Genomic DNA, 55,354 nt, shown 5'->3' on the forward strand with positions numbered 1-55,354 from the left:
TTACCGAAGTTCCCGGCACGGAGCATGGTGCGGAAAAGATCCTTACCGGTAAAGCTCGTGTCGAGAGTTATCTGGAGGTCGTAGTTGAAACTCACAGCACCAGACTGAGCGGCAGCAGCAGCAGCACGCTTCGCACCATTGAGCTGATCAGCGTTACCACCGAAGCTGTTAGCACCGATCACGAAGGTGGCTTGACCCTTCAGCTTGGTGGTGGTGGAGAACTGAGTTGCTTCCAGTTCGCCAACGCGAGCTTCCAAACCGTCAACACGGCCCTTGAGGATGGCGAGTTCTTTTTCGAACTCTTTCATCAAGCGCTTGAGCTCGTCGGTCACTTCAGTGACGCGGTCGAGACAAGCGTTCAACAGAGCAGCCGCTTCAAAGCGGGTCATCGCCCTGTTACCGCGGTAGGTGCCGTTGGGGTAACCAGCCACACAGCCGTAGCGCTCGATCAGGTTGCTAAGAGCCTGATAAGCCCAATCGGTTGGGTAAACGTCGGAAAACTGAGTGATGCTGGTGACTTGCTCGCCAGTGGCAGCGTAGTCAGACACACCGTTGATGTTCAGCTCAGTGGCATTCGCGGCCACAGGAGCCAAAAGGCCCAGGGCGGCTGGGGCCACCAGCAGTTGATGGAAAAGTTTCATTTTCGGTCCTCACACCAAAAAATTGAGGTATCGAGACGCATGGCGTCGTGTGTAATTTGATACCAAGTGGCAGGGAAGCCCATTCCTTGCGTACCAGACGAGGGAATGGCACACCGTCATGCATCCCTGGCTTCATTGATCCATGAAGCGCTTCACTCTCCAATCCCAGCCTTAAAAAAAGACACCTTGCACACGCTCAGCAGACAGCACGAGTGCATGACAGTTGATCAATTGACCCAAGAGGCAAGAGCAGACCTGCTTGTCGAAATTCGATAAAAGCAATGTCAAGAGAACAAGCGCATTTCAAATCGAAACGGCAATTACTCAACAATCAGAAAATAAAAAGCCCCCTGGAGGACTAAATGTCATCCAGGGGGCGATTAATGATTTAGATCTGTTGAATAAGTGCTCTAGATGAGCGCTTATTCAAGTAAGGGATCAGAACTTGAAGGTGGTCTTCAGGAGACCGCCGAAGTTGTTGAAGGTGTCGTTAGAACGATCGCCACCAACAACGTTTCCACGGCCATCAGTCAGATCGCCATAGGGACGGCTGAGGTAGTAGATCGCTGGAGTCACAGAGATGTTGTCTGTAACTTGGAACTGGTACCACCACTCCCAAGCGTAGTTGCCGTCAGCAACGAAGTCAGAGAAGCCTGCGTCTTCTGCAGCATCTCTGTAGTCGATGCCAGTAACAAACGTGGGTTGACCAACGGCCATACCCAGAGTGTTGCCCTTAATGAAGGCATCAGCCCACTGAAGACCCACGTACCAAGACTGAGTATCAACAGACCGGTAAATATTGGAGTCATCATTTGTGATGCTGTTGAAGCCGTAACCAGCACTAACGCTAGGAATCCAACCAGCTTCTTCAGGAGACCACCAAGCACTCAGGCCGAAGGAGGAATTGTTACCATCTCCGGTTGCAAGAACCGCAAGAGGTGTTCCATTTCCGCCGTAAAGAGTGCCAGCGTTTTGAGAGGTGTAGTTGTAAGCAGCAGCTAAACCCCAGTTTTCAGGTGCGTAAGCAATCTGAACGGTACCGTTTGAACCAGCTCCGTCAGTAGCAATACCACCAGCATTTGGATCTGACAGGAAACCGTTTGTGCTCAGGTAATTAGCACTAACGCTGAAATCATCAGATTCCCAAGAGATACCAGCACCTTGGCCTAGGCCGAGGTTGTAAGTCGCAGGTGCACCGGCGTAGGTGAAGAAGTCGAGAACGGTGTCAGCAGGATATGCACTTGGCCATACAGCCAGCATGTCGTCCTGACGAACAAGTCCACCAACGGTTGCGGTGAAGCTGTCACCAATGGGGAACTGATACCAAAGGCGGTTTACAGCAACGCTGTTTGCACCAGAGGGCTCTTCAAAGGCAGTTTCAAGACCAGTCAAACCGACATACTCACCGCCACCGAAGGCAGAGTTGCCGAAGTTACCTGCACGCAACATGGTGCGCAGCAAATCCTTTCCGGTGAAGCTTGTATCTAGGAAGAGACGCAGGTCATAGTTGAAGGACGTAGCTCCTGAAGTTGCAGCAGCTGCAGTGGCACGCTTGGTACCGATGCCCCCATCAGTAAAGCCAAAGGCATCTGTAGAAGGTGTTCCAAGGAAAAGATCGGCAGCACCTTGCTCGGCATTACCACCGAAGCTGTTAGCACCGATCACGAAGGTGGCTTGTCCCTTCAGTTTGGTGGTGGTGGAGAACTGAGTGGCTTCCAGTTCGCCAACGCGAGCTTCCAAACCGTCAACACGGCCCTTGAGGATGGCGAGTTCCTTTTCGAACTCTTTCATCAGGCGCTTCAGCTCGTCGGTCACTTCGGTGACGCGGTCAAGACAAGCGTTCAACAGAGCAGCCGCTTCATAGCGGGTCATGGCCCTGTTACCGCGATAGGTGCCGTTGGGGTAACCAGCCACACAGCCGTAGCGCTCGATCAGGTTACTAAGAGCCTGATAAGCCCAGTCGGTTGGGTAAACGTCGGAAAACTGAGTGATGCTGGTGACTTGCTCGCCAGTGGCGGCGTAGTCAGAAACACCGTTGATGTTCAGCTCAGTGGCATTCGCGGCCACAGGAGCCAAAAGGCCCAGGGCGGCTGGGGCCACCAGCAGTTGATGGAAAAGTTTCATTTTCGGTCCTCACACCAAAAAATTGAGGTATCGAGACGCATGGCGTCCTGTACAAATTACGTACAGCAATATTCAACGCAATTATCGCTGTGACAGAAAAGACCCTGGATTGCATCAAAGGGCACATTAAGACCAGTTTAAGTAGCACTTGATACTAAATTTGCCAGATGTGTATCACCACAAACATATACGCCAAAGCTCGCAATATTGAGCACATTGAGCCACTGCATACACGTCACTCTCCACAACACCTGGCCCATGACTTGCTTTTCCAGAGCTACTACATCATGGAGTCAAAAGAGTGGCTCCAATCACAGAGAATCCACCAAAGACTGAGAGGCAATCTCCTCACAAAACCTTGACTGGCAGCCACGCCAATCCGAATCACCGGCATAACGACAAAAAGCAGACTTTATTCAAATCCCCACAGCAGAGTGATTAGAATTTAATTTGACTAGAAAGCTTCAAATAACAAGCTGACTCCAATTTACATTTCCTCAAAAAAGCAACTAAAAAGCACAAGCGCAACAATAATTTATCAGCTTTACTGCGATTTCTGTTAAGACCAGTAGGTTTTAGAAGGCCAGAATTGCAGAGGACTTGATAATATAGACGGATTAAAACCGCTAGAGACAACTTTCTTCTGTGGGGTGTCCAATAAAGTTACGTCAAGATCTCGACCAATAAATGCTTATCCAACAATGACACCCCCTCAAAACCGACCCATATCACCTTTTAAAAAAGCATCAACAGCAGAAAGCGCCTGAGCAAGCCAATTAATAGCCAATACAGTCGTGACGTAATAATGGAGCTGAGATGGACAGCCAAATGGTTCAAACAAAGCTCAGCAATCTCCGCAAGGCATTAAGCATTGCAGTACTTCCCGGTCTTCTGGTGTACGTCTTGGCAATCAGCCTTAGCGCATTGGCAGGAATCAAGGGAATTCTGGTCATCAGAGATCTGGCTCAAACTTGCGACTCTCTGCTTGGAGTTGGTCTGATATCAAACCTGGGCTACCTTCTCTGGATTGCAACAGCAGCAATCGCGCTCTTTAGCGCATACGCCACGCCAACACACAACCAGCACAAATTAAAGAAGATGCTGCTTTGCGGGGGCTGGTTTTCATTCATACTTTGTATAGATGATATGTTCTTGCTACACGACAGATACATTGGTCAAACTTTCCTGTATGTAGTTTATGCGATATTTGCATTTCTCATTGTTTTCAAGTTCCGAGATCAGCTGGTAAAGAATGGTGGAGAGGTGTTCATCCTGGCAGCCACTCTATTGGCTTTGTCGGTGCTTACCGATAAATTTCAACGCGATATTGTCGACATAACACCTATAAATTATGCGTCACTACAGCTTTTCGAAGAAGGAGTTAAATTCCTCGGAATCACTACATGGCTATATTTTTGGTGGTCAGCTTCTGCACGGTTTATCAAAAATAGCATCAATCCCCAAAGTCAAGAGACCAAGCTTACTTGACCAGTCTTCCCTCTTCCGCACATTCAGACGAACCATGTCCAAGAGAAAATTCCTGAAGCTTCGAAAGAATTTAGACATAAGGCCAATTTACTTGTTGATAATTATATACACATTAATAAAATGGCTCCCTTTTGGAATATTCGGATGGATTCAAAATGAGGATGGCTTGATGGAGTGGAGCAGTGTCGCACTACTCTGCTTCTCAGCGTTCAATACAATAAACATCCTGAAACAATCTCATCTTTCATTAACAGAACGACTGGTTTGGATTTTTTATACAGTATTTTTTGTGATTTTCATTGCCGAAGAAATTAGCTGGGGGGAACGTCTACATGGCTACGGAATCGAGTCTATACAAGCAATTAACACTCAAGGGGAAACTAATCTCCATAACATTGGAGCTTTTCAGCTCAAAGGATTTCTCCATCTTGGCTGGGCGGCCTTAGGGCTCCTACTGGGACTCGGATCGTGGATCATCAAAAACTCACCTCTTTTCCCTGACAAAAAACTCTCTCTTTACTTCCTCATACCAGCAATCTGGTATATAAGTTTTGAATTTTGCAGAGAGGATGGTATTTGCCCAATTACGGTGGCAAATCACCAAGAGATCTACGAGTTCTTAATCGCTATCGGACTTTTCCTGCACACACGTTTATGGCGTCGCCGAAAAACTTGTTAAAATCAGTCAAAAACTACATAAAACACCCATTCAGTAATTGGCTCTGGTGGGGTGCGCTACTGCTGATCTGGCTACTGAGCACTTGGTTCGACAGAGCCTGGTTGTTTCATGATCAGAGACTTCCCTCCTGGGATCAAGCGGAATATCTCAGCAGTGCCTTGGAACACGGAAGGGGACTAGGACTTCTACCCCCTAGAGAATGGAATGGATGGCAAGCACTTCTGGACTTGTCTCCAAAAATCCCCCCCCTATCGGCACTCATCAGCGGAAGCATGATGGCTTTCACAGGAGAAGCCGCAGACGAAGCGAGCTGGGTCTTAAGTCTTTGGCATGGGTTACTACTGATAATTGTGGCCCAGTGGGGTCGTGCTCTGGGTGGCACGAAGCTTGGTCTACTTGCCGCAATATTGCTGGCCTTGTCTCCAGCGATGGCGGAACACAGGGTTGAATTTAGCCTCGATCTTGCTGTAGCAACAAGCAGTAGTCTTGCGCTCTGGCTTCTGTTTCTCTGGCAAAGCAATTCTCCAGAGGGAGGAACTTGGAAACAGGCCTTTGCCGCAGCAGTCTCAATCGGAGGAGCATTGCTTATCAAGCAGAGCTCATTACTCGTTCTAGCGATGCCGTCGCTTTGGGCGGCCTGGCAGGCGTTTTCGATCAAGAAGCGACGAAGTCAAACCATCGCAGGGATCTCGGTGGTTATCTCCATGTTGTTGCCATGGCTTCATCACAATTGGATCACAACCATTGGAGGAACACAGCGGGCTGTATTGGTCTCAGGAGCAGAGGAGGGGGATCCCGGAATCCTCAATCTGCAGAGCTGGATCTGGTATCCAAAGCTTATGCCGAACCAACTAGGTGTACTGGTATTGACACTTGGGCTGGCGGGATTAGGCCTATTAGCATGGAAAAACAAAACTAGATTAACAAGAGAATTCAAACATCCGGTTTTAAACCTTGCTGATGGCTGGCCTTGGGTGATTGGAGTGACTCTTAGTGGCTGGATCTGCATAACACTAAGTCCAAACAAAGACGCAAGATATATCGCTCCAGTGCTTCCATTGCTCATATTAATCCTTGCAAAAGGGTGGCTAGTATTAATTAATTTTGCTAGCCAAAAAGCCGGCAAAAGAAACAGCTTGATTGCTTTTTGCTCCATTCTCGTATTATCAGCAACACTAAGCATCAAACAGCGCTGGAGCGATATTGATAAAAAGGCAGGCTCACCTGCCATTCATGCTTTAAACAGCATTAATAAAAGAGTGAAAGGATTGCCAACGACTGTGTTCATAACATCCAGTGATCGCAACCTCAACGAGCAAACCTTGAGCTATCTCGGCCAAATCAATGGGCGTGACATCCAAGCTCGTCGTCTAGGCAGAAGTCCTGGACAAAAAGATATGGCATTGGATCAATCAAACTGGTGGATTCTTGCAACGGGTGATCAAGGGACATCGCGAAAATCCGCCAGAAAACTTGGCCGGAAGGTACGCAAAGACCCGAGATTTGAATTAATAGAGTCTTGGGGGTGGACTGAAGGTCGCGAGGTTGAACTATGGAAACGCAAAGATTCAGCAGAAAAGCCAACAACATTTGACTACCGATTTATATCACTAGCACGCAGCCTCGAATCTGGGCCAGGAAGTCTAGATTCAATTTTCAAAGAAATAGAAGTGCAACATCTTCTTGATCCAGATTTTAAATATCAAGATCGAGTTAAATCTTGGGCGCTGAAAAAACTAAAAGAGAATAACCATAATCCAGACGCACTTTGGAGTCTTGCCCTTTTAGGAGTGCTACAAAACAGGCCAGAAAATGCTGCCAGATGGTTCACACAACTTGAAGCGTTAGATGCAGAAGAAAACTGGGCGAGAGCCTATCACCTTGTTGTACTTCTTGCTGACTGGAAATCATGCAAAGCTGCATGGCTAGCAGATACTTACCTAAAAGAATCAAAAGGCAGAGAGAAAATAAATTTACTGGTTGCACTTCGCGATCTATCTAGAACCACTTGTTTCGACCCAAGAGGGCCAATAGGTCTCAAAAACAGCATCATCCCGGCCATCAAAAGCGTTGAAAATCAAATCAACGGCGAGAAGAATTAGGCAAACGTCCTGATGTTAACAAGGACTTAGCATGACCAAAACAATGCAGAAACAATCCAAGAGACATCAATAATTCTATAGCTTCTTGATCATTCCTTATACGATCACCAAGCGTAATCCAAGACAGGTCCCAATAAGCATAAAAAGCAGCCACAAATAAAAAGAATAGGCTGAAGCGCTTAGCAGGGAATGCGTCAATTGAGGGGAAGAATCGCCAACCGAACCATCCAAAAAATAATCCCGAAGCGATATATGAAAAATGAAGATAATTTTGAACACCTTCTAAATTATGCAAGTTTGATTCACCCTGAGCATTCATGTCTCGCAACGCACCAATACCAAATCCGGTCAAGCGCTCTGCCCAGCTAATCTCCTCACCCGCTACGTAAAGACAAAAAATTGCAATCAAAACCCACCAAAACAATTGAAGAGGATGACTCGTTATTCTTCCCTTCCAAATAACAACTAAAGCGGAAATACCGGCAAAAAAATAACCTAGAAATTGTAACCATTCAACCAGACCATCTTCTCCCTTACGCCAAGCATCAAAAGCCCCAAAAGGAAGAAAGTAAATGACCCCATATAAAAGCAAAAGATAGACAAGAGGGAACACATCAACCTTTGGAGACAGATCGCCCCAAGGGGTTCGAATGATGCGAGGGCTCGATACGTGGTCGATCAAGGCTTAAGCAAGGGTTGGAGATGATGCAAGAGTAGGCGCACAAGCAACCTCTTCGCTTGCTAGGCCATTTGTAATGCAGAGGATCTCTCCCCAAAAGCAAGCTGCTTTAGCCGCAGTGATTTTTGCCGTTGTCGCAATCACACTCCAGTGGTGGCGACTCATGAGCTTGAACGCAAGCTACGACCAAGGGATATTTTTTCAAATTTTGTGGAACGGGCTCAGCGGTCATCCATTCGAAAGCACGCTTTCATCACAGCTATCCACCAACGTGATCCATAGCGGGGAATTTCCAGCTCTTGGATACCAGCGCCTAAGTCAGCATTTCACTCCCATTTTGGTGACCTGGATCCCACTGATTGGCCTACTTGGCATCTGGGGTTTACCAATCATTCAGGTGGGAATGATTACAGCCGCTGGAATCGTTTTATACAAGCTTGCAGCTCTTGAGCTCAGCCCATCACTATCTGCAAAAATAACATTTTCTTTCTACTTTGCCAATGCCGTCATCGCTCCAACACTTGCAAACTTTACCGATCTCTGCCAACTACCACTGCTTGTATTTGCTCTTCTCTATGGATTGAGAACACACAACAAATTACTAACGCTCATATGCACTGTCTTAATTCCATTAGTCAGAGAAGATACAGGCGTTGTTCTAGCAGGAATTGCTCTTTGGCTAGGAGTAAAACAACCTCAACGCCGGCCCCTCGCTACAGCAATGTTTTTGGTCGGAGTGAGCTGGGTTGTCATTGTTACCAACGTCTTAATGCCGATGTTCGGCGATGACAATGCGCGCAGATTCATGGTTTCCAATTTTGGACAGTTTGCGCCCGGCGTTGATCGTGCCACAAGCCTTGACATCTTGGGCCAGGTATTGCGCCAACCCATCACTTTGCTTCGCGAGCTAGTGAGTCCGCCAGGAGACACTCTGTTGTACCTCGCCGGACAAGGGCTCCCGCTTCTGTTTATCCCATTGATTGCAACTGATGCTTGGCTAATGATGGGATTTCCACTACTGGGCTTACTACTTGCAAAAGGCAGCAATGATCCACTCTCTATCAACATACGATATACATTTTTGGTCGTTCCAGGACTTTTCGGAGGATCAATCTATTGGTGGCGATCTAGAGAAAAGATCTTCTCGTCAAAACGATTTCGACAAATCTGGACTGGATGCATGGTTCTATCCTTACTTTTCGCAATCGCAGGAAACCAAAATCGTAGTTTTTCATTTTTAATCCCCGATAGCATTCAACCTTGGCTTTACAACAACCCTGTTCAGCAGTGGAAGCATGGACAATCTGCACGCGCGTCAATAAAGGAGATCCCGGCTCAAGCATCTGTTAGCGCAAACACCAATCTCGTCCCATGGCTAGCCAATCGCTCTGTGCTTGTAAGATTCCCCCACTCACTTAATTTTCAAGACGAATCCGGCATTCAAAAATCAGTGGACTGGATTGCCGTCGACCTTAAGGATTTAAGCCATTTCGCATCTGCGTTCCCACGAGATCGGAAAATGCTCAACAAGAGCTTATCTAAGTTACAGAAAAACAGAAGCATTTACTCCGTTTATTCAATCAATGATGGCGTTGTCCTAATGCAAAAACATAAATCGCAATCAAAAAAGTTAGAGAAAGAGCTTGACCAGTTAATTATTAATTTGTCAACCCAAAACGATGCCCCTCAATGAATGATTAAATCACTCATTGAGGGGCTCTCGCCGGGTCCGCTCTGTCGCGGAACCGATTGATCTAGGAACTAGACGCCGTAATCAGACGGCCTTCTCCACGATCAGCAGACCCTGAATCAAAGAACTAGAACTCATGGACACCTCCTCCTGAAGGGATAAGTGATCGCCGGCAATGCATTCGGAAGGAAATCAGCGCTAGAAGCACTAAAAAACTGCCACAAAGCTGCGAACTGTACTCACCCATCCTAACTGAATATTCTCCATAGGGCCTCAAAAAATCCATAAGCACGCCCAGAAAGCAACGAAGAGATGAGGGCTTAATCAGTTTTGAGAAACTTTAATGGCCAACTCAGCGACAGTAAGAAAGAGACCTTTAACGAAGACAACAAAAAAGCGCTCAATTAATTGAGCGCTTGAAGTGATCAGAAAAACAATCGAATTTTTCGACTTAATCAGAGAGCGTTTCCACGGGGCAGAACCTCTTCAGGGAAGACGAAGTTTTCGTGCGGCTGGTCAGCCGGTGCCATCCAGGCACGCAGGCCTTCATTCAGAAGAATGTTCTTCGTGTAGAAGGTCTCAAATTCAGGATCCTCAGCAGCGCGGATTTCCTGTGACACGAAGTCATAGGCACGCAAGTTGAGGGCAAGGCCAATGATGCCGATGGAGCTGGTCCACAGGCCCATCACAGGCACAAACAGCATGAAGAAGTGCAGCCAACGCTTGTTGGAGAACGCAATTCCGAAGATTTGGCTCCAGAAACGGTTGGCGGTGACCATGGAATAGGTCTCTTCTTCTTGGGTGGGTTCGAACGCCTTAAAGGTGTTCGACTGTTCACCATCCTCAAAAAGAGTGTTTTCCACGGTTGCGCCGTGAATAGCGCAAAGCAGTGCACCGCCAAGAATGCCGGCCACTCCCATCATGTGGAAAGGATTCAGGGTCCAGTTATGGAAGCCCTGGAGGAACAACAGGAAGCGGAAAATTGCAGCCACACCAAAGGAGGGTGCAAAGAACCAGCTGCTCTGTCCCAAGGGGTACATCAGGAAGACACTGACGAACACCGCAATCGGACCGGAGAAGGCGATGGCGTTGTAAGGACGAATGCCGACCAAACGAGCAATTTCGAACTGACGCAGCATGAAGCCGATCAGTGCAAAGGCGCCGTGGAGAGCAACGAAAGCCCAAAGGCCTCCGAGCTGACACCAGCGGACGAAGTCACCCTGGGCTTCTGGGCCCCAGAGCAAGAGAAGGCTGTGACCCATCGCATCAGCGGGGGTGGACACAGCAGCGGTGAGAAAGTTGCAACCCTCGAGGTACGACGACGCAATGCCGTGGGTGTACCAGGAAGTTACAAAGGTGGTTCCCGTTAACCAGCCACCAATCGAAAGGTAGGCCGTGGGAAGAAGGAGAATGCCGGACCAGCCGACAAACACAAATCGGTCGCGTTTGAGCCAGTCATCGAGGACGTCGAACCATCCCCGCTGCGGCATGCGACCTGCAGCGATCGTCATGAGAGAGCTTCATGAAGCTTTACGTTTGTGAGCCTAGAGGCCTTGGCTCTTTTTGCAGGGGCTACACAGCCGAGAAACCCATAGATGAGTGAAAATACTCAAGCCTCCGTTTCCAGCTCCTAGTGAGGAGAATGGAATCACAAACACTCTTTTATCTGTGTACGTCGTCGAATTAGCTCTTCGCATGAGCCCGATGCCTATCTCTGTTCAACGCAAGGAATCGGGAGATGCCGAATCTGTGTATCAGCAGGTTCGGCAAGCCCTTGAGCAGGGACAGCCACGCTTGCTTGAAATGACCTGCGAAAAAGTAGAAGGCAAACGACTCAGCGTTCTAACGAGCGACGTTTTAGCGGTTCGGATTTACGAGAAGACAGCAGCATCCGGGGGGAGCAAACGCCCAGGCTTTTCACTCGACAGCTAAATCCCTGTGGGAACGGACACCAACGAGCGGGTTCTTCAGTTTGAAAGCGTGAGTTTTTGCTGGCCCTCTGGCACCCACGCTCTGGACCGCTGCAGCTTCAGCGTTCCAGGGCCAGGCCTTTGGATGCTTGTAGGGAGCAACGGCAGCGGAAAGAGCACTCTCTTTCGCATGATCGGAGGATTGATCCAACCTCAGTCAGGACGAATGGACTGCAACGTCCAAACAGCCTTGGTGTTCCAAAATCCCGACCATCAACTGCTACTTCCCAGTTGCGGCAGCGATCTTCTCCTTAACCTTCCCCCCACGCTTACCCCGGCCCTCAAACGAAAGCGGATCGCCCACCTGCTCGAACAGGTTGGGCTCGCCGGTATGGCTGGCCGGCAAATTCACACCTTGAGTGGAGGCCAAAAACAGCGCCTAGCGATTGCTGGTGCTCTAGCCAGCGAAGCCAAACTTCTGCTGCTTGATGAGCCCACAGCCCTTTTAGACCCATCCAGCCAAAGCTCGGTCCTGGCAACCGTTCAACAGCTTTGTCACCGCTCACTCAATCCACTCACAGCTCTTTGGATCACGCATCGACTGGATGAACTGGACCATGCTGACGGCGCAGCACTGATGGAAAAGGGCAGGATTGGTCCCTGGGGAAAAGGCCTCGCCTTACGCCGCACACTCAAGGCACTTGCCTAAGTCAGGGCCTGGCAGTTAAGGTCTCCTGGTCTCAATCCTCGGTAGCTCAGCGGTAGAGCGGTCGACTGTTAATCGATTGGTCGCAGGTTCGAATCCCGCCCGGGGAGTTTCAAACCAATGTCATCACCTTCACGGTGGTGACATTTTTTTGTCTAGGTAGCAATGGTTTTTCTTCATTCAGAAAAAAACTGCCACCCAACGTCCTCCAAATCAGAAGATTTCCTGTAGAGCCGCAGGCGTCAATCTCCGCGTTACTCCAGCAAAACCCAGTCAGGCATTCATTTTCCAGGGGCACGCCAACCATGAAGGCAAGCACCGGAATTCTGCAGAAACTGGTTGATCTTGAGAGAATTACTCCTTAATGACGCGGCCTTACCTCGTCCAACTGTTTTTTCGCCAGCATTTAGATGAAGCCTTCCATCCTGCTGATCGAAGACGACCGGGACATGAGCGAACTGGTAGGCGGCCACTTAGAGCACAGTGGTTTTGATGTTCAACGCGCCGACGACGGTATTAAGGGTCAGGCTCTCGCACTGCAATACACCCCTGATTTAATCCTTCTCGATTTAATGCTGCCCAATGTGGACGGTCTCACGCTCTGCCAACGACTGCGCAGAGATGAAAGAACAGCTTCCATTCCAATCCTGATGTTGACAGCTTTAGGTGGCACGAAAGACAAGGTGAGCGGATTCAATTCAGGAGCTGATGATTACCTCACAAAACCCTTCGACCTCGAAGAGCTTCAAGCACGCGTGAAAGCACTTCTGAGGCGTAGCAACAGAGCTCCTATCGGAACATCCGGGAATCATCACGAAATTCTTAGTTATGGACCGCTAACCCTGGTACCAGAACGTTTTGAGGCCATTTGGTTCGATCATCCCGTCCGCCTCACCCACCTGGAATTCGAGCTTCTTCATTGCCTGCTCCAACGTCATGGTCAAACGGTTGCTCCCTCTCTCATCCTCAAAGAGGTTTGGGGTTATGAGCCAGATGACGATATCGAAACAATTCGCGTTCACGTCCGTCACCTACGCACCAAATTAGAACCAGACCCACGCAAGCCCCGTTTTATCAAAACGGTTTATGGAGCTGGGTACTGCCTTGAACTGCCCACCGGGTCTCAACTCGATGGACTGCAAGATGTGCTCGCTCAAGCGCGCCAAGATCGAGAGCAAAAAGCTGAAGCCACGAATCGGGCAACCGCTTGATCTTGAGCGCTTAGAGCCCCATCAAATCCAGAAACGTCACTTCCCAGGCCAATCTGGGTTGCACAAACGAAAGCAATTGAACGCGTAATTTCTCGAGTTTTCTGAGAATTTGCTCGTTCTTTTGCTCCCTCCAATGGTGCTGTTGTAGCCAATTGATGAGCCAAAGCTGTTGCTCACCATCAAGGGCCTCAGTGAGATCACGAGCGAGGCCGAGGGCTTCAATCGGCTGGGTTGGCAAGGCGTGCAAACGTCCCATCAAATCGGCAGAAACCCTGGACCACTGCTTGACATGACCCAATAGCGCGCCTGGAGAGCCCCCAGCCATTGCAACCAACTCAGGCTGCATGAGCGCTTGCTTTGCAGACTCTTGGTCGACCTCAGCGGGCAAACGTTGGAGCACGGACTGCATGTCTTCCACACTTAGCTGGATCAATCGAATCAACTGACAGCGGGATCGAATCGTGGAGAGCAACCGTTCGGGAGCCGCTGACAACAAAATCAACACTCCATGGCCTGGTTCCTCAAGCGTTTTGAGCAGAGCATTCGCGGCGGCTTCCGCCATCGCTTCAGGCTCCTCAAGCACAACAAGACCTCGCGACGACTCCAGCGGTTGCCGTGACAAAAAACGACTGATGTCGCGAATCTGATCCAACCTCACAAGGGGAGGGGTTCGCCGACTCACGCCGGCCTCTTCAGCTTCAGAGCGGGAGAGCAAACGTCCCTGATGGCTGTAGCTGGGTTCGACCCAGAGGAGATCAGGGTGGTTGCGCTCTGCCAAGCGACGCCGCTGGCGCGGATTGCACTGGCCTTCACTGAGCACACCCTCGAGGAATCTCAAAACAGCCAGGCGACGGCCTACGCCTTCTGGACCAGCGAAAAGATAGGCAGGAGCGAGGCGGCCTTGCTGCAGAGCTGCCCTTAAAAGGGTCTCAGCTAGAGGCTGGCCCACCAAATCAGCAAACAGATCCTGCTCTTCGCGCAACAACTGGCTCATGACTGCCAAGCTGCCGCCCGGGTGAGCAAGGCCGTTTGAATCGCCTCCGCAACCTCCAGACGCGGACGGTCAGCCACAACCGACACCCAGCCTCGCGTCTTAGCCAAATCAGAGAAACCCTTGGCAACGCGCTCTAAGAAAGCAAAACCTTCCGCTTCCATTCGATCTTCCTCACGACTTCCGCGGCGCTGAACGCTCAATTCCAAAGGGAGATCAAGCCAGATCGTCATGTCGGGGCTGAGCCCTCGCGTGGCAATGCGTTCAAGCTCAGTGATAAGCACACGGTCGAGACTTCGTCCATATCCCTGGTACGCCATCGTCGATCCCGTGAACCGATCACTGAGCACCCAATCACCCCTCTCCAAAGCAGGCTGAATCACTCGGTCCACATGCTGAGCACGATCCGCTGCATACATCAACAACTCTGCTGTTGGCCCCGGGTCAGCATCTTGAGGGGGGTGGAGCAGAAGCTCACGCAGGCTTGTCCCCAAGGCCGTTCCTCCCGGTTCTCGAGTGACAATCAGCTGAGACCCCGCGGGCATCAGTCCGCTCGTCGGGAGCCAACTCGATAGCTGCTGAAGCTGGGTGGTTTTGCCACAACCATCAATGCCCTCCAGCACCAGCAGTCGTCCCTTGCTCCTGCCCATGGTTAACGAAGCCGCAGGCTGAGGGCATTCAGCACAACTGACACCGAGCTGAATGCCATAAGCAACGCTGCTAAGGGCGGGGACAGGAGAAGTCCAAAGCCGGGCAGAAGCACACCAGCAGCAATCGGCAGGGCAATGAGGTTGTAACCAAAAGCCCAAATCAAGTTCTGACGGATCTTGGACATCGTTCGCTTCGCCAAGCAAAGGGCCTCTGGCACCGCTTCAAGCCGGTCACCAAGCAGCACAAGATCAGCCGTGTCCTGAGCGATTTGCGTGCCTGTGCCGACGGCGATGCCGAGGTCGGCTGCCGCCAAAGCGGGGGCATCGTTGATTCCGTCACCCACCATCGCCACAGCACCCTGGTCTCTCAAAAGCTCAAGCCGTTCAAGCTTTTGATGCGGCAAGAGCTGCCAAGCCAGATCAGCGTCTGCAAAGCCAAGCTCACGTCCCACCCGTTCCACGGTCTGGCGACGGTCTCCACTCAGCATCGCGACGGACTGGCCCTGATCTCGTAAGCGCTGGATAGCGAGCGATGCATCCGGGCGAAGTCGATCGTCGACGGTGACGAGACCCAGTGGATTTTCAGCCAAAGCAACAGCCACTAACGACTGCCCACGCTGGACAGCCGAATCGAGGGTTTGTTGCTGTTGCTCCGTCCAGGACACCCCTTGATCCCGCAGCCATTCGGGAGAACCAACGCGGACCAGACCTTCCACTCCCTGCAAACGACCTTCCATCCCCGCACCCGGAGTGGTGCGGCTGGACTCAACCCCTAGAAGAGGCAACTGAAGCCGCTGTGCCTCCTGCAACAGCGCATGGGCGAGTGGATGCCGGCTGGTCTGCTCAAGGCTGGCCGCCAACTGAAGCGTCTGCGGTGGATCCTTGCTCGCCAACACCGAATCAACCAGAGGCCGGCCAAGGGTGAGCGTGCCTGTTTTATCGAACACCATGCGCTGCACGGAGGCTGCCAGCTCGATCACATCACCGCCTCGAAACAACCAGCCCTGCTTCGCGGCCAAGCCTGACGAGACGGTGATGACGGTGGGAGTGGCTAATCCCAAAGCACAAGGGCAAGCCACCACAAGCACCGCAATGGAGAGTTGGAGAGCGAGACCAAGAGGCGTCTCAGCTCCCGCACCAAGAGAGCCGTGGAGACCATGCGCATGGCCGTGATCCATCAAGGCCACAGGGACATCAAGGACCTGAGGCCAAAGACGACAACCGACCTGCCACCAGAACAGGAACGTGAGAATGGCAAAACTCACCACCGCATAACAAAACTGGCCGGCTACACGATCGGCAAGCCCCTGAATCGGCGCTTTTCTTGCCTGGGCTTGCTCCACCAAATCAATGATCCGAGCCAGAGCGGTTTCACGACCAATCCGCTGCACCTCAACCATCAGGGTGGCTTCCAGATTGAGGCTGCCGGAACTGAGCTCAGCGCCTGGAGAAGCATCCAGCGGTAAGGGTTCACCCGTCAGGCTGGAAAGATCCACAGCCGAATGCCCCTCACGCACGATTCCATCCACCGGGACGCGGTCGCCGGCCAAAAGCTGAACACGCTCTCCTGGCCGAAGCGCCGAAACAGGCACCTCACGGATCGTGCCATCGTCCATCAACAGCCGCGCCACATCAGGCTGGAGAGCCGCTAAGTCCTGCAGCGCCCGGCCCGTGCGGCGGCGCGCCCGCTCTTCAAGAAAGCGGCCGAGCAACACAAAGCCCAGGAGCATGACCGGCTCGTTAAAGAAGCAGGGCCAACCCACCTGAGGCCAAGCCAAAGCGACCAAGCTCGCCAGGTAGGCACTTCCAACGCCCAGGCTCACCAGGGTGTCCATCGTCGGCACCCCCATGCGGGCGGCTCGCCATCCGGCGATGAGAATGGGTCGCCCAGGCCCCACCAAAGCAACCGTGGCCAAGCCGGCGTGAAAAGGGAGCGAACCAAGAGGTGGAACGTGGACGGTTCCGGCTTCAGCCAGATGCCCCACCACGGACAACACGAGCAGCACAAGCGCAACGATTAACTGACGCCACTGCTGCCACCACCCCCAACTGCGATCAGCCTCAACCGCTGCACCAAATGCATTGGTCTCACGAGGCTGGGCACGGAAACCTCGCGCCGTTAAAGCCTCAACAACACCATCAAGATCCGCAACGGCATCGTCTTCAAAACGAAGCCAAGCGCTGCGGGTTACCAGATTCACGCTGGCTTCACAGACCCCGGGTTGATCCAGAAGTGTGCGTTCGACCGAACGAACACAACCACCACACTTCATGCCATCCACGTCCAAAAGCATCGTGGGTGGTGAATTTGTGGCGCTAGCGGAATTTGTCACAACTGCAGAACGCATCAACGAACGCTAGGCAGGGCTGCTGATTGCAGTCAGGATGGGAACACACCTTTTTTGGCTTCCTGTGCCGCGCAGCAATCGAAACGACAACTTTATCGACAAAAGCTTCACGGTCATGGCCGATCTGATCGTGAAGCTACTGCCGATTAATGCCCGTGCCAAAGAAGCTTATGTGTACTACCGCGACGGCCTCTCCGCCCAGAACGACGGCGATTACGCCGAAGCCTTGGAAAACTACGAGGAAAGCCTGAAGCTGGAGGAGAACGCGATCGACCGGGGCGAGACCCTCAAAAACATCGCCATCATTTACATGAGCAATGGCGAGGAAGAGCGGGCGCTGGAGACCTACCAAAAGGCCTTGGATGAGAACCCCAAGCAACCGTCATGCCTGAAAAACATGGGTCTGATTTATGAAAAAAGAGGTCGTACAGCCGAGGAAGAGGGGCGTCGTGATGATGCCGATGGCTGGTTTGACCTGGCAGCTGACGTTTGGACCCAAGCCGTCAGGCTGAATCCTGGTGGCTATCTCGATATCGAGAACTGGCTGAAATCAACTGGCCGCAGCAACGTCGACGTGTACTTCTGAACCTCATGCTTGGTCGTCAGCAGGGTTAACGCCAAGGGCAAGAACCAGCGCTTCCGTGATCGAACCAGCTTGGTGCAGCTCCAAATCCACGCTGGCCTGCCCTTTGGCGAGTCCACAGCCTTTGGGAACCACGGCTCGTCTGAATCCAAGACGGACAGCCTCTTGCAAGCGCAACTCCAACTGCCCAACAGGCCTGAGCTGACCACCAAGGCCAAGTTCACCCAGCAGGACGGTCCCTGCCGGCAAGATGAGATCGCGATAACTCGCCACAACAGCTGCAGCCACGCCCAAATCAGCCGCAGGCTCCTCCACATCAAGACCACCCGCTACAGCTAGGTAGCAGTCGAAACGTGAGAGGGGCAGGCCCATGTGCTTTTCGAGCACCGCAAGGATCTGATGCAATCGATTCACGGCAATCCCTGTAGCCGTCCGTCTTGGACTCGCATAGCTCGTGGTGCTGACCAAGGCCTGAAGATCCACCACAAGAGGCCTGGTGCCCTCACAGGCCACGATCGTGGCGACACCGCTGGCCTCATCTCCACTCAGGAACAACTCACTCGGATTGTTGACCTCAACAAGACCTTGGCCCTGCATTTCGAACACACCCAGTTCATGGGTGGCACCAAAGCGATTTTTTACGGCACGCAGAAGTCGATGACTGGCAAAACGATCCCCCTCAAACGTGAGCACGGCGTCGACCAAGTGCTCTAGGACCTTCGGCCCTGCCAACATGCCCTCCTTGGTCACATGGCCGACAAGCAGCAAAGCTGTGTTCTGGCGCTTGGCCAATCGCTGCAGAGACGCGGCGCATTCCCTCACTTGAGCAACCGACCCTGGAGCACTCGACAGGTTGGCGTCATGCAGGGCCTGAATGCTGTCGATGATCGCCACATCGGGCCGCAGAGCCTCAAGCTCTTCCAACACCAACTCCAGGTCTGTCTCGGCAAGCAGTTGAAGCCCCTCGCTCTCTCCACCCAAACGCAACCAGCGCAACTTCACTTGCTGGGCTGATTCCTCAGCACTCACATACAAAACGGACAGCCGGTTCGCCATGACCGATGCGCTTTGCAGCAGCAGCGTGCTTTTGCCGATCCCTGGGTCACCCCCCACGAGCACGAGCGAGCCGGGGACGACGCCACCGCCCAAGACGCGATCCAATTCTGGATAACCGCTCTCAAGCCGCTGAATCGGGCGATCACCCAGATCAGACATGGCGGTGGAACGTCGCGCCACTGGAGCTGCTGCTGACTCGGCGGGCGCGCGTCTGCGCCGGCCGTCGGGTTTCGGAGCTGTTTGCTCAACCAAAGAATTCCAGCTGCCGCAACTGCTGCAGCGGCCAAAAAACTGTCGAGTCTGGGCACCACAGCTCTGGCAAACGAAGATTGAAGCGGGTCGGGACACGTCGAACTATGAAGAAAGTTGGCTTTCGGTGAAAAAACGGGGCCTCCGTCCACTTATCTGTAGCCAATACCTGTACGAAATAAGTTCGGATATGACGGCCACAGCCGCCAGCAAGGAAACGATTCTCGTTGTCGACGACGAGGCCAGTATTCGACGCATTCTGGAAACTCGTCTGTCGATGATTGGTTACAACGTTGTAACCGCCTGCGACGGCACTGAAGCTCTCGAAAGCTTTGAACAGTGCAATCCAGACCTGGTGGTCTTGGACGTGATGATGCCCAAGCTGGACGGCTACGGCGTCTGCCAAGAATTGCGCAAGGAGTCGGATGTTCCGATCGTGATGCTCACCGCCTTGGGTGACGTTGCAGACAGGATTACTGGCCTTGAGCTCGGTGCTGACGACTATGTCGTCAAACCGTTTAGTCCTAAAGAGCTAGAAGCAAGAATCCGCTGCGTTCTTCGCCGCGTTGAGAAAGAACAGGTGGCTGGCATCCCCAACTCTGGGGTGATTCAAGTCGCAGATCTCCGCATCGACACCAATAAGCGTCAGGTGTTCCGTGCGGATGAACGCATCCGCCTCACCGGAATGGAGTTCAGTCTCCTCGAACTGCTCGTGGGTCGCTCTGGTGAACCATTCAGCCGCGGTGAAATCTTGAAGGATGTGTGGGGATATACACCTGAGCGTCACGTGGACACGAGGGTCGTGGATGTTCACATCTCACGGCTTCGCTCCAAACTCGAAGACGATCCGGCCAATCCCGAGCTGATCCTTACGGCTCGGGGAACCGGTTACTTGTTCCAGCGCATCATCGATTCCGTTGCACCCGAAGGATCCTGAATTCAGCCCGGCCGACGAAGCCAGGAGCAAACCACGCCGATCGAAGGCGGTTAGAAGACTGGTGATTTGGTACCGGCGCAATAGCGCCGTGACCACCCTTGTTGATACCGCTACCACCTCTGCCAGCGCCGCGGGCAATGTGGCTGAATCGGTTGGATCGATGGCAGGGAGCGTCGTCACCAACGCCGGAAGCATGGCGGGACAGATGCTCCAACCGGTGATGGACCCCCTACGCCGCCTGCAAAGTTCAGAGGTCGGCGCTGACGGGCTGATCCATGAGCGTGATCGCCTTTGGGTCGCCGTGGATGGCATGGGTGGAGACCATTCCCCTGGGGAGATCCTGGACGGCTCTCTTCAAGCCATCGATCGGCTGCCCTTGCGGATTCGCTTTGTTGGCGAAACAAACCGTGTCCTGGAAGCTGCGGAGGCCTCTGGACTCACAGAACCGCTCAACAACGCCATCAATGCAGGGCACCTGGAGCTGATCCCCAGCGGCCCCTCCGTGGAAATGCACGAAGAAGCCACGGTTGTGCGCCGGAAGCGCGATGCCAGCATCAATGTCGCCATGGACCTGGTGAAGCGCGGAGACGCCTTGGCGATTTACTCCGCAGGAAATTCTGGTGCTGTGATGGCTTCGGCCATCTTTCGCCTCGGTCGATTAGCGGGTATCGATCGACCTGCCATTGGAGCTCTGTTTCCCACCAAAGACCCCGGCCAACCGGTGCTCGTGCTGGATGTAGGAGCCAACATGGACTGCAAGCCTGCCTATATGCATCAATTTGCGTTGCTCGGCAACATCTATTCGCGCGACGTTCTCCAAGTCGATCGCCCTCGAATTGGCTTGCTCAACATTGGCGAAGAAGAATGCAAAGGCAATGAACTCGCCCTACGCACCCACGAGTTACTGAAAGAGGAAACCCGTCTTCATTTCGCCGGAAATTGCGAAGGAAGAGATGTTTTATCCGGGGAATTTGATGTGGTGGTTTGCGATGGCTTTACGGGCAATGTGCTGCTGAAATTCCTTGAGTCCGTCGGCAGTGTTCTGCTCGGTGTGCTCAGGGCCGAATTACCGCGGGGACGCCGCGGCAAAGTTGGCTCAGCCTTCCTACGCAGCAATCTCAAACGCATCAAAAAACGGCTCGACCACGCGGAACACGGCGGCGCGCTTCTGCTTGGGGTGAATGGGATTTGCGTGATCGGTCATGGAAGCAGCAAAGCCCTATCTGTAGTGAGCGCTCTGCGCTTGGCACACTCCGCTGCAAGTCATGGTGTGATGGACGATCTCGCCGAACTCAGCAAGCCAGCACCGCTCAAAAGCTGAAGCCCCCTCGCTGGACTGTGATTGACTGACGCCACTCACAGCGCTTCCACATTGGCTGGATCTCCCCCACCCTTCCGTGGCATGGCTCTGGTCGCAAGTGGCAGCGCCCAGGCGAACCAAACCATCAGCAATGCTGACCTCAGCGAGCGGGTGCAGACCAGCGATGAATGGATTCGCACCCGCACCGGAATTCAGTCTCGGCGTGTCAGCACTCCGGATGAGTCGCTAAACGACCTGGCGATCCGTGCTGGGGCAAAGGCCCTGGAGATGGCCCACTGGGAGCCAGACACCCTCGACATGGTGTTATTGGCCACCTCCACCCCTGACGACCTCTTTGGATCAGCACCAAGGGTTCAGGCCGGATTGAAAGCGCACAATGCCGTGGCCTTTGACCTCACGGCGGCCTGCAGCGGCTTTCTATTCGCGCTCGTGACAGCCGCCCAGTATCTGCGCACTGGCGCCATGCAACGGGTGCTGGTGATCGGCGCCGACCAGTTGAGCCGATTTGTCGACTGGGACGACAGAAGCACCTGTGTGCTGTTTGGTGACGGGGCTGGCGCCGTTGCCCTCGAAGCCACTTCTGCAGAAGCGGACGGCTTGTTGGGTTTTCGGCTGCGCAGCGATGGCAGCCGCGGCCATTCCCTGACCTTGCCCCAGATCCCCACCAGTCTTCCCCTGGTCAACACCACGCGCCATCAATGCGGGGGCTATCTACCGATTCAGATGAATGGACAAGAGGTGTACAAATTTGCCGTGCGCGAAGTGCCAGCCATCCTCAAGGAGCTTCTAGAACAAACATCCACAACCCCAGAGCAGCTGGACTGGCTGCTGCTCCATCAAGCCAACCAGCGCATTTTGGATGCCGTGGCGGATCGATTTTCCATCCCTCACTCCAAGGTCTTGAGCAACTTGGCGAACTACGGCAACACCTCTGCCTCCACGATCCCGCTCATGCTTGATGAAGCTGTGCGCGACGGGCGCGTAGCCCCTGGTCACCTACTGGCCAGTAGTGGCTTTGGCGCTGGCCTCAGTTGGGGAGCCGCATTGTTGCGTTGGCAAGGTCCCGCTTAGGCTCCCAGCCATCTTTACCTGCCAACCGATGACGATCGCCTGGGTGTTCCCCGGACAGGGGTCTCAGAAGTCGGGCATGGCTGCGCCCGTGCTGACCCTTCCAGGAGCGGAAGAACGATTTGCACTCGCCTCCCGTCTGCTTGGCCGAGATTTGCTGGCGATCTGCCAAGGAGAACCCGATGGGGACGCTGATCCAGCCGATCTCAACGACACCAGCAACACGCAACCAGCGCTCTTCGTCGTTGAAAGCCTGATTGTGGATGAACTCCGCAGGCAAGAGCGCGAGCCCGCATTTGTCGCTGGCCATAGCCTCGGAGAACTGGTGGCCCTGTATGCCGCTGGTGTCTTTGATGTGACCACAGGCCTTGCGTTGATGCAGCGGCGCTCAGAGCTGATGGCAGCCGCTGAAGGCGGAGCGATGACTGCCGTCATCGGCTTTGACCGCGATCAGCTTGAAAGCCTTGTCAACAGCACGGCCGGCGTGGTGATCGCCAATGACAACAGCGCTGCGCAGGTGGTGATCTCAGGGACACCGGACGCTGTCAAAAGCGTGAGTGAGCAACTCACCTGCAAGCGCGCGATTCCCCTCGCCGTCTCCGGGGCCTTCCACTCGCCCCTGATGGCAGAAGCGGCTGCAGCCTTCAAGGACCATCTGGAGGGCCTGCCTTTCGAAGATGCTCGCGTCCCCGTGCTGAGCAATACCGATCCCACCCCCTGCAGCGACGCCGGTCAACTGAAGCAGCGCTTGTCTCAGCAAATGACCACGGGCGTTCGCTGGAGAGAAACCATGGAGTCGCTGAACTCAGCGGGAGTCGACACTTTGATCGAGATCGGGCCAGGGAAAGTGCTCAGTGGCTTGGCTAAAAGGTCCATGACGGGTGTCACAACTGCCCAGCTCTCGAGCTCCGCTGATTTGGGTCTCTAAAAAGCCATGTCTCGCCTTGTGCCGACCACGGACGACAGCTCGGCTGTTGTGACATCCATCACGCCTAAACCCAGCCTGGTCTACCAACTCGTTAGCTACTTGCTGGTTTTTCCTGTCTTTCGAGGACTCTTAAAAGGTCGCACGAGCGGCAACGCTTTGGTGCCCCTTCAGGGGCCATTGGTGGTGGTTGCGAATCATGGCTCCCATCTCGATCCACCGTTGCTTGGCCACGCCTTGGGCCGTCCTGTGGCCTTTATGGCCAAGGCAGAGCTCTTCCGGATTCCAATCTTGGGGGCCCTGATTCGGGCCTGCGGTGCGTATCCGGTGAAACGGGGTGCCAGTGATCGAGAGGCAATTCGTACAGCAACAGCTCGGCTGGAAGAAGGCTGGGCCATTGGTGTCTTTCTGGATGGCACCCGTCAAACGGACGGCCGCGTGAATGAACCAAGACCAGGCGCAGCCCTCCTTGCAGCGCGCAGCGGAGCCCCCCTTCTCCCGGTGGCCATCATCAATAGCCATCGCGCCCTAGGCGCGGGGAGAAGCTGGCCAAGACTCGTTCCTGTTGAACTTCGCATCGGAGAGCCAATCCCTGCTCCTACAGGACGCAGGAAGCCAGATCTAGAGGCCACCACCCGGGAGCTTCAGCAGCGCATCAACGCCTTGATCGATCAAGGCGTCGGGAAGCCTTGAGGCCAATTCCGTAGCGCCCAAGGCTTGAGGTCCCGACCTGTGATGACCCAAGTCAGCGCCCGAATGCCATCACCCAAACGCTTGCCCCACGTCTCCTCACGACAAGAGGGCTGACAGGCCACAGGCACTCCCGTTAAGCGAATCCCCCGGCTTCCTGCCACAAGCCGTCCCACGGTCATGGCGCGGGGCAAATGATCTTCACTCGTCACCAAATAAACGTGCCGCACACCGTCGCGTTTCAAGTCGTCGACCAAAGAGGTGAAGTTACTGAAGGTGTCTTTAGCTCTGTAATCCAGCAAGACACGGCCCTGATCCATCCCCGCATCCCTAACGAGCCACTGTGCGTACTCCGGATTGCTGCCACCACTGACAACCAGGGGCAAAGACAATTGCTGAGCCAAGCGCAGTCCCACCCTTTCGCGATCGAGGTCTCCGCCCAGCACGAGAATCCGTTGAGGAGGCTGCACGGTGGTGAGGGCCTGACGAAACGGCCTTAAGGGGCCTGCAGTGCTTGCCCACGCCAGAGCCGCAAGGATCACAAACGTGGAACGCCAGCCTCGGGCCATCAGACAGGTCCCACCGGAGACGTGGGGTAAATGGGCAGCACAAGCTCCCAGGGCCCTGGAGCGGCCTCCTGCTCCCAGTGACAACAACGCTGGAGCAGATGCTGCACATCCGACGCAACATCCAGCTCCATGCTGAGAGCTGGAGAGGGGTCCTCGTCCTCGCTGAGCAAACGAGGACGTTCCAGCTCTTCCACCGGAATGGAGCCAGAGAGTAGGCGGTAGCGACCCGCCACTCGACCACGACGGGGAAGGGTCTGCACGATCGAGAAGGGCTCCAAAGCCTGACTGGCCGGCAAGGCCACGGATAACCGTGGGGCCATCAAAGCGAAACTGCTCTCACCGTGCAAAGGGCACCCCAACTGCTGGGCCAGGGTGCGTGCCATGACCACGGTCAAGCGAGTTCCCGTGAACCCTCCAGGACCTGTGCTCACAGCCAAACGGCCAATCGAAGCCCATTCCGCTCTTGGGAGCAGCTCCTCAACAGCAGAAATCAAACCATTGGTGAGCTGACGTCCCATCGAGCGAGACAGGATGCGAGTCCCCCCAGCAGGGTTTTCAGCGTCGCAAACGGCAAGACCAAGGGTTTCGCTCGAACTATGCAAAGCCAACAGCCAACGGCTCATCGAGGCAACTCCTGCTCAGGGCGCAACCGCTGCCATCGTCCGTAATCAGCCTCAAAGCTCGTGCAAGCGCGCACATCCCATTCCACGCCAACACCACCCTCGTTCAGGTCATGAAGACTGATATGAATGCGAGGTTCTTCAGGACACACGTCAGGCTTGTCATTGAGATGAGCCACACCATGCTGCCGCTCCACCGCGTGATAGGCCTGACAACGATCCACCCAGCGGCAATCCACGCAGATGCACATGCACCCCACCTCTGCAGAGGACTCCATTCTGGAGGGGGATGCCGGCCAGATGGCAGGTCAACTCATGACACGGCTGCAGCCACAACGCTGGCCGATCCCTCTCGATCGCTTCCCCGCAGGAACAGTGCTGGTGGGCGGAGCCGTCCGTGACGGATTGCTTAACCGTTTAACGGAGCATCCAGATCTCGACATGGTGGTTCCGGACGATGCGCTGGAACTGGTCCAAAAACTCTCTCAAGAGTTTGGAGGCGCCTGTGTGGTGCTTGATCGAGACAGGGACATGGCCCGCCTGGTTCTAGGAAGTTGGACCATCGATCTTGCAAGACAGGACGGTGATGATCTCACCGCTGATCTATTGCGAAGGGACTATCGAATTAACGCCATTGCTCTCACCCTCACGACGGAACCAAAACTGTTGGATCCCAGCGGTGGACTTGCGGATCTACGCGATCAACGCATTGCTGCCGTTCACGAACAGAACCTGCTGGATGATCCCCTGCGGTTGCTGAGAGCTCCAAGACTGGCCGCCGAGCTCTCGATGAGGATCGACGAGGCAACACTCGAGATGATCGCGCGCCATCGTCAGCAATTGCCCAAGGTGGCACCAGAACGGATACAAGCGGAGCTGCTGAAGCTTGTTCAAGCCAACAATGCCGATCAAGCGATCAGCTTGCTGCACTCTTTGCAATTGATCGCGCCATGGTGTTCCGATCAATCGCCAAAAACGTTCAACACACGCGCTTTAACAACAGAAGAACAACAACTCGCCCTGCCGCTAGCGCGCTTAACGCAGTTACTGAGTGATCAAGGCTTGCGCGATTTGCGGTTTAGCCGGAAGCAAATCCAACGCTGCTTGCGACTGAGAACCTGGTGGTTGAGAGATCAACAACAAAGCGCTGACACCCTGGAAGAGCAGGAGCGCTTAAAACTGCATCAAGAGCTTGAAGAGGATCTCCCGGCCTTCACATTGGCCTGGCCGTTGGAGCGTCAAAAGGAATGGCTCAGTCGCTGGCGTGACCAGGAGGACACCCTGTTCCATCCCAGTGCACCCCTGAATGGTCGAGCGTTGCAGGCGGAACTTGGCTTGCGTCCAGGCCCCGAGCTGGGGGAGCTGATTCATCATCTTTGCCTTGAACGGGCCTTCGGGCGGATTGGCAGCGAAGCCGAAGCCATTCAGCGCGCACGCGACTGGATTAACAGGCCGCTGTGATTAACTGACTTGCCTTAACGACAGCGATCGGCCTGATAGGCAGTTTTCTTCTCTCTCTCCCCCCCCGTCTCATGAGCGTGCGTCTTTACATCGGCAACTTGCCGCAAACATTCGAAGCCAAAGAGTTGGAGACCCAACTCACCAGCGTGGGGGAGGGAATCCGCTTCAAAACCGTGCTCGATCGAGAAACGGGAGCCTGTCGTGGCTTTGGGTTCGCCAATGTTGACGACGAAAAAGTTGCCGATGCTTTGATCGAGCAATTCAACGGCAAGGACTTCAATGGCAACACCCTGCGCGTAGAACGCTCTGAACGACGAGAGAGCAACGCAGGTGGCGGAGCTGGTCGTCGAGGCGGTCCCGGCGGCCCTGGCAATGCCCCAGGCTCGGCCCGGAAAGCTGTCAACAAGGTGGTTCACAGCGACGCAAAAGCAGAATCAGCACCCGATCCTCGCTGGGCTGGAGAACTATCCAAACTCAAAGATTTGCTGGCAGACCAGAAGACATCAGTCTGAGTTTCTTGAGCTTTGTGATCACTTAGCGAGACTGAGCGATCACAAAGCATCTTGGAAGTTCAAGAGCTTTGCTCAATTTGCCAACGAAGGCACGGCGATTGAAAACATCATAATTATTGCGTTCAATCGCATCGAGAATCCCCCTATAAAGGCGAAGAGACGTCCAAACAGGCCAGCGCGCGTCTGCTGACAACCAGCGGACCCCAGCTTCCGAGCGAACGAACCATTCTCTGGCACGAGCCAGCTGAAACATCATCAGCTCAATCCAAGCCTCATTGATCTTTCCGGCCAAAAGATCATCTTCACTGACTCCAAAGTGGCGGAGATCTTCTTGCGGGAGATAGATACGACCTCGCGCACGATCTTCACCAACATCACGAAGAATGTTGGTGAGTTGATTCGCAATCCCCAGGGCAACGGCTGCGTCAGAAGGATCAGGACACTCACTCCATGGAGCTGAGGTGTAAGCCTCATCAACACCCATCACTCCCTGAGTCATCAAGCCAACGGTTCCCGCAACGCGATAGCAATAGAGCTTTAAATCTTCAAAAGTGGGGTAGCGGGTCCAAGACAGATCCATGCGCTGCCCTTCAATCATGTCTAAGTAAGGCTGAATATCCTGCGGATATCGCTGCAAAGTGTCGTGCATCACCGCATCCAAATTGTCTTCAACAGAGCCGTCGAAAAGTGCTCTGGTTTTTTCTTCCCAACGATCGAGTCGCTCGGCAAGCTCCTCGACCGGACGTAATTGAGCCTCCTCGCTATCCATGAGTTCATCGGTCCGTCGACACCAGACGTAAATGGCCCAAATTGCCCGCCTCTTCTCAAGCGGCAACAACAACGTGCCCAAATAAAACGTCTTTGCCCACTCGGCTGTCTCAGAACGACAAGCCTCGAAGGCTGCATCGAGATCCGAAGCTGCGAGGGTCATGACTCAGGCCGAGACCGGCTCGCTGACAGAAGAAGATGATGACAGCTGATCATGCTTGCGGTCTACAGCCTCAGCACAAAGTTTGCCGCTCAACACAGCACCCTCCATAGAAGCCAGATAGCGCTGCATCGTGTAATCACCTGCCAAAAAGAAGTTTTTGATGGGAGTCGTCTGATCAGGTCGAAGCTGCTGACAGCCAGGCGTCGTTTTGTAGACAGACAAAGGTGTTTTTACAACCTTTGACTTACGAAGCTTTGCAGGATTGTCAGTCCCAAAATGCATGGGGAACAATTTCTTAAGTTCGCCCATTGTTGCTTCAATAATATCCTCATCACTCCGGCCAATCCAATCCTTCGCAGGTGCAAAGACAAGCTCAAGCATTGAACGATCCGGGTCCTCATACTCCTTACACGCAATACTCATATCGGCATAAACACTCAGCAGAGGTGAACGGCTGAACAGCAAATGATCGATGTCCGTCAGCTTTCGATCAAACCAGAGATGAATATTGATCACCGGCACTCCGCGGAGACCATCCAACTTGCGAAAGACATCCATTTGTTGCCATGCCTCTGGTACCAGCAGCTTGAACGGATCCACAGGAAGTGCGCTCACGTAAGCATCAGCAACAAGATCAAAACTTTCCTTCCCCTTTACTCCTCCAATATGAAAAGCAGCAACGCTTCCATCAGCGTTGAGTTTAATCTCTCTCAATGGGCTATCCAGATGAACTTCACCGCCTAACGATTGGACATGTTCCACAATTGGGTCGCAAAGACGTTCTGGAGGTGCTCCATCGAGAAAAGCCATCCGAGAGCCATTTTTTTCCTGTAAAAAACGATTGAGAGCTGTTAGTAAGACCGTGGATGAAATTTCGTCAGGATCAATAAAATTCAAAGCCTTGCTCATGGCAATGAAGACTTCATCATTCACACGCTCAGGAATGTTGTGAAGCTTGAGCCACTCAGTCCATGAATATTTATCGCACTCTTCCACATAACCCTGCCCCCTCAGCATTGCTGGCACCAGGCCAAGACCAAAACTGATTTTTTCTGGCCAAGACAGCATGTCGTTGTTTCCCAAAATTGCCGCAACACCATTAATAGGTGCCGGTAAGTCTGGAAAATCAAAACGACTATAAGTACCAGGCTCCTCTGGCTGATTGAAAATCATCGAGTGGCTCTTCCATTGGAGCCTGTCCTCAATATTCAGTTCTTTGAACAACTGCAGCATGTTCGGATAGGCCCCGAAAAAGATATGCAAACCCGTTTCGTACCAGTCGCCGTCTTCATCCTTCCAAGCAGCAACTTTCCCGCCAAGCACGTCCCTGGCTTCCATGAGGATGGGGGTATGACCGGCGTCCGCCAGATATTTCGCACAGGAGAGACCCGCCAGACCTGCTCCCGCAATGGCGATACGCATGCTTCAAACCACAATTTGAAGACAACCTTAAAAGGATCACGGCCCGGTTCGCTTCCTAAAGTCTTCGACAACCGCAAGCGCGGTGTCCTTACGCAATACAAGCCCCATGGCCGACACCCTGCTGAAGAGCACCACTCGCCACGTGCGCCTATTCACAGCTCGAGTGGATGACGGGCGGCTCGTCCCAGACCCCCATCAGCTCACTCTCGACCTTGATCCAGACAATGAGTTCCTTTGGGATGAAAGCTGTGTTCAGACGGTTCAACAACGCTTCCGTGAGCTGGTTGCTGCCCATTCAGGACAGCCTCTGAACGATTACAACCTTCGCCGGATCGGCTCGGAACTAGAGGGAAGCATCCGCCAGCTCCTGCAGGCAGGCCAGCTGAGCTACAACCCTGATTGCCGGGTTCTGAACTACTCCATGGGCCTGCCCCGCACACCTGAACTGCTGTGAGCCGCTCCCCCTACGACCGTCCACGGGGCGGAAATCCCCGTCGTCCTGATGAGCGCAGAGGAGGTCGGTACAACCCTCCGCCACCGGGCAACAACGAGGGTGGAGATGGAGGCGGTCGTTTCAACACCACCAGAATTGCTGTCCTCGCTGGAGTTCTTGTGGTGGGGATCGGTATCGGCAGTGCCGTGACAAGCACCACCCAGGGAGATCAAGGCAACATCGCCAGCAGCCAGCAGTTGGATATGGCGGTGCCCGATCCAGAGTTCTGCAGGCAATGGGGAGCTAGCGCCTTTGTGATGGACATTGAGATGTACACCACACTCAACCCATCCAGCAGCTTCGTCACGCAGCCCACCCTCCAACCAGGCTGTGTGATTCGTCGAGAGAACTGGGCTGTATTACGCAAAGAAGGCGCCGTCACCGCAGCTCAGGAAAGGCAATGCAAACAAAGGATGAACACCTTTGCTTACATCGGATCCGTGCGGGACAAACCCGTTGTTCGCTGCGTCTACCAAACCGACATCACGCAGAACAAATTTCTCACCAAGGGAATCGCCGACGACACCGTGGGAATCACCCCAGAAGCTGATCAGTTTTAAGGCGCGTCAAGATCTGTGATCACGGGCTCTGGCCCTACAGCCGCAGGTCTTGGCTGACGCAAAGGACTATCGGCGCTGGCAAACACCGGCAAAACATCACACCGAAACGCCTCTGCCGCCCGTGAGCAGTAGCGAGCTGGGTGGGTGATCAGCCTTAATTGGCGCCGCACCTGAAGGCCCGCCACGGATGGCTTGTGCAAACTGCCTGCCGTGAGCTCCCTCTCAATCGAGACCACCGGCAGGAAAGCCGCACCCAAGCCTGATTGCACAGCATTTTTGATGGCCTCAAGGGAATTGAGCTCCATCTCAATCCGCAGTCTCTGCACATCCAAACCAGAACGCGCCAGCAGCTGATCCACCATCTTGCGCGTGGTGGACTGGGCATCTAAACAAACAAATCCCAAGCGATAGAGATCCTCCTTACTCAATTCAGGCAGGCGAGCCAGGGGGTGCTTCACCGGAAGCACCAGGGCCAATTCATCACTGGCGTAAGGAACCACCTGAAGCGACTCGTTCAACTCAGCGGGTAATTCGCCACCGATGATGGCGAGATCGATCTGGCCATTCGCCACGCTCCAACCGGTTCGTCTCGTGCTGTGAACATGCAGCTGCACGGCCACATCTGGGAATTTTTGCCGAAACAAACCAATCATTCGGGGCATCAGGTACGTCCCCGTGGTTTGGCTTGCACCCACCACGAGAGATCCCCCCTTCAGGTTGTGCAAGTCATCCAAAGCGCGACACGCTTCGTGGCATTGACTCAGAATTCGATCGCAATAGCTCAGCAGCAAGTGACCGGCTTCGGTGAGCTGAGCCTTGCGACCTCCACGATCAAACAAGGACACCTCAAGCTGCTTCTCCAGGTTCTGGATCTGCAAACTGACCGCTGGCTGCGTCACATAAAGACTGTCAGCAGCTTTTTTAAAGCTGCCTTCGCTGACGATGGCGCGGAGAATCCGCAGCTGATCCAGTGTGAAAGGCAGATCGGCCATATGCGACAGCCGACCCGGCAGGGATAGCTCCAAGATTTTATAGGGAAGGAACCCACCGCCCGGCAGAATTACCCTCCATGCAGCAACTCTTTGGATGAGCTCTTAGGCGGCGGAAGGCATCACTCCAGCGTGGTGATGCTGGTGCTGCTTTTGGTCTTCGCTGTGATTCACAGCGGTGGGGCTGCCCTTCGCACGCGCGCTGAAGCCAAAATTGGGGCCAGGGCCTGGCGCTTGCTATTCGCTGCCTTGAGTATTCCTTCCGCGATTGTCGTCATCGGCTATTTCCTTGCCCATCGCTATGACGGCATAAGGCTCTGGAATCTTCAAGGCGTGGAGGGCTTAGTGCCCGTGATCTGGGTGCTCACAGCCATTAGTTTTCTGTTCCTTTATCCAGCCACATACAACCTGCTGGAAATCCCCGCTGTCCTGAAACCGCAAGTGCGTCTCTACGCCAGCGGCATCATACGGATTAGCCGTCACCCTCAAGCCGTTGGCCAGGTTCTCTGGTGCTTTAGCCATGCCCTATGGATCGGCAGCAGCTTCATGGTCGTGACCTGCATCGGCCTGATCGGACATCACCTGTTCGCTGTTTGGCATGGAGATCGACGCTTACAAGCTCGATTCGGTGACGACTTCGTAAAGCTGAAACAAAGCACATCCGTGCTGCCTTTCGCCGCTGTCCTTGATGGACGTCAGACCCTGATTTGGAGCGAATTGCTGCGGCCAGCACAACTCGGCATCGCGATCGCGGTGGGGGTTTTCTGGTGGGCCCATCGCTTCATTTCATTGGGAGGCATCGCATTCCTTCACTCACCTCTTGAAGGGCTTTTGAGCTGAGCTGCCTACACTCAAATCACTCTGCTTCACTCGGATGCCGTCGGCTGCCGATTTTGCCTGGCTGATCCCAGTGCTCCCCCTCGTTGGGGCATTGATCACAGGTCTTGGTCTGATTAGCTTCAATCGCACCATTAACCGGCTCAAAAAACCGGTGGCCTTGCTGCTGATCAGCTGCATTGGAGCTGCAGCGGTCATTAGTTATGCCGTTCTGTTTGAACAGTTGGGTGGAGCGCCCCCCGTTGAGCATCTGTTCATCTGGGCGAGTGCTGGAGATTTCAGTCTTCCGATGGGGTACGTGGTCGACCCGCTGGCAGCAGTGATGCTCGCCTTGGTGACCACGGTGGCGCTGCTGGTGATGATTTATTCCCACGGCTACATGGCCCACGACAAGGGCTATGTGCGCTTTTTCACCTACCTCGCCATCTTCAGCAGTTCCATGTTGGGGCTCGTGGTGAGCCCCAACCTTCTGGAAATTTATGTGTTCTGGGAGCTGGTGGGGATGGCCTCCTACCTCTTGGTGGGCTTCTGGTACGACCGTGAAGGCGCTGCTCACGCCGCCCAAAAAGCATTCGTCGTCAATCGCGTTGGCGACTTCGGTCTCCTGCTCGGCATCCTCGGGCTTTATTGGGCCACTGGAAGCTTCGGATTCCAGGGCATTGCCGATGGCTTATCTGCAGCCGTCAGCAGTGGTGTCGTGCCTGGATGGGCTGCACTCGCGCTCTGCCTGTTTGTCTTTATGGGGCCAATGGCGAAGTCGGCCCAATTCCCACTCCACGTGTGGTTGCCTGATGCCATGGAGGGGCCCACACCGATCTCTGCTTTGATCCACGCGGCCACCATGGTCGCCGCAGGCGTTTTCCTCGTCGCCAGGCTGGAACCCCTCTACAGCCAATTCCCAGCTGTAGGCACTTTTATCGCCGTCATTGGAACGATCACCTGTTTCTTGGGAGCCTCCATCGCTCTCACGCAGATGGATCTCAAGAAAGGGCTTGCTTACAGCACCGTTTCGCAGCTGGGTTACATGATGCTGGCCATGGGGTGCGGCGCTCCCGTTGCTGGCATGTTCCACCTGGTGACCCATGCCTTCTTCAAGGCGATGTTGTTCCTTGGATCTGGATCTGTGATCCATGCCATGGAAGATGTGGTGGGTCACGAACCTGTCCTCGCCCAAGACATGCGGCTGATGGGTGGACTGCGCAAAAAGATGCCGATCACGGCCATCACTTTTTTAATCGGGTGTGTTGCCATTAGTGGCATCCCACCCCTGGCTGGCTTCTGGAGCAAGGATGAGATTCTTGGCCAGGCCTTCAACAGTTTCCCGCTGCTCTGGGCTGTTGGCTTCGCGACTGCGGGCATGACCGCCTTTTACATGTTCCGCCTTTACTTCCTGACCTTCGAAGGGGAGTTCCGGGGGAATAACTCTGCTCTGCAGCAGGAGCTCATGGCTGCCGCAGGGAAACAAGTCGAGGAGGGTCACGATCACCACGCAGCCGGCAGTGTCCACGAGTCACCCTGGTCCATGACCCTTCCCCTAGCGGTTCTCGCCGTGCCCTCAGCCCTAATCGGCCTGCTCGGCACCCCCTGGAATAGCCGTTTTGCTGGGCTGCTGAATCCCGAAGAGGCTGCGGAAATGGCCGAACACTTCAGCTGGGGAGACTTCCTTCCGCTCGCCGGAGCGTCCGTTGCGATTTCCGTCACCGGACTCACGGTGGCCGTTCTCGCCTACGCCCTGCGCAAGATCGACCTCGGCGAACTGGTGGCAGCTCGCTTCCCAACCATCAATGCCTTTTTGGCGAACAAGTGGTACTTAGATGCCATCAACGAGAAATTATTTGTACGCAGTAGTCGCAAGCTGGCCCGCGAAGTCCTGGAAGTGGATGCAAAGGTTGTGGATGGTGTGGTGAATCTCACCGGTTTGCTCACCCTTGGCAGTGGCGAAGGCCTCAAATACTTCGAAACGGGTCGAGCCCAGTTCTATGCCCTGATCGTGTTCGGTGGAGTGATTGCCATGGTGGTTCTCTTCGGCGCTCTGGGCTGAGCGATTCGTTGATTTCCAACCTTCAGGAGTGGGGGTTATGTGTGTCAACGCCTATCGAGTGGATGCGCATTCGCCCAAGATTTCTACACTGCCAAAAGTGGTGAAAGACCTGTCCCGTGCTCGAATTTGCCGTAAGTGCACCCTTTGATCCGGCATTCGACATCTCAAGCGGTATCGTTCCGGCCACTTTCCCGTGGTTGAGCCTTTCGATCCTGTTTCCCATCGTTGGGGCCTTCATTGTTCCCTTCGTGCCAGACGATGGAGATGGCAAACAGGTTCGCTGGTTTGCACTCGGAATTGCCCTCACCACCTTCCTCATTACAGCGGCGGCCTATCTCACGGGATATGACCCCAGTTACAGCGGACTCCAACTATCGGAACGGGTGAGCTGGCTGCCCAATCTCGGGCTCACTTGGGCTGTTGGGGCCGACGGCCTCTCCATGCCGCTGATCCTGCTAACGAGCTTCATCACAGCCTTGGCGGTTTTGGCCGCCTGGCCCGTGACGTTTAAGCCCAAGCTGTTCTTCTTCCTGATCCTGGCGATGGATGGCGGACAAATTGCCGTCTTCGCTGTTCAAGACATGCTTCTGTTCTTCCTCGCCTGGGAACTGGAGCTCCTTCCGGTGTATCTCTTGCTGGCCATCTGGGGAGGGAAAAAACGTCAATACGCGGCCACCAAGTTCATTCTCTACACAGCTGGCAGCTCTCTGTTCATCCTCTTGGCAGCCCTTGCCATGGGCTTTTTTGGAGGGGGCGTGCCCAACTTTGAATACAGCGTTCTTGCCCAAAAGGGTTTCAGCACTGGATTTGAGTTGCTCTGTTATGCGGGGTTATTGATTGCCTTCGGGGTGAAATTACCGATTGTTCCCCTCCACACCTGGCTTCCTGATGCCCATGGTGAGGCCACGGCACCTGTTCACATGTTGCTGGCAGGCATTTTGCTCAAGATGGGGGGCTATGCCTTGATGCGCTTTAACGCCGAAATCCTTCCCGTCGCGCATGCCCAATTCGCGCCCCTCCTGGTGGTGCTGGGAGTCGTGAACATCATCTATGCGGCGCTCACCTCCTTCGCTCAACGCAATCTCAAACGCAAGATCGCTTACAGCTCCATCAGCCATATGGGTTTCGTGCTCATCGGCATTGGCAGCTTCAGCGAGCTGGGGACAAGTGGAGCCATGCTCCAAATGATTAGTCATGGATTGATCGGCGCCAGTCTGTTCTTCCTCGTGGGTGCCACCTACGACCGCACTCACACACTTCAGTTGGATGAGATGGGGGGCATTGGCCAAAAAATGCGGATCATGTTTGCCCTGTGGACTGTTTGCTGCCTCGCCTCCCTTGCCCTGCCTGGGATGAGCGGATTTGTGAGCGAACTGATGGTCTTCACAGGCTTTGCCACCGATGAGGCCTACACCCTCAGCTTCCGAATCGTGATTGATGGCCTGGCTGCCATCGGCGTGATCCTGACTCCGATCTATTTGCTGTCGATGTTGAGAGAGATCTTCTTTGGGAAAGAAAACAGAGAACTCGTTTCTCACTCCAATCTTGTGGACGCTGAGCCCAGGGAGGTTTACATCATCGGTTGCCTGCTCGTTCCAATCATTGGCATCGGGCTCTATCCAAAGCTGATGACCGACAGCTACAGCAACACGATCTCAGCTCTTGTAAGGCGTGATGTTGACGCCATGGAGAGGGTCACACGACCCACAGCGCCTCTCATCCGCAGCAGTTCCCTTGTGCCAGCGCTCTTCTCGGCACCAAAACTGACACAAGCGTCCCAGCCCGTCTCGTAAAGATCTTCGTCCTTTCTCTGGAAATGCGATTCAGAGTCTGAATCGCTCCTTAATTTTCAGACGCCTGTCGCACACTCTGTTCGCCATGCGTCAGATCAATTTCAGTTTAATTTTCATCTTCGGCCTCGGCACGGTGTTTTTCACCTTGGAGAACACCAGCCCCACCACGGTGAATGTTTTGCCATGGATGCACTACACCTTGCCTCTGGCCGCTCTGCTGCTCTTAGCAGCGGGGATCGGAGCTGCTGCTGCCTGGCTTTTTGCAAGCTGGAGCGGAATGCTCAATACGGTGGAGCGATTGGGCAAAGCCACTGAATTCGAAGCTCAGCAGGTTCGCATTCAAGAATTAGAAACCGACCTCGATCGCTACCGCTCAACGGTGCAGACCCAGTTAGGACTGCTGCCATCAGGCAACAGCGACTCGGCCTCAACCACAAACGCGAATCCCACCGTCGACATCGATTCCAATTCCTAAAGAGGAAAGGCTTAACGGGAAGAAGGAAGCGAATCTCCTGTGGGGACTGGCGTCCCCCGGATTGGGCCGATACCTTGCCATCAGATTGAGGTTGTTTTTGTCTGATGCTGGCCTGACCTCAAAAGCGGATGCCGGCGCCCGTCTTGCGATCCGTCTTCTCCAGGATGCCGCCCAAAGCGGCACGCTTGATCCTTGGGATGTCGACGTCATCTCAGTGGTAGACGGATTTTTAGATCAACTCAGACAACGCATCGACATTCCCCGACAGGTTGCTGCTCAGCTGGGCCAACAGGGAGGAAGCTACGAACGTGATTTGGCAGAAAGCAGCGAAGCCTTTCTTGCTGCTTCCGTGCTGGTGGGGCTCAAGGCGGAGGTGCTTGAAGCCAGCACCCTCCCACCAGACCCGGTTGTGGAAGACGCCTTTGACCCCGACTTCATGGAACAGGGTTGGCTGGATCCCCGCTTCAATTTGCCGCGCCATCCTGAACGCCACCTCTTAAGACGCCCTGTGGCTCCACCTCCCCTGAGGAGGCCGGTCACGCTTGGGGAACTGATCGAACAACTAGAGACCATTGCCGAGCAACTAGAGACAGACGAACTGGACATGCGCCGGCGTCAGCGCCAGAAGCGCTTTAGCAATCGAGAGGCGATTGCCCAGGTCGCAGCCTTGGCCCATCGGGAAAAACTTCCTGAAACCACTGCCGCCTTGGGAGTTTTCTTGAAAGAATGGGAGCAGGCCTTGCACTGGGTTGATTTTGAGCTTCTTGTCAGCCGTTGGGCAGAGGCGGCGGCTCCCGACCTCGACACAGACCGCGTTGGAGTGTTCTGGGCCCTTTTGTTTCTGTCTTCTCAGAGTCAGGTCGAGCTAGAGCAAGTGGGCTCGCTGCACGCACCCATTCGTTTAAAGCGTCTGCTCCTTGCCGGCGAAATCACTCAGTTGCCGATCACCAGTCTGGAAGTGCCAGATATCACGCCGACCTTGCCTGCGATTGCCGCCTAATCACCCTCTTATGTTGATGACTACGTTTTCAAGCTTGGTACGTCAATGAAGGCCATGATCCTGGCCGCAGGCAAGGGAACCCGGGTGCAGCCGATCACGCATGTGATCCCGAAACCCATGATTCCGATCCTGCAGAAACCGGTGATGGAGTTCCTGCTGGAGCTGCTCAAAGAGCATGGTTTCACTGAGGTCATGGTCAACGTGTCTCATTTGGCCGAGGAAATCGAAAACTATTTCCGAGATGGTCAGCGTTTTGGTGTCGAAATCGCTTACAGCTTCGAGGGAAGCATTCAGGACGGCGAATTGATCGGAGACGCCCTGGGTTCTGCGGGCGGTCTCAAAAAAATCCAAGATTTTCAGACCTTTTTTGACGACACCTTTGTGGTGTTGTGTGGTGATGCCCTCATCGACCTCGACCTCACCGAGGCCGTCAGACGTCACCGCGCCAAAGGCGCACTGGCCAGTCTTGTCACCAAAACGGTCCCCAAAGACCAGGTGAGCAGCTATGGCGTTGTGGTGAGTGATGACGATGGCAAAATCCAAGCCTTTCAAGAGAAACCCAGTGTTGAGGAAGCGTTAAGCGACACGATCAACACCGGCATCTATCTCTTCGAGCCTGAGATTTTCGAGCACATTCCCTCCGGAAAATCCTTCGACATCGGGGCCGATCTCTTTCCCACTTTGGTGAAGCAAGGAGCTCCGTTTTATGCCCTCCCCATGGATTTTGAATGGGTCGACATCGGCAAAGTGCCTGATTACTGGCAAGCCATTCGCAGCGTTCTCCAAGGAGAAGTTCGTCAAGTTGGCGTTCCTGGGAAAGAGGTCAAGCCTGGTGTGTTTACGGGCCTGAATGTGGCGGCCAATTGGGACAAAATCAACGTTGAAGGCCCGGTCTATGTCGGCGGAATGACCAAAATTGAGGATGGTGCCACCTTGATCGGTCCCACGATGATTGGACCAAGCTGCTACATCTGCGAAGGTGCAACCATCGATAACTCGATCATTTTTGATTACTCAAGGATCGGGGCGGGCGTTCAATTGGTGGAAAAACTCGTGTTTGGCCGCTATTGCGTTGACAAGGAAGGCGATCACATCGATCTCCAGGAAGCTTCACTCGATTGGTTGATTACGGATGCCCGTCGCCAGGATTTGGTGGAGCCCTCTCCTCAACAGAAAGCGATGGCAGAACTCCTGGGCACCGATCTCACCCAGGCAAGCTGACGGCAGCCTGTTTCAAAATCGCTGGGATGCGTTCTTCCGCTTTGATCGCCATCAGATGAACGCCTTGAGCCACTCCTAGGTATCGCTGAACCTGTTCAGCAGCAATTTGAATGCCTTCTGCCGCCGGGTCCGCCGCGGCCTCCAAGCGGGCGATCAGACTGTCGGGAATACAAGCACCAGGCACCATCCGATTGATAAACGCTGCATTGCGCGCCGACTTCAACAAGAACACACCCGCTAGCACTGGAAGCTCCATGGGCTCTGCGATCTCACGGCAAAACCGTTCCAACACAGCAGCATCCATCACCATCTGCGTCTGAACAAAACGCGCTCCTGCGGCTTTTTTTCGCTCCATCCGTCGCACCAAGCCTGACCAACTTGCACATTGGGGATCTGCCGCCGCTCCAGCGAAGATGTCGGTAGGACCATCGGCAAGCTCACCCTTAACCGGATCATCTCCGCGATTGAAGGCCGTGACCTGCTGCAGCAAGCGCACAGATTCCAGTTCATTCACGGGACGGGCCTTGGGCTGATCACCAGCACGAACAGGATCCCCGGTGAGGCAAAGAAGATTACGGATCCCCAGCGCATGGGCACCCAACAGATCCGCTTGAATCGCAATGCGATTGCGATCGCGACAGGCCATCTGCAGCACGGGCTCGATGCCTTTGTCCAGAAGGAGGCGAGCCACAGCAAGACTGCTCATCCGCATGACGGCACGACTGCCATCCGTGACATTGACAGCATGAACAAACCCCTTGAGGGCCCTTGCCATCTCGAGAGCATGGGATGGGTCTCCACCTCGTGGAGGCATCACTTCAGCCGTAATGGTGACGGCTCCAGCCTCGAGGCTGCTTTGCAGCGCTGAACGCAAACGAATGATCGCTACTGAAAACCACTATGGAAGATCAGGTTCTCCATACCTGCTTAAGATGCAAACCATGGTCCAAGAAGAATGGCCATCGGTGAGGAGCCCTGTTCAATGACTGTTTCCCTCTCCAGCCGTGAAATAGAGATCATCGAACTGGTAGCCGAGGGGCTGACCAATCAAGAGATCGCTGAACGACTGACGATCAGCAAGCGTACGGTCGACAATCACGTGAGCAATGTGTTCACAAAAACCGGCTCAAAAAATCGCGTGGCTTTGTTGAACTGGGCGATGGATCACGGAAAAATTTGCCGAGATGGCTTCAATTGCTGCACCCTTCCCCCTGATGCCTCCGACGCGTCCTGATCGGAAGAGGGACAGGGATTGGGATATCCGTTAAGGAGCAGCTCGCCAAAGAAAGTCCAAACAAACTGGCATAAGCGAGGCAGGCTTCACGATCCAATCCTGTGAAACGCAGGATCCCATCAGAGTCATATAGACCGAGCATGCCGTCTCCCCTTGCGAACCATGCTCCAAATCTAAAGGAAATCAAAAGAATTTTTAGGTTTTCAGCCGATATTCGTCAATCCAATCCTGAGGCCAGGTAGCAAAAGGCTGATAAGCCAGTGCTGCATTGCTCCAGCGCGGATCCCCTGTGATCTCAACACCACACCAGTCGGGGATCGTTAAGGGGCTATCGGGGGCCTCAAGCTCAACCTCAGCAAGAATTAACGGTGAATTGCTGCCTTCAAAGCAATCAACGACCCAATCCCCCCCTCCCTGCTGAAGGGAATAGCGCGTTTTCGTGACGCGATGGGGCGCAAGTGCCCAAAGCTCTTCCGCATCCGTTGCGGGAATGTCGTACTCGAATTCATGGCGAGCAATCCCGGCAGCAGGGGCCTTCAAGGTCAGCCATGCCTTGCCATCGGCGCGCAACCGCATGCGAACGGTGAATCCATCGGGCGAGGCGGACAGATACCCCTGTCGCAGCGCTTGGGGGGGACCCGCCACAAGACGCCATCCGGGATGGGTCACCAGGAATCGCCGTTCAATCTCCAGGGCCATCTCAGTTTGAGGAGGGAGCACTATCCAGCAAACTTCCCGCCCAGTGAAGTTTGCGTGACAACGTTCGGTAATAGGACGGACTTTGATCCAGCTGGACCATCAACGCGTGATGGGCAGCCTGCTGAATCACGCAGCATTCACCTGGGCCAAAAACCTCTCCAGCCGCCCCATCTTTCCAAAGTTTCACCTGACGACTGGCATCACCCAGAGGCCAAATCACAACCCTGGAGCGAGGAGGCAGCACCACGGTGCGACTTGACAAACTCATCGGACAAATCGGACTGACAACAATCGCATCGATCCCTGGATGCAAAATCGGGCCACCAGCAGCCATCGCATAACCCGTTGATCCCGTAGGCGAGGCCAAAATCAAGCCATCTCCTCGAACTTGATCCACAACCTCTCCATCGATCTCCATTTCAAGAATGCAGGTTGGAGACAAATCTTCGTGATAGGGCTTGAGGTAGAGGTCATTCAGTGCCCAGTGAATCTCCTGATCGTCAGGAAGACCATCGTCTGCTCCAGAGGTCTCCTCATCCTCAGAACCATGCAGATCCCCCATGCGCTGGATCACCGCCTGCAACATCATGCGCCGCTCCAAGGCAAAACGATCCTCCAGCACGCGCTCCCAGAGCCCTTCACTCCGAAGCAAACCGGGATCATGCGTGAGAAAGCCAAGATGGCCTCCTACGTTGAAACTCAAAATCGGGACATCCAGAACGGCGAGATGTCGGGCAGCACCGAGCACGGTTCCGTCACCACCAAGCACCACCGCCAAATCCGGTAGCCGAGGCTCAGAGGCCAGCAAACCGGGGAACGGGTCTGCCGTCAGGCCACTCATCGCCAAGACGCAGGTCACGCCAATCGTCTCAAGCTCATCGGCGCAACGACGCGCCTCTTTGAGCGCCAGTGGGCTATCTGCGCGATAAATCAGCCAGACCCGTTGAAGGCGCATAACAGCGTGACGTCTTTACCAGCGCAAAAGATTGAAGCGCTCCATGTCCACAGTGACTCTGTTCCTGTACAGCGACAACAAGATCGCCAAACCGACAGCAGCCTCAGCTGCAGCAACGGTGATCACAAACACTGAGAACACCTGGCCACGAATCAGTTGGCCATCGACGTAGGAAGAAAAGGCCATCAGGTTGATGTTCACTGCATTGAGCATCAACTCAATGCTCATCAACACGCGAACAGCATTTCGGCTGTTAATAAGACCCCAGACTCCCGTACAAAACAGGACTGCTGCCAAGAGCAGATAGGCTTGGAGAGGAACAGAACCAGAAAGCAGCTCAGAGAGCATCACAAGAAAGGAGAAAGAGTTCAGGCACGAGGCTGGTCGGTCAATAAAGGAGTGCGAGCCTTTTCTATTAGGCCCTGATCGACCTCTTCGCCAGTGACAGGATCTACAGATTGAACGTCACGACGGGCCAGAACAATGGCCCCAATCATGGCCATCAACAATAAAACAGATGCCAACTCAAAAGGCAGCAAGTAGTCGGTGAACAGATGTTCACCGATGCGAACGGTGGCATCCTCTCCAAGCGGCATTGGGCCCTTGGCCCAGGGCGTGGTGACCACAACACGGGTCAAGAGTGCAAACAGGCCAACACACACACCACCCGAGAGAAGACGGCGTATGGGGAGTCCGGGGATCGGAGCCAGATCCTCCTTTTTGTTCACCAGCATGATCGCGAACAGGATCAAAACGTTGACGGCACCCACATACACCAGGACCTGGGCCGCCGCCACAAAACTGGCGTTAAGCAGGAGGTAGAGACCTGCCACTGCCAAAAACACACCGCCTAGGAGGAAGGCTGAATAGACAATGTTGCTCAAGAGCACCACGCCGAGGGCTCCCAGGACGATGACGGCACTCAGAGCCAAAAAACAAATGAGCTGCGTTGACGCGGCGATCGTCATCCTGCGCTCTCCTCCTCGTTGGAAGCTGAAGAAGATGATTCTCTCCCATCCTCGGCAGCCTTCCTGGATCCAGCGGCCTTGAGCTCCTCAAGGATTTGCTCAGGAAGCTTGCCCGCTCGGGAGCGATCAGGAGAAACGCCATGGGGCTGAACTTCCCCAGCGGGCAAATACACCAGTTCCCGCAACGGCTGGACCGATGGATCTGTCGTCACACTGGTTGGCAGGCGACCTAAGGCAACGTTGTCGTAATTCAGGCTATGGCGATCGAAGGCTGCCAATTCATATTCTTCGGTCATCGACAAGCAATTGGTGGGGCAGTACTCCACGCAGTTGCCGCAAAAAATACAAACCCCAAAATCAATCGAATAATTGCGTAGCTCTTTTTTCTTCGTCTCCTTGTTCATCACCCAATCCACCACGGGAAGATTGATGGGACAGACGCGCACACACACCTCACAGGCGATGCACTTGTCGAATTCGTAATGAATCCGTCCTCGATACCGCTCCGACGGGATCAGCTTCTCGTAGGGGTACTGCACCGTGACCGGACGGCGCTTCATGTGGTCGAAGGTGACCGACAGGCCTTGCGTGAGATTACGGGCCGCATCCACTGCATCCCTGGTGTAATCACCAACCTGTTTAAGGAAGCCGAACATGGTTTGGAATCGGGGAAGGGAACGATCGAGGAATCAAAACCCGGCTTTCATGATGCCGCCGGGGGAGGGGAAGTGACGAGATCAGCCGCCAAAAGCAACCGGAAAGGCCAGCTTGAGGGCTGCTGTGACCAGGAGGTTGACCAGGGCCAAAGGCAACAGGAATTTCCAGCCAAGATCCAACAGCTGATCGATCCTGACCCGTGGAGTGGTCCAACGCAAAAGAATCGCGATGAAGACCAACAGATAGGCCTTCAAAACCGTCATCACAATGCCCACGGTGCCTGTGATCAACTGCACCAAAGGCGCATCAATCGGCTGGTTTAACCAAGAAGCCAGCCATTCAACGGGGATCGGGAAGCCCCAACCACCTAGATAGAGGATGGAAACAAGGAGAGCAGAGAGAACCAGATTGATGTAACTGCCCAGGTAGAAGAGGGCAAATTTCATCCCTGAGTATTCGGTCTGATAGCCAGCAACTAGCTCTTCCTCAGCTTCTGGGAGGTCAAAAGGCAGACGCTCACACTCCGCAAGCGCACAAATCCAGAAAATCAGGAAGCCAACCGGCTGACGCCAGATGTTCCAACTCAGAACACCAGCCCCCGTTTGTTGGTTAACGATATCGACAGTGCTTAAGGAGTTGCTCATCATCACGACGGCCAGGACGGCCAACGCGAGCGGAATCTCATAACTGATCGATTGGGCTGCCGCACGAAGACCTCCCAACAACGAATATTTATTGTTTGAGGCGTAGCCACTCATCAGAAGACCAATGGGCTGAACGCTGCTCAGCGAGATCCAAAGGAAAATGCCAACGCCCACATCGCTGATCAACAGGTTCTGACCGAAGGGCACGATCAACCAAGACAAAATGACCGGCACCACCACCAGCACAGGGCCGAGGGTGAAAAGAATGCTGTCCGCTCGGTCCGGAATGATGTCTTCCTTGACGAGCAGCTTGAGCCCATCGGCAAGAGGCTGAAGAACACCGAGGGCTCCGGCGTACTCAGGCCCAACCCTTTGCTGCACGGCTGCAGAAATCTTTCGTTCCAGCCACACCGTGACCAGAACACCCACAACAGCGGCCACAAGGACCAGCAACATCGGGAAGGGAAGCCAGAGCATGCGAGCAGCCTGGGCCGAGAGCCCAAACCCCTCCAGGGCCTGACTAAAGCTCTGCTCAAGGTCAAGACCCGGGCTCACCAGAGCCGGCGCGGTGGTGGCGAGGGAAGTCACCATGGTCAGAGAACAGATTGATGCAACTTAAGCGCCCGCGGCATTCACCCGCTCGTCTGCAGGGACCCAATGACGCATGGATGTGCCGGTATAAATCTGAGAAGGGCGAAAAATTCGATTGGCGCCGAGCTGCTCCCTCCAATGTGCCAACCACCCGGCCACCCGGGAAATCGCAAACACCGGGGTGAACAGATCTCTTGGAATCCCAAGTTTCCTGTACACAAGCCCTGAATAAAAATCAACGTTGGGATAAATCCCCTTGGGGCCGAGTCGAACCGCGGCAGCCGTTTCAAGGGCATGGGCCACGTCATAAAGATCGTCGTGACCAAATCGAGCAAACAACTCCTCAGCCAAGGACTGAAGGATCACGGCACGCGGATCTTTCACTTTGTACTCGCGATGGCCAAAACCCATCACTTTGCGTTTGCTCGCCACGGCTGACTCGAGGTAGGAGTCGGCCTGTTCCGGAGTACCAATCTCCTCCAACATCGCCAGAACATCTTCGTTAGCGCCTCCATGGAGAGGGCCCGCCAGCGTTCCGACCGCCGATGCCACGACGGCATAGGGGTCGGTCAGCGTGCTCGCCGTCACCCTGGCGCTGAACGTACTGGCATTGAGGCTGTGCTCAGCGTGGAGGATCAAACAGCGATCAAAGATTCGAGAGGCCAGGGGATCGGGCTCTTGCTCCGTGAGCATGTACAGAAAGTTGGCGGAGTAAGCCAGGTCGTCGCGGGGCTGGATTGGATCCTGGCCTTTTCGGATCAACTGGAAGGCCGCCACCATGGTTGGAATCTTGGCAATCAGCCTGACAACAGCGTCATAGATGTATTGCGGATCATCGATGGCCCGGCGGGAATAGAAGAGACCCAAGGAAGCCGCGCTCGATTGCAGCGCATCCATCGGATGCCCGTTGGCGGGGAAGCACTTCATCATGTCGCGCACCCGAAAGCTGACTCGGCGATGCATCTGCACTTCGTGCTCAAAATCACGAAATTGCTGCGGTGTAGGCAGTTCACCCCAGATCAACAGATAGGTGGTCTCCAGGAAACTGCTGTGGACCGCAAGGTCATCGAGGGAGTAGCCCCGATAGGAGAGACGCCCCTGGAGGCCGTCAATGTCGCAAATCGAAGATTGGGTGGCGGGGACGCCCTCCAGACCAGGCCTGAACACCAACCCCGTGCGTTCATGCCGGATTTCGGTACCGCCGGTCTGACTCACCACCACCCACAACAACAACTTCTCATCGCAACTTAAACGCAGCCCGGCAATAACAGACGTGGGCTTAGCAACCCCTGCAGCTGCGCAAGGCCACGGGGATCTTGATGGGAGGGGTCCCAATGAAGATGGCAAAGCCCCGCTTTACGCAGCCTCAGGCCAGCGGATGGCGCTCCGATCAACGCTGCCGCAAGCCGACTCAAATCAGGCTCATGCCCCACCAGCAAACACGAGCCTTGCAAGCGCTCGACCAAGGGCCATGAATCCCCGCCGGGCTCAAGACAACGAGCGAGCTCAACCGCAGGAGCCATCCCGCTTTTTACGGCCAGCTCAGCGGTTTCACGCGCTCGGCGATAAGGGCTGCTGTACAAGCGGTCAGAGATCAATCCGAGATCGCGCAGACGGCAACAGACCTTGAACGTACGCTCGCGGCCCAAAGGGGTCAGAGGGCGATCCGAATCATCCGTACCTTGATGGCGCTCAACCGCGATGCCATGCCGCAACAGCAATAGGTCAACCAAACCGCAGCTGGGCACGGAGACGCAAGCGGTGAGAGCCTGCTTGACCAGCTCCCTCCTCACCAGATCCCTCCTCTTGATCGGTCCCAACCGCCAAAGCAAGCTCCTGCACCGCCGGGAGTAGGGGTCGGCCGGCCACCGACTGAATCAAGCTCCAGGGCCGCCACTTTTGGAGCTGAGCGCGGCTGGGCTCCGTCGCCAAGGCCAACTGCTGTGCCAGAGGCGCCGCCCCATCGTCTTGCAAGGCCCGTAGTTGATCCAAGCGCGGCTCAAGGGCGGAGTGATCCTGACGCGTTGTCAGAGCATCCAGGGTCTGCCCCCACCAGTCTTGACCAGATTCACGCTCCAAGGCCACCGCAAGCTGGGCCTGTAGAGAGGCTTCACCCCGCTGCCGCTGCCGGGCTAGCCGGGTCCATACCTCAAGGGCCGATCCATCAGACGGCAGGGCTGAGCGCACGAGCCCCTTGACTTGGAGGTCCGCATCCACAGCCTCCAAACCAGGCTGATCACTGGATGTTCCCAATAGCCATCCCTCTTCACCCTGCTTCCAAAGCAGGGGGCCCGCATCCAACCCCACCACAGCGGAAGCCCCCTCGGCTCCCAGGGTTTGGAGAGTCTCCTCAAGAACAGGCGCTAACCATTGAGCGACGGGGTCCTGATCATGAGGACTTAGGAGCCCTGCAGGATCCGAGAGCAAAGCCAGGGCAGAGGCTGATCCACCGGCTGAACGCATCAAGGATTGCGACTGCAGGCCGCCAGTCCCTGAACCTCCAAGCGGCTCACGAAAACGCAACACAGCATCCAGATCGAGAGCAGTCCCTTTGGGTTCCAGTGCTGCAACCAGACCAACCAGGTCGTCGTCATTAGAAATTGAGCGCGGTATTCCAAGCCACGTCGCCATCGCGACAGGATCAGCCGTTAGCAGCGCCGCACCCCGACCAAGCTGCTGCAAATCAGCCACGAGAGCTTCGTCTCCAAGCTGGTGCAAAGCATCCAGTTGAGACACATCCAAAGACTGCTCCAGCACTCCACGACCGGAGGCAATTAAGAGCAGGTCATCGTCGATCAAGGCTGTAGCGATGGGCTGTGGGTCTTGACCGAGCAGCGCTCCGCGGCCGCTGATCACCCCCATTCCCCGGTAACGACTGATTTGCAGATCGGTGCCCGCCAAGCTGCGCGTTTGCCAAAAGCGTTGCAGGAAACGCTTGGCCCCGTCTTGATCAAGGCTGGTGAGAGCGAGCACCCAACCCGCAGGAGCATCGGAGACGGGCGCAAACAAGGACAAACTGACCTGGGGACCGATCCAATCCGCGAGTTCTCCCACAAAATCCAAGCCCGCTAGAGCAAAGGCTCCATCCCGCAATTGCTGGGTGCTGTCCCGCGCTTGGCGTCGGCGTGACACCGGAGCCACGGCCTGGGCATAGGCAGGCATGCGCCCAGGATCAGCAAGCCAATGCAAACTCAGGGACGCATTTCTCGGAACGAACCGAGCGGCTCGTGGCAAGACGAGGGGTTGCCCGACAATCTTGAGGGGACTCTGCTGAGCCATCGCCCACCACAGGCCCAATGCGGTGGTTAGCAGCAACACCACCGTTGCAGCGACAGCTAAAAGGAAGGAACGCGCCTTCATGAAGCAGCAGGCGTGGGTATGGCCTCATCTTTGTTCATGATGAATCCCATGACACCCTCTTCACCCCAATCGATCAGCGCCAAAGACCTTCACGCGTGGCTAGCGAGCGGCAGTGCCCTTCAGCTCGTTGATGTTCGCGAGCACTCCGAACTGGAGATCGCTCCCTTCCCCGGGCAGGTGGAACATTTGCCGCTAAGTGAATCAAATCTATGGCTTTCCGATCTGACCGCAAGGCTGACCACCAGCAAACCCATCGTGGTCATTTGTCACGCCGGGATCCGTAGCCGAAATTTTGGCTGCTGGCTCTTAGAGCAAGGACCGGATTATGAGGTATGGAACCTAGAAGGCGGCATTCATGCCTGGAGTGTGGACGTCGACCCGAGCGTTCCCCGGTACTGAGCAGCGGTTCATGACAACGCCACCAATCCAAGGGGAAACCTCCGTACGATCACAGCGCTGATTGTGTGCCTGTGCAGCCGCTGCCCCGCCGACAACAGGAGGTGCTCAGGGCCACAGTGCACCACTACGTAGACACCATTGAGCCAGTGGGGAGCCGAACCCTGGTTCAGAGGTTCGATCTGCAAGCCAGTGCTGCCACCGTGCGTTCAGCCATGGGGGCTTTGGAGCAGCGGGGTCTTCTCACCCAACCACATACATCTGCCGGACGGGTTCCAAGCCCCAGTGGATACAGGCATTACGTGGATTGTCTGCTTCCGAAGCCCGGAACAATCGCCCAACATCTCGATCAGGAGTTAACCCAACTCAGCCTTCGCTGGGCAGCGCTTGATGATCTGCTCCAAAACATGGCGAGAAGGCTCACCGATTTCACGGGACTGATGAGCCTGATCACGCACCCCAGCCAAGGGCAACCCGCACTGGAAGCGATCCGACTGGTGCGCAGCGAGGAGCGCTTGCTGGTGATGTTGGTGAAGAATTCCAGCCAAGCCAGTCACCTCAATCTTCGGCTGCCCTACGGCAGTGAGCACCAAATCGAAGCGATGGATCAATGGGCGCGTCGGCAGCTCGACGGCAACGGCCGTTTGAATTGGAATGCACTGCCAAGAGAATTGCAGGCCTGCGGCAGAGCCCTCCGCGATGCCATTGACAGCCATCAGACCTTGCAAACCACCCAAGAAACCAAGGCTCTCTTTCATGGCGTGTCTCGGCTCGTCGCCGAGCCCGAATTCAGCCAAAGCGCCAAGCTCAGACCACTCCTTGAATTGATGGATCAGAGTCCTGCAGCCCTAACCCTCTCCGCTTCCGGTCCTGGATATGGCGTCTGGATCGGCCAAGAACATCCCGAACAGGCTTTGCACCACTGCTCAGTGGTTCAAGCCACCTGCACAAGCTCCACAGACGGCGTGGGGCATGTGGCGCTTGTGGGGCCAATGCGCATGGCCTACGCCACAGCACTCGCTGCCGTTAAGAGTGCCGCCCATCATCTCGAGAATCTTCTGAACTGACATGGCGTTCCAAGGAAGACCCCTGCCCCCCCCGGTCGCCATCGTCCTCGGACTCAGCATCGGGGGGGCTTTGTTTGCCATTTGGAGCGGTGTCAACCTGACAACGAACCAGGAGCCGTTTGAGCCCGCGCCGAACACCTCGATTGCCTCCAACGAGGCAGAACGAAGCGTTGCGAGCGAGAACCTTGATTCACTTCTCAACGAAGAACCCCGCCCTTGGTTGCTGGCACAGTCCCTTCCCCTGAAAGGCCCCTCCGGGCATATCGGAGAGCGCTTCGCCCTAGGTATCGACACTGTTCTACGAGAGTTGAATAACCGTGGTGGCATCGCCGGACGCCCCGTCAAGGTTTGGCGGATCGATGATGGCTATGAGCCAGAAAATACGCTGCGTAATACCCGCTTTTTTGCGGCCGAGCCTGATGTTTTGGCCCTCTTCGGCTTTTTTGGCACACCCACGAGCAAAGCGGCCCTACCGATTGCCAAGACGGCGGGACTCACCCTTGTTGCTCCTCTCACAGGTGCTAGCGCCCTACGGGCACAAGGTCAGACAGGGGTGTTGCACTTCCGAGCCAGCTATGCGGAAGAAGCTCGGCGGATCGTCAATCACCTCGTCAACGACGGCTTCGTCAGAATTGCAGTGGCGTATCAGAACGACGCCTATGGAAAAGACGTGCTTGCCAGCACAGTGGAGGCCCTGAAAAAGCACAATCTCAGCGCTGTCAGCACAGCGGCCCTACCACGAAACTCCATTGAAACAAAGCAAGCCGCCGACACGATTATCAAATCAAAGCCCGATGCCCTCATCGTGATCTCACTGAGCAAAACGATGGCCTCGTTGGTGAACAACCTGCATCGAAATGGCAGCCGCCCGCAATTAATGACCATCTCTCCAACAGGAACCAAAGCGCTGTTTCGGGATCTACCGCAAGCAGCCGCCTTTGGCGTTGGTGTCACACAAGTTGTGCCCTTCCCTTGGGATGCACGGCACCCAGATGTCGCGAGCTACCAACGACTCCTACGTCAGCAGCAGCAGGATGGTGAAGTTGATTTCGATTTCTACAGCCTCGAAGGCTTCATGGCAGCGCAATGGCTCGTTGAGGCGATGGAATCGATTGCTCCAGATATCAACCGGGATCGACTCGTCGATGAACTGAGACGCACCACTCCAGGATTACATCGCAGTATCGATTTGGTCTTCCTTGGCAGCGATCCCTGGGAACCCTAAAAAGGTTGTTAGATCAACAACCAGCTAGCTATTGACAACAAAACCATAACGATAAGAGAAATAGGAGGCCAAAATTGCTCATAAAAATGAATACGTCCCAAAATCAAATCTCGACGCTCATTGGTCTCCAGACCCGCTCGTCTCTTGAGACTCTCAAGATAGAGAACGAGCGCAAAACTAACGATTGAAAGGATGTAAGCAATCGCATAAATCGAGTCTAGAAACGAAAGATAAGGGAGGCTTGGCAGCTCTGATCGATATCCGTCTTGCAAAAAGATCAGCGTTAACAGAACGGCGATCGGGATCTCAACACGAAACTCTGTCAGCACCCGGGTAATCAAAACAATCGAGGCCATCACCACAACCAGGGGCTGAATCAAAGTCCAGAATGCAGACCAAGAAGACTTTTGATAAGACACATCAAAAATAAGCTGGCTGTATTCCTCATCCACAGCGCTAACGCCAAGTCCCGAGGCAAAGTGATGCCGAAATTCCCCAAAAGACCAGCCGCGCGTGAGCCAGCCAAAGAGATCAGAATACTGACCAATCCCGCTATCCCTTAAATCAGGAATCAAGCGAAGACTTTGATAGGTCAGATCACCAACAGGATCATCAGCTTCAAGAACAACAGGGAGACTCACTGAATTAAAAGGAAACCTCCGCAAGTCCAAGTTATCAATGTAAAAATCCCCTGTGTACAACATCCCTTGCCCAAAAGTGCCGTCTTCAAATTCACGGACGTTCCGCAAAGGCGTGATTACAGATGTTTCCGGATTGATATCATTTTCAAGTCCAATTACCTCGGAAATAGCCAAGCCTCTTTCTTCCAAGTAATCCTGGAAAGGCTTTCCCCAACGCATCCAGATATATCCCTTGCTGGAAAAGCTAGGAACTTCCAGATCCAGACTGAAGTTATTCGCGACGTAAATACCTGCATAGACCTTGTATTTTGCCGCTTCCAGAAGTTCCGAATCACGCAGAACTTCCGCCCCCTTTAATGGCCTGCCACGAGCCGCAGCATCAGGCGCTTCATTACGAATGTGAGGAGTACTCGTGAGCCGAAGCAATTCTCGAGAACTGATCACATCTAAATTTTCTCTACCAAGAAATTGAACCAGAAAAATCCCAGAGATTACAATCACCAGGACGAGGAGAAAGTCCCAAAAGTTTAATCTGATGCGCAACATCTTGGGATACTTCAACAATCGCTGAAGCACAGTCTTCAAAGCTGACTTCCAAGTTTTTCCGCCACGGTATTCACATCTTTATCACCACGACCAGAACAATTGATCACAATTTCGCTGCCGCTGGGAAGCGTGGGGCACAACATTTCCAGCCAAGCAAACGCATGGGCGGTTTCCAAAGCGGGAATGATTCCCTCCAACTCACTCACAAGCCGTAAAGCGGAGAGCGCCTCATCGTCCGTCACGGCAGCGTATTCAGCGCGGCCGATATCCCGCAGATAACTGTGCTCTGGCCCCACACCGGGATAATCAAGACCAGCACTGATGGAATGCGCTTCCTGCACTTGGCCGTCCTGATCTTGAAGAAGCAGGCTCATCGCCCCATGCAGCACCCCCACTCGGCCCTCCGTAATCGTGGCGGCATGACGTCCAGTTTCCACTCCATCACCAGCGGCCTCAACGCCAATCAGACGAACAGAGGTGTCTTGCACAAACGGATGGAAGAGCCCCATCGCATTGGAACCTCCACCCACACATGCCAACAACACATCAGGAAGCCGCCCAAACGACTCCATGCACTGCTCCCGGGCTTCATTGCCTATCACGGCATGGAAGTCACGCACCAACATCGGATAGGGGTGGGGACCAGCCACGGATCCAAGGATGTAGTGGGTGGTTTCCACATTGGTCACCCAATCTCGGATGGCTTCGCTCGTCGCGTCCTTCAAGGTGGCGGTTCCTGCCGTGACCGGCTGAACGGTGGCTCCCAATAAGCGCATCCGGAACACATTCAGCGCCTGACGGCGCATGTCTTCAGCCCCCATGTAGACCACGCACTCCAGGCCGAAACGAGCGCAGACCGTTGCGGTGGCCACGCCATGCTGACCGGCACCGGTTTCAGCAATGATTCGCTTCTTGCCCATACGCAAGGCCAACAACGCCTGACCAAGGGCATTGTTGATTTTGTGGGCACCCGTGTGGTTGAGATCTTCGCGCTTCAACCAGATGCGTGGACCCCCATCGGAACGGCGATAGTGAGCGGTGAGACGCTCCGCTTCGTAGAGGGGTGTGGCTCGCCCTACATAGGATTTCAGCAGCCGGTTGAGCTCAGTCGTGAAGGCTGAATCCTTCCACGCTTCAGCCGCCGCTTGTTCAAGCTCAGCAAGCGCTGGCATCAGCGTTTCGGGAACGTACTGCCCTCCATAACGACCAAACCGACCGTGAGCTTCAGGCCGAACCGAAGGCGTCAGGCTGGCTGGATCTGGGGTGCTGGCAGTCGGCAGAGTGCTTGTCACAGGTCTGGCATGCCGCTGAAACGGCTTCTTGCGGTAATTCAGCGTAAACAGGCAATTACACGATGTCGTGGATCACAGGCCTCAATACGCAGATCTCGAAACCCTGCCTGCAGGAGAGCGGCGCCCATATCGAGGCCGAAATAGTCCTCGATGTAGGGCTCGGTGCTCTTCAGCAGGGTCGCAACGGCGGCTGGCAGGCGTTGCAACACCGATGAAGCTGGATCCTGATCCACCATCAGCAACACGCCCCCAGGCTTCAGAAGACGCGCTGCTTCTTGCAACACCTCACGGGTGGCGCTTTGAGGCAGCTCGTGGCAAACGAACTGAAGGCTGATGAAATCAATGCTCTCACTCGCCAAAGCGGTGTGTTCGGCAGCGGCATGGCGCCACTCACTGATCAAGCTGTCGCGATCTCTGACCCTTGCCACAGCCAGCATCTCTGGAGAGAGATCCAAACCGATCAGCCGTGGCCTGTTCAGACCACGTTGATCGGCCCGAGCGTTCAACCAACGGGCAAGCGCCTGGGTGCTGACGCCAACGGAACAACCCAGATCCAAAACCTCGCGGGTGGAATCGCTGAGAAGCGTTTCCACCACGGCATGGATCGCATCGCGGAGTCGCGTCTGAGCCTGGAGCGGCTCCAGCGCTTCCTTTGGCCAAATTCGCAGGGCCATCGCATCGGTGGCTTGCTCAGCCTCCGCTGCCGCCTGCCAGCAGAGGTTGCCCTGCTCATAGGCATGGAAACGCGCTTGGTAGTAGGCGGGAGGAACCAGTCCCTCGGTGCGACTCTCGGCCAGAAGGGGAGCGGCCGCCTCCCACAATTCCGACCGTCGCTTCCGCCAAGGAATGCCGTTGCGCTCAGCCGTTCGGATGATCAGCTGTCGTGCCTGAAAAAACAGGGGGCGACGCAACAGGCGAATGCCAATCAACCGTTCAATCCAGCGGCCGAGCCCCCGACTGGAATCAGCCCATTGGGGAGCGGGAGCAGACCCACTCATGGTGAGAAACGGCAGGATAGGAACGGATGCGAATAGCTCATGCGCAAAGGAGGCTGGCAAGAATTCAGCAGTGCTGACAGTCTGCAACGCCCAACTGGACCATCAGCAGGCGTCACACCCAAAAATGAGCAGGTGGTTCGCGTGCAGCCCACCCGCGGAGGGAAAGGGGGCAAAACCGTCACGGTGATCCGAGGTCTTGAGTTAGATCCGGATGGCTTGAAGTCCCTCCTCAAAAAGTTAAAAACGCGCATTAGCAGTGGCGGCACCGCAAAGAATGGCGTGATCGAGTTGCAGGGGGATCAGGTTGAGCTCAGTCTCGAATTGCTTAAAAAAGAGGGCTACAAACCCAAGAGAGCTGGAGGCTGAGACCTCAGCGGCTTCATGCCGAAATTGTGCCGAGATTGTGTAGTCGTCGTTTACGACGGGTGACAATGCCATCTTTCGCATCCCGTTCATGGCCGCCGCCGACAACACAAAATCAACCAACATCGTTTGGCACCAGGCATCGGTTGATCGCGACACTCGCGCTGAACAACGGGGCCACGGCAGCTCAATCCTCTGGTTCACGGGCTTAAGCGGGGCTGGCAAAAGCACCTTGGCCAATGCCGTGAACGCTGCTTTGTTTGAACGTGGACTGGCGACTTACGTCTTGGACGGCGACAACGTTCGCCACGGCCTCTGCAAGGACTTGGGCTTTTCCGACGCCGACCGAGAAGAGAACATCCGGCGCATCGGCGAGGTGGCGAAGCTGTTCCTCGATGCGGGCGTGATCGTGCTGACGGCGTTTGTGTCTCCTTTTCGGGCTGACCGCGACAAAGCAAGAGCTCTTGTGAACGCAGGAGACTTCATCGAGATCCACTGCGCAGCCGATCTAAGCGTTTGCGAAGAACGTGACACCAAGGGGCTCTATGCCAAAGCACGAGCGGGGGAAATCAAAGAATTCACCGGGATCTCCAGCCCCTATGAAGCACCGGAACAGCCTGAACTCAATATCAACACCGGCAACAGCAGCCTGGACAGCTGCGTAGACCAGGTGATCCATTATCTGGTTGAGCAAAAGATCATTCCTGCGCAGAGCTGATCGCTTTTGAAGGCAGATCAAAGCCCTG

Annotated in this window: 58 protein-coding genes and 1 tRNA gene (1 of these 59 cut by a window edge); 30 read left to right on the forward strand and 29 right to left on the reverse strand. The window is 54.8% G+C overall.

The window, feature by feature from the left end:
- The coding region (locus SYN8016DRAFT_RS08530) for an iron uptake porin (RefSeq protein WP_006853957.1) at positions 1-641 on the reverse strand (641 nt) is incomplete at its 3' end.
- A gap of 438 nt (positions 642-1,079) precedes the next feature.
- Positions 1,080-2,765 carry an iron uptake porin gene (locus SYN8016DRAFT_RS08535; protein WP_006853958.1) on the reverse strand — a complete coding sequence of 562 codons (1,686 nt, stop codon included), beginning with the start codon at positions 2,763-2,765 and terminating at the stop codon, positions 1,080-1,082.
- 816 nt (positions 2,766-3,581) lie between these two features.
- Between SYN8016DRAFT_RS08535 and SYN8016DRAFT_RS08540 the strand changes: the two genes are divergently transcribed.
- The 3 genes from SYN8016DRAFT_RS08540 to SYN8016DRAFT_RS08550 all read left to right on the forward strand — a co-directional run bounded on the left by SYN8016DRAFT_RS08540 (position 3,582) and on the right by SYN8016DRAFT_RS08550 (position 7,034).
- Positions 3,582-4,253 carry a hypothetical protein gene (locus tag SYN8016DRAFT_RS08540; protein WP_006853960.1) on the forward strand — a complete coding sequence of 224 codons (672 nt, stop codon included), beginning with the start codon at positions 3,582-3,584 and terminating at the stop codon, positions 4,251-4,253.
- Positions 4,254-4,422: 169 nt separating this feature from the next.
- Positions 4,423-4,932 (forward strand): hypothetical protein, encoded by a 510-nt coding sequence (locus SYN8016DRAFT_RS14270; protein ID WP_141561454.1) that lies wholly within the window; start codon positions 4,423-4,425, stop codon positions 4,930-4,932.
- Positions 4,908-7,034, forward strand: coding sequence for a glycosyltransferase family 39 protein (locus SYN8016DRAFT_RS08550; protein WP_006853962.1), 2,127 nt, complete (start codon positions 4,908-4,910; stop codon positions 7,032-7,034). Before SYN8016DRAFT_RS14270 ends, SYN8016DRAFT_RS08550 begins: the two co-directional genes overlap by 25 nt.
- Here SYN8016DRAFT_RS08550 and SYN8016DRAFT_RS08555 read toward each other — a convergent pair.
- On the reverse strand, positions 7,015-7,716 hold the full coding sequence (locus tag SYN8016DRAFT_RS08555) for a hypothetical protein (RefSeq protein WP_006853963.1): 702 nt from the start codon (positions 7,714-7,716) through the stop codon (positions 7,015-7,017). The genes SYN8016DRAFT_RS08550 and SYN8016DRAFT_RS08555 overlap by 20 nt on opposite strands.
- Before the next feature lie 73 nt (positions 7,717-7,789).
- On the opposite strand from SYN8016DRAFT_RS08555, the gene SYN8016DRAFT_RS08560 reads away from it, so the two are divergent.
- Positions 7,790-9,406, forward strand: a complete 1,617-nt coding sequence (locus SYN8016DRAFT_RS08560) for a DUF2079 domain-containing protein (protein ID WP_006853964.1) — start codon at positions 7,790-7,792, stop codon at positions 9,404-9,406.
- 452 nt (positions 9,407-9,858) lie between these two features.
- Here the strand turns inward: SYN8016DRAFT_RS08560 and psbD are convergent, their stop codons facing one another.
- Positions 9,859-10,914: a photosystem II D2 protein (photosystem q(a) protein) gene (gene psbD, locus SYN8016DRAFT_RS08565; RefSeq protein ID WP_006853965.1), complete on the reverse strand. Its 1,056-nt coding sequence runs from the start codon at positions 10,912-10,914 to the stop codon at positions 9,859-9,861.
- 157 nt (positions 10,915-11,071) lie between these two features.
- On the opposite strand from psbD, the gene SYN8016DRAFT_RS08570 reads away from it, so the two are divergent.
- The 3 genes from SYN8016DRAFT_RS08570 (at position 11,072) to SYN8016DRAFT_RS08580 (ending at position 12,129) form a co-directional block, all read left to right on the forward strand.
- Entirely contained in the window at positions 11,072-11,335 is a 264-nt protein-coding gene (locus tag SYN8016DRAFT_RS08570; RefSeq protein ID WP_038014205.1) for a hypothetical protein, read from the forward strand.
- Between the two features lie 6 nt (positions 11,336-11,341).
- Positions 11,342-12,022 (forward strand): ABC transporter ATP-binding protein, encoded by a 681-nt coding sequence (locus tag SYN8016DRAFT_RS08575; RefSeq protein ID WP_006853967.1) that lies wholly within the window; start codon positions 11,342-11,344, stop codon positions 12,020-12,022.
- A gap of 35 nt (positions 12,023-12,057) precedes the next feature.
- Positions 12,058-12,129 (forward strand) — tRNA-Asn (locus SYN8016DRAFT_RS08580).
- Between the two features lie 2 nt (positions 12,130-12,131).
- Here the strand turns inward: SYN8016DRAFT_RS08580 and SYN8016DRAFT_RS15360 are convergent.
- On the reverse strand, positions 12,132-12,338 hold the full coding sequence (locus SYN8016DRAFT_RS15360) for a hypothetical protein (protein WP_038014207.1): 207 nt from the start codon (positions 12,336-12,338) through the stop codon (positions 12,132-12,134).
- 91 nt (positions 12,339-12,429) lie between these two features.
- Between SYN8016DRAFT_RS15360 and SYN8016DRAFT_RS08590 the strand changes: the two genes are divergently transcribed.
- Positions 12,430-13,230, forward strand: a complete 801-nt coding sequence (locus SYN8016DRAFT_RS08590; RefSeq protein ID WP_006853969.1) for a response regulator transcription factor — start codon at positions 12,430-12,432, stop codon at positions 13,228-13,230.
- A 10-nt stretch (positions 13,231-13,240) separates the two neighbouring features.
- Here the strand turns inward: SYN8016DRAFT_RS08590 and SYN8016DRAFT_RS08595 are convergent, their stop codons facing one another.
- The 3 genes from SYN8016DRAFT_RS08595 to SYN8016DRAFT_RS08605 are packed head-to-tail and all read right to left on the reverse strand — an operon-like array spanning position 13,241 to position 17,219.
- Positions 13,241-14,224 carry a DNA polymerase III subunit delta' gene (locus tag SYN8016DRAFT_RS08595; protein WP_006853970.1) on the reverse strand — a complete coding sequence of 328 codons (984 nt, stop codon included), beginning with the start codon at positions 14,222-14,224 and terminating at the stop codon, positions 13,241-13,243.
- Positions 14,221-14,871 carry a dTMP kinase gene (tmk, locus tag SYN8016DRAFT_RS08600; RefSeq protein WP_006853971.1) on the reverse strand — a complete coding sequence of 217 codons (651 nt, stop codon included), beginning with the start codon at positions 14,869-14,871 and terminating at the stop codon, positions 14,221-14,223. Before tmk ends, SYN8016DRAFT_RS08595 begins: the two co-directional genes overlap by 4 nt.
- Before the next feature lie 2 nt (positions 14,872-14,873).
- Complete coding sequence (locus SYN8016DRAFT_RS08605; RefSeq protein WP_050802728.1) at positions 14,874-17,219, reverse strand: cation-translocating P-type ATPase; 2,346 nt, start codon at positions 17,217-17,219, stop codon at positions 14,874-14,876.
- A 37-nt stretch (positions 17,220-17,256) separates the two neighbouring features.
- Between SYN8016DRAFT_RS08605 and SYN8016DRAFT_RS08610 the strand changes: the two genes are divergently transcribed.
- On the forward strand, positions 17,257-17,805 hold the full coding sequence (locus SYN8016DRAFT_RS08610) for a photosystem I assembly protein Ycf3 (protein ID WP_006853973.1): 549 nt from the start codon (positions 17,257-17,259) through the stop codon (positions 17,803-17,805).
- Between the two features lie 3 nt (positions 17,806-17,808).
- Here the strand turns inward: SYN8016DRAFT_RS08610 and radA are convergent, their stop codons facing one another.
- Positions 17,809-19,206: a DNA repair protein RadA gene (radA, locus tag SYN8016DRAFT_RS08615; RefSeq protein WP_038014211.1), complete on the reverse strand. Its 1,398-nt coding sequence runs from the start codon at positions 19,204-19,206 to the stop codon at positions 17,809-17,811.
- A 91-nt stretch (positions 19,207-19,297) separates the two neighbouring features.
- Here radA and rpaB point away from each other — a divergent pair, with 91 nt between their 5' ends.
- From rpaB to SYN8016DRAFT_RS08640, 5 genes are all read left to right on the forward strand, one after another.
- Positions 19,298-20,044: a response regulator transcription factor RpaB gene (rpaB, locus tag SYN8016DRAFT_RS08620; protein ID WP_011620489.1), complete on the forward strand. Its 747-nt coding sequence runs from the start codon at positions 19,298-19,300 to the stop codon at positions 20,042-20,044.
- Positions 20,025-21,365, forward strand: coding sequence for a phosphate acyltransferase PlsX (gene plsX, locus SYN8016DRAFT_RS08625; RefSeq protein ID WP_038014213.1), 1,341 nt, complete (start codon positions 20,025-20,027; stop codon positions 21,363-21,365). Before rpaB ends, plsX begins: the two co-directional genes overlap by 20 nt.
- Before the next feature lie 81 nt (positions 21,366-21,446).
- Complete coding sequence (locus tag SYN8016DRAFT_RS08630) at positions 21,447-22,436, forward strand: beta-ketoacyl-ACP synthase III (protein WP_006853977.1); 990 nt, start codon at positions 21,447-21,449, stop codon at positions 22,434-22,436.
- A gap of 28 nt (positions 22,437-22,464) precedes the next feature.
- Positions 22,465-23,361: an ACP S-malonyltransferase gene (gene fabD / locus SYN8016DRAFT_RS08635; RefSeq protein ID WP_006853978.1), complete on the forward strand. Its 897-nt coding sequence runs from the start codon at positions 22,465-22,467 to the stop codon at positions 23,359-23,361.
- 6 nt (positions 23,362-23,367) lie between these two features.
- Entirely contained in the window at positions 23,368-24,051 is a 684-nt protein-coding gene (locus SYN8016DRAFT_RS08640) for a 1-acyl-sn-glycerol-3-phosphate acyltransferase (RefSeq protein ID WP_006853979.1), read from the forward strand.
- On the opposite strand, the gene SYN8016DRAFT_RS08645 is transcribed toward SYN8016DRAFT_RS08640, so the two are convergent.
- From SYN8016DRAFT_RS08645 to SYN8016DRAFT_RS08655, 3 genes are read right to left on the reverse strand one after another with little or no spacing between them, the layout of a single operon-like run.
- Entirely contained in the window at positions 24,030-24,617 is a 588-nt protein-coding gene (locus SYN8016DRAFT_RS08645) for a YdcF family protein (protein WP_006853980.1), read from the reverse strand. The two genes, SYN8016DRAFT_RS08640 and SYN8016DRAFT_RS08645, sit on opposite strands and share 22 nt — an antisense overlap.
- Positions 24,617-25,240 carry a tRNA (adenosine(37)-N6)-threonylcarbamoyltransferase complex dimerization subunit type 1 TsaB gene (gene tsaB / locus SYN8016DRAFT_RS08650; protein WP_006853981.1) on the reverse strand — a complete coding sequence of 208 codons (624 nt, stop codon included), beginning with the start codon at positions 25,238-25,240 and terminating at the stop codon, positions 24,617-24,619. The genes SYN8016DRAFT_RS08645 and tsaB overlap by 1 nt, the downstream gene beginning before the upstream one ends.
- Positions 25,237-25,488, reverse strand: coding sequence for a Ycf34 family protein (locus tag SYN8016DRAFT_RS08655; protein WP_038014214.1), 252 nt, complete (start codon positions 25,486-25,488; stop codon positions 25,237-25,239). Before SYN8016DRAFT_RS08655 ends, tsaB begins: the two co-directional genes overlap by 4 nt.
- Between SYN8016DRAFT_RS08655 and SYN8016DRAFT_RS08660 the strand changes: the two genes are divergently transcribed.
- Together SYN8016DRAFT_RS08660 and SYN8016DRAFT_RS08665 are read left to right on the forward strand one after the other, a co-directional pair.
- The gene (locus tag SYN8016DRAFT_RS08660; RefSeq protein WP_006853983.1) at positions 25,481-26,698 is read left to right on the forward strand and encodes a CCA tRNA nucleotidyltransferase; all 1,218 of its coding nucleotides are present in this window, start codon (positions 25,481-25,483) and stop codon (positions 26,696-26,698) included. The genes SYN8016DRAFT_RS08655 and SYN8016DRAFT_RS08660 overlap by 8 nt on opposite strands.
- Before the next feature lie 71 nt (positions 26,699-26,769).
- Positions 26,770-27,210, forward strand: a complete 441-nt coding sequence (locus SYN8016DRAFT_RS08665) for an RNA-binding protein (protein ID WP_006853984.1) — start codon at positions 26,770-26,772, stop codon at positions 27,208-27,210.
- A gap of 22 nt (positions 27,211-27,232) precedes the next feature.
- Here the strand turns inward: SYN8016DRAFT_RS08665 and SYN8016DRAFT_RS08670 are convergent, their stop codons facing one another.
- Both SYN8016DRAFT_RS08670 and pds read right to left on the reverse strand, forming a co-directional pair.
- Positions 27,233-28,141 (reverse strand): phytoene synthase, encoded by a 909-nt coding sequence (locus SYN8016DRAFT_RS08670; RefSeq protein WP_006853985.1) that lies wholly within the window; start codon positions 28,139-28,141, stop codon positions 27,233-27,235.
- 3 nt (positions 28,142-28,144) lie between these two features.
- Positions 28,145-29,563 (reverse strand): 15-cis-phytoene desaturase, encoded by a 1,419-nt coding sequence (gene pds, locus SYN8016DRAFT_RS08675; RefSeq protein WP_006853986.1) that lies wholly within the window; start codon positions 29,561-29,563, stop codon positions 28,145-28,147.
- Between the two features lie 106 nt (positions 29,564-29,669).
- Here pds and SYN8016DRAFT_RS08680 point away from each other — a divergent pair, with 106 nt between their 5' ends.
- Positions 29,670-30,017 carry an NAD(P)H-quinone oxidoreductase subunit M gene (locus SYN8016DRAFT_RS08680; RefSeq protein ID WP_006853987.1) on the forward strand — a complete coding sequence of 116 codons (348 nt, stop codon included), beginning with the start codon at positions 29,670-29,672 and terminating at the stop codon, positions 30,015-30,017.
- On the forward strand, positions 30,014-30,616 hold the full coding sequence (locus SYN8016DRAFT_RS08685) for a DUF3172 domain-containing protein (protein ID WP_006853988.1): 603 nt from the start codon (positions 30,014-30,016) through the stop codon (positions 30,614-30,616). Before SYN8016DRAFT_RS08680 ends, SYN8016DRAFT_RS08685 begins: the two co-directional genes overlap by 4 nt.
- On the opposite strand, the gene SYN8016DRAFT_RS08690 is transcribed toward SYN8016DRAFT_RS08685, so the two are convergent.
- Positions 30,613-31,608, reverse strand: a complete 996-nt coding sequence (locus tag SYN8016DRAFT_RS08690) for a LysR family transcriptional regulator (protein WP_006853989.1) — start codon at positions 31,606-31,608, stop codon at positions 30,613-30,615. The genes SYN8016DRAFT_RS08685 and SYN8016DRAFT_RS08690 overlap by 4 nt on opposite strands.
- Before the next feature lie 135 nt (positions 31,609-31,743).
- Here SYN8016DRAFT_RS08690 and SYN8016DRAFT_RS08695 point away from each other — a divergent pair, with 135 nt between their 5' ends.
- From SYN8016DRAFT_RS08695 to SYN8016DRAFT_RS08720, 6 genes are all read left to right on the forward strand, one after another.
- Entirely contained in the window at positions 31,744-32,445 is a 702-nt protein-coding gene (locus tag SYN8016DRAFT_RS08695) for an NnrU family protein (protein WP_006853990.1), read from the forward strand.
- Between the two features lie 34 nt (positions 32,446-32,479).
- Positions 32,480-34,483, forward strand: a complete 2,004-nt coding sequence (locus SYN8016DRAFT_RS08700; RefSeq protein ID WP_006853991.1) for an NAD(P)H-quinone oxidoreductase subunit 5 — start codon at positions 32,480-32,482, stop codon at positions 34,481-34,483.
- A gap of 116 nt (positions 34,484-34,599) precedes the next feature.
- Positions 34,600-36,276: an NAD(P)H-quinone oxidoreductase subunit 4 gene (locus tag SYN8016DRAFT_RS08705; protein WP_006853992.1), complete on the forward strand. Its 1,677-nt coding sequence runs from the start codon at positions 34,600-34,602 to the stop codon at positions 36,274-36,276.
- Between the two features lie 85 nt (positions 36,277-36,361).
- A complete protein-coding gene (locus SYN8016DRAFT_RS08710; protein ID WP_006853993.1) occupies positions 36,362-36,751 on the forward strand; it encodes a lipopolysaccharide assembly protein LapA domain-containing protein in 390 nt (129 codons plus the stop codon).
- A 97-nt stretch (positions 36,752-36,848) separates the two neighbouring features.
- A complete protein-coding gene (locus SYN8016DRAFT_RS08715; protein ID WP_038014301.1) occupies positions 36,849-37,751 on the forward strand; it encodes a segregation/condensation protein A in 903 nt (300 codons plus the stop codon).
- 45 nt (positions 37,752-37,796) lie between these two features.
- Positions 37,797-38,972: an NDP-sugar synthase gene (locus tag SYN8016DRAFT_RS08720; RefSeq protein ID WP_006853995.1), complete on the forward strand. Its 1,176-nt coding sequence runs from the start codon at positions 37,797-37,799 to the stop codon at positions 38,970-38,972.
- On the opposite strand, the gene SYN8016DRAFT_RS08725 is transcribed toward SYN8016DRAFT_RS08720, so the two are convergent.
- Complete coding sequence (locus SYN8016DRAFT_RS08725; RefSeq protein ID WP_173362178.1) at positions 38,956-39,846, reverse strand: methylenetetrahydrofolate reductase; 891 nt, start codon at positions 39,844-39,846, stop codon at positions 38,956-38,958. The genes SYN8016DRAFT_RS08720 and SYN8016DRAFT_RS08725 overlap by 17 nt on opposite strands.
- A gap of 81 nt (positions 39,847-39,927) precedes the next feature.
- Here SYN8016DRAFT_RS08725 and SYN8016DRAFT_RS08730 point away from each other — a divergent pair, with 81 nt between their 5' ends.
- Complete coding sequence (locus SYN8016DRAFT_RS08730; RefSeq protein ID WP_006853997.1) at positions 39,928-40,206, forward strand: helix-turn-helix transcriptional regulator; 279 nt, start codon at positions 39,928-39,930, stop codon at positions 40,204-40,206.
- Between the two features lie 195 nt (positions 40,207-40,401).
- On the opposite strand, the gene SYN8016DRAFT_RS08735 is transcribed toward SYN8016DRAFT_RS08730, so the two are convergent.
- The 9 genes from SYN8016DRAFT_RS08735 to SYN8016DRAFT_RS08775 all read right to left on the reverse strand — a co-directional run bounded on the left by SYN8016DRAFT_RS08735 (position 40,402) and on the right by SYN8016DRAFT_RS08775 (position 48,080).
- On the reverse strand, positions 40,402-40,905 hold the full coding sequence (locus SYN8016DRAFT_RS08735) for a CYTH domain-containing protein (RefSeq protein ID WP_006853999.1): 504 nt from the start codon (positions 40,903-40,905) through the stop codon (positions 40,402-40,404).
- A 1-nt stretch (position 40,906) separates the two neighbouring features.
- The gene (locus tag SYN8016DRAFT_RS08740) at positions 40,907-41,860 is read right to left on the reverse strand and encodes an NAD(+) kinase (RefSeq protein ID WP_006854000.1); all 954 of its coding nucleotides are present in this window, start codon (positions 41,858-41,860) and stop codon (positions 40,907-40,909) included.
- A 15-nt stretch (positions 41,861-41,875) separates the two neighbouring features.
- The gene (nuoK, locus tag SYN8016DRAFT_RS08745; RefSeq protein WP_006854001.1) at positions 41,876-42,208 is read right to left on the reverse strand and encodes an NADH-quinone oxidoreductase subunit NuoK; all 333 of its coding nucleotides are present in this window, start codon (positions 42,206-42,208) and stop codon (positions 41,876-41,878) included.
- Between the two features lie 20 nt (positions 42,209-42,228).
- Positions 42,229-42,828, reverse strand: a complete 600-nt coding sequence (locus SYN8016DRAFT_RS08750) for an NADH-quinone oxidoreductase subunit J (protein ID WP_006854002.1) — start codon at positions 42,826-42,828, stop codon at positions 42,229-42,231.
- Positions 42,825-43,484: an NAD(P)H-quinone oxidoreductase subunit I gene (gene ndhI, locus SYN8016DRAFT_RS08755; RefSeq protein WP_006854003.1), complete on the reverse strand. Its 660-nt coding sequence runs from the start codon at positions 43,482-43,484 to the stop codon at positions 42,825-42,827. Before ndhI ends, SYN8016DRAFT_RS08750 begins: the two co-directional genes overlap by 4 nt.
- An 81-nt stretch (positions 43,485-43,565) precedes the next feature.
- Positions 43,566-44,684, reverse strand: coding sequence for an NADH-quinone oxidoreductase subunit NuoH (nuoH, locus tag SYN8016DRAFT_RS08760; RefSeq protein ID WP_170952871.1), 1,119 nt, complete (start codon positions 44,682-44,684; stop codon positions 43,566-43,568).
- A gap of 60 nt (positions 44,685-44,744) precedes the next feature.
- Complete coding sequence (locus SYN8016DRAFT_RS08765) at positions 44,745-45,941, reverse strand: citrate synthase (RefSeq protein ID WP_006854005.1); 1,197 nt, start codon at positions 45,939-45,941, stop codon at positions 44,745-44,747.
- A 26-nt stretch (positions 45,942-45,967) separates the two neighbouring features.
- A complete protein-coding gene (locus SYN8016DRAFT_RS08770) occupies positions 45,968-46,468 on the reverse strand; it encodes a histidine phosphatase family protein (protein ID WP_006854006.1) in 501 nt (166 codons plus the stop codon).
- A complete protein-coding gene (locus SYN8016DRAFT_RS08775) occupies positions 46,446-48,080 on the reverse strand; it encodes a DUF3352 domain-containing protein (RefSeq protein ID WP_006854007.1) in 1,635 nt (544 codons plus the stop codon). The genes SYN8016DRAFT_RS08770 and SYN8016DRAFT_RS08775 overlap by 23 nt, the downstream gene beginning before the upstream one ends.
- 48 nt (positions 48,081-48,128) lie before the next feature.
- Here SYN8016DRAFT_RS08775 and SYN8016DRAFT_RS08780 point away from each other — a divergent pair, with 48 nt between their 5' ends.
- From SYN8016DRAFT_RS08780 to SYN8016DRAFT_RS08790, 3 genes are all read left to right on the forward strand, one after another.
- The gene (locus SYN8016DRAFT_RS08780) at positions 48,129-48,479 is read left to right on the forward strand and encodes a rhodanese-like domain-containing protein (RefSeq protein ID WP_038014307.1); all 351 of its coding nucleotides are present in this window, start codon (positions 48,129-48,131) and stop codon (positions 48,477-48,479) included.
- A gap of 71 nt (positions 48,480-48,550) precedes the next feature.
- Positions 48,551-49,543 (forward strand): heat-inducible transcriptional repressor HrcA, encoded by a 993-nt coding sequence (locus tag SYN8016DRAFT_RS08785; RefSeq protein WP_038014310.1) that lies wholly within the window; start codon positions 48,551-48,553, stop codon positions 49,541-49,543.
- A 1-nt stretch (position 49,544) separates the two neighbouring features.
- Positions 49,545-50,768, forward strand: coding sequence for an ABC transporter substrate-binding protein (locus SYN8016DRAFT_RS08790; RefSeq protein WP_006854010.1), 1,224 nt, complete (start codon positions 49,545-49,547; stop codon positions 50,766-50,768).
- Positions 50,769-50,776: 8 nt separating this feature from the next.
- Here the strand turns inward: SYN8016DRAFT_RS08790 and SYN8016DRAFT_RS08795 are convergent, their stop codons facing one another.
- From SYN8016DRAFT_RS08795 to SYN8016DRAFT_RS08805, 3 genes are read right to left on the reverse strand one after another with little or no spacing between them, the layout of a single operon-like run.
- Complete coding sequence (locus SYN8016DRAFT_RS08795) at positions 50,777-51,955, reverse strand: hypothetical protein (RefSeq protein WP_006854011.1); 1,179 nt, start codon at positions 51,953-51,955, stop codon at positions 50,777-50,779.
- Positions 51,956-51,990: 35 nt separating this feature from the next.
- The gene (gene trpB, locus SYN8016DRAFT_RS08800) at positions 51,991-53,247 is read right to left on the reverse strand and encodes a tryptophan synthase subunit beta (protein WP_006854012.1); all 1,257 of its coding nucleotides are present in this window, start codon (positions 53,245-53,247) and stop codon (positions 51,991-51,993) included.
- A gap of 38 nt (positions 53,248-53,285) precedes the next feature.
- Positions 53,286-54,245 (reverse strand): class I SAM-dependent methyltransferase, encoded by a 960-nt coding sequence (locus SYN8016DRAFT_RS08805; protein WP_006854013.1) that lies wholly within the window; start codon positions 54,243-54,245, stop codon positions 53,286-53,288.
- Positions 54,246-54,284: 39 nt separating this feature from the next.
- Here SYN8016DRAFT_RS08805 and SYN8016DRAFT_RS08810 point away from each other — a divergent pair, with 39 nt between their 5' ends.
- Positions 54,285-54,611: a translation initiation factor gene (locus SYN8016DRAFT_RS08810; RefSeq protein ID WP_006854014.1), complete on the forward strand. Its 327-nt coding sequence runs from the start codon at positions 54,285-54,287 to the stop codon at positions 54,609-54,611.
- Between the two features lie 88 nt (positions 54,612-54,699).
- A complete protein-coding gene (gene cysC / locus SYN8016DRAFT_RS08815; RefSeq protein WP_006854015.1) occupies positions 54,700-55,326 on the forward strand; it encodes an adenylyl-sulfate kinase in 627 nt (208 codons plus the stop codon).
- Here cysC and SYN8016DRAFT_RS08820 read toward each other — a convergent pair.
- Positions 55,307-55,354, reverse strand: the 3' end of a protein-coding gene (locus tag SYN8016DRAFT_RS08820) for an AI-2E family transporter (protein WP_006854016.1). The gene runs 1,032 nt beyond the window's last position; only the last 48 of its 1,080 coding nucleotides appear in the window; its start codon lies beyond the right edge, outside the window; it ends in the stop codon at positions 55,307-55,309. The two genes, cysC and SYN8016DRAFT_RS08820, sit on opposite strands and share 20 nt — an antisense overlap.

Source organism: Synechococcus sp. WH 8016 (assembly GCF_000230675.1).
Lineage (GTDB): Bacteria > Cyanobacteriota > Cyanobacteriia > PCC-6307 > Cyanobiaceae > Synechococcus_C.

Bases quoted from the DNA above. Each gene is read 5' to 3' on its own strand.
- SYN8016DRAFT_RS08730 (WP_006853997.1), top strand. From the start codon at position 39,928: ATGGCCATCGGTGAGGAGCCCTGTTCAATGACTGTTTCCCTCTCCAGC.
- SYN8016DRAFT_RS08535 (WP_006853958.1), bottom strand. From the start codon at position 2,765: ATGAAACTTTTCCATCAACTGCTGGTGGCCCCAGCCGCCCTGGGCCTT.
- SYN8016DRAFT_RS08740 (WP_006854000.1), bottom strand. From the start codon at position 41,860: ATGCGCCTTCAACGGGTCTGGCTGATTTATCGCGCAGATAGCCCACTG.
- SYN8016DRAFT_RS08680 (WP_006853987.1), top strand. From the start codon at position 29,670: ATGGCCGACACCCTGCTGAAGAGCACCACTCGCCACGTGCGCCTATTC.
- SYN8016DRAFT_RS08540 (WP_006853960.1), top strand. From the start codon at position 3,582: ATGGACAGCCAAATGGTTCAAACAAAGCTCAGCAATCTCCGCAAGGCA.
- SYN8016DRAFT_RS08560 (WP_006853964.1), top strand. From the start codon at position 7,790: ATGCAGAGGATCTCTCCCCAAAAGCAAGCTGCTTTAGCCGCAGTGATT.
- SYN8016DRAFT_RS08720 (WP_006853995.1), top strand. From the start codon at position 37,797: ATGAAGGCCATGATCCTGGCCGCAGGCAAGGGAACCCGGGTGCAGCCG.
- fabD (WP_006853978.1), top strand. From the start codon at position 22,465: ATGACGATCGCCTGGGTGTTCCCCGGACAGGGGTCTCAGAAGTCGGGC.
- SYN8016DRAFT_RS08550 (WP_006853962.1), top strand. From the start codon at position 4,908: ATGGCGTCGCCGAAAAACTTGTTAAAATCAGTCAAAAACTACATAAAA.
- SYN8016DRAFT_RS08790 (WP_006854010.1), top strand. From the start codon at position 49,545: ATGGCGTTCCAAGGAAGACCCCTGCCCCCCCCGGTCGCCATCGTCCTC.
- psbD (WP_006853965.1), bottom strand. From the start codon at position 10,914: ATGACGATCGCTGCAGGTCGCATGCCGCAGCGGGGATGGTTCGACGTC.
- SYN8016DRAFT_RS08595 (WP_006853970.1), bottom strand. From the start codon at position 14,224: ATGAGCCAGTTGTTGCGCGAAGAGCAGGATCTGTTTGCTGATTTGGTG.
- nuoK (WP_006854001.1), bottom strand. From the start codon at position 42,208: ATGCTCTCTGAGCTGCTTTCTGGTTCTGTTCCTCTCCAAGCCTATCTG.
- SYN8016DRAFT_RS08610 (WP_006853973.1), top strand. From the start codon at position 17,257: ATGGGAACACACCTTTTTTGGCTTCCTGTGCCGCGCAGCAATCGAAAC.
- SYN8016DRAFT_RS08750 (WP_006854002.1), bottom strand. From the start codon at position 42,828: ATGACGATCGCCGCGTCAACGCAGCTCATTTGTTTTTTGGCTCTGAGT.
- tsaB (WP_006853981.1), bottom strand. From the start codon at position 25,240: ATGAGCCGTTGGCTGTTGGCTTTGCATAGTTCGAGCGAAACCCTTGGT.
- SYN8016DRAFT_RS08810 (WP_006854014.1), top strand. From the start codon at position 54,285: ATGCGCAAAGGAGGCTGGCAAGAATTCAGCAGTGCTGACAGTCTGCAA.
- SYN8016DRAFT_RS08795 (WP_006854011.1), bottom strand. From the start codon at position 51,955: ATGTTGCGCATCAGATTAAACTTTTGGGACTTTCTCCTCGTCCTGGTG.
- SYN8016DRAFT_RS08700 (WP_006853991.1), top strand. From the start codon at position 32,480: ATGCCGTCGGCTGCCGATTTTGCCTGGCTGATCCCAGTGCTCCCCCTC.
- SYN8016DRAFT_RS08605 (WP_050802728.1), bottom strand. From the start codon at position 17,219: ATGCGTTCTGCAGTTGTGACAAATTCCGCTAGCGCCACAAATTCACCA.
- pds (WP_006853986.1), bottom strand. From the start codon at position 29,563: ATGCGTATCGCCATTGCGGGAGCAGGTCTGGCGGGTCTCTCCTGTGCG.
- tmk (WP_006853971.1), bottom strand. From the start codon at position 14,871: ATGGGCAGGAGCAAGGGACGACTGCTGGTGCTGGAGGGCATTGATGGT.
- SYN8016DRAFT_RS08775 (WP_006854007.1), bottom strand. From the start codon at position 48,080: ATGAAGGCGCGTTCCTTCCTTTTAGCTGTCGCTGCAACGGTGGTGTTG.
- SYN8016DRAFT_RS14270 (WP_141561454.1), top strand. From the start codon at position 4,423: ATGGAGTGGAGCAGTGTCGCACTACTCTGCTTCTCAGCGTTCAATACA.
- SYN8016DRAFT_RS08660 (WP_006853983.1), top strand. From the start codon at position 25,481: ATGCACATGCACCCCACCTCTGCAGAGGACTCCATTCTGGAGGGGGAT.
- SYN8016DRAFT_RS08640 (WP_006853979.1), top strand. From the start codon at position 23,368: ATGTCTCGCCTTGTGCCGACCACGGACGACAGCTCGGCTGTTGTGACA.
- SYN8016DRAFT_RS08805 (WP_006854013.1), bottom strand. From the start codon at position 54,245: ATGAGTGGGTCTGCTCCCGCTCCCCAATGGGCTGATTCCAGTCGGGGG.
- cysC (WP_006854015.1), top strand. From the start codon at position 54,700: ATGGCCGCCGCCGACAACACAAAATCAACCAACATCGTTTGGCACCAG.
- SYN8016DRAFT_RS08735 (WP_006853999.1), bottom strand. From the start codon at position 40,905: ATGGCCCTGGAGATTGAACGGCGATTCCTGGTGACCCATCCCGGATGG.
- rpaB (WP_011620489.1), top strand. From the start codon at position 19,298: ATGACGGCCACAGCCGCCAGCAAGGAAACGATTCTCGTTGTCGACGAC.
- ndhI (WP_006854003.1), bottom strand. From the start codon at position 43,484: ATGTTCGGCTTCCTTAAACAGGTTGGTGATTACACCAGGGATGCAGTG.
- SYN8016DRAFT_RS08655 (WP_038014214.1), bottom strand. From the start codon at position 25,488: ATGTGCATCTGCGTGGATTGCCGCTGGGTGGATCGTTGTCAGGCCTAT.
- SYN8016DRAFT_RS08665 (WP_006853984.1), top strand. From the start codon at position 26,770: ATGAGCGTGCGTCTTTACATCGGCAACTTGCCGCAAACATTCGAAGCC.
- SYN8016DRAFT_RS08590 (WP_006853969.1), top strand. From the start codon at position 12,430: ATGAAGCCTTCCATCCTGCTGATCGAAGACGACCGGGACATGAGCGAA.
- SYN8016DRAFT_RS08780 (WP_038014307.1), top strand. From the start codon at position 48,129: ATGACACCCTCTTCACCCCAATCGATCAGCGCCAAAGACCTTCACGCG.
- SYN8016DRAFT_RS08690 (WP_006853989.1), bottom strand. From the start codon at position 31,608: ATGGCCGATCTGCCTTTCACACTGGATCAGCTGCGGATTCTCCGCGCC.
- SYN8016DRAFT_RS08710 (WP_006853993.1), top strand. From the start codon at position 36,362: ATGCGTCAGATCAATTTCAGTTTAATTTTCATCTTCGGCCTCGGCACG.
- SYN8016DRAFT_RS08695 (WP_006853990.1), top strand. From the start codon at position 31,744: ATGCTGGTGCTGCTTTTGGTCTTCGCTGTGATTCACAGCGGTGGGGCT.
- SYN8016DRAFT_RS08630 (WP_006853977.1), top strand. From the start codon at position 21,447: ATGGCTCTGGTCGCAAGTGGCAGCGCCCAGGCGAACCAAACCATCAGC.
- SYN8016DRAFT_RS08670 (WP_006853985.1), bottom strand. From the start codon at position 28,141: ATGACCCTCGCAGCTTCGGATCTCGATGCAGCCTTCGAGGCTTGTCGT.
- SYN8016DRAFT_RS08645 (WP_006853980.1), bottom strand. From the start codon at position 24,617: ATGGCCCGAGGCTGGCGTTCCACGTTTGTGATCCTTGCGGCTCTGGCG.